The following is a 53987-nucleotide window of genomic DNA, read 5'->3' as shown; positions in this document are numbered from 1 at the left end:
GGCGAGCCTCGCCGCCTCGCAGGCCGCCTCGTCGGCATGGCGGTCGACATGGACCGCCTCGCCGACCACGATCGCGCCACGGCCGAAGGGCAGGCCGATCGAAGCCCGGTCCCAGCTGTTGAAATCGATCCGCCGGCTCGTCACCACGGCGATCGGATGGATCGGCCGGCCCGATGCCCGCGCGAGCTGGATGATCCCGGGCCCGACCACCCGGGCGCGCTTGGGGATGTCGGCGGTCAGCACCATCGTATCCCCGGCCGCCAGCCGCCGCACCATGGCGAGGAAAGCGCTGGCGCCGCCTTTTTCCCTGATCTTCTTGCCCAGCGCGCCCGAGCCGCGGATCGCGCCGATGCCCATCTGGCGCAGGGCGACGGCGTTGAAGCCGCCATCGCCATGGCGCGACACGAGCGAGCAGGCCGGCATCCAGTCGGGCCTCGCGAAGGGGATCATGATGTGCTGGCCATGCCACATCGCGATGATCAGCGGCAGCTCCGGCCTGACCCGCTCATAGATGTCCGCCGGCTCGACGACGAGCCGGTTGGTCCGGCGCACGAGCTTGAGATAGCCCGCCAGCAGCCGGCCCAGCGTCTCTTGCGCGATGCGCGTCTTGAGGAGGGAGAAACCCATGATCCCTGACGAAGCCGATCTGTTGTCTGCCGCGGCGCCTTCGCTGCCGGCCGCCGCCCTGCCGGATCAGGCCTTGGCGGGTTCCGGATCGAGCAGGCGATGCAGATGGACGATGAAATAGCGCGTCTGCGCCTGGTCCACGGTCGCCTGGGCCTTCGCCTTCCAGGCCGCATGGGCCGCGGCGTAATTCGGGAAGACGCCGACCAGATCGACCTTGTCGAGATCCTTGAAGGTGACGCCGTCGAGGGAGCTCAGCTCGCCGCCGATGACCAGGTGAAGAAGCTGTTTCTGATCCGATTCCATATGATGCTACCCTAAAGCCCGACAGCGTGAGCCGCTTTGCAGTGCGGCATCAGATAAGCCATCCGTGTCGCGGGTGCGAGTGCAGAACGGGCCGCCGGCCAGGTTTTCTGGAGCCCTTTTTCCGTCGGGCGCCGCCGATCGGCTCAGGCGCGCTGCGGCTGCGCCTCCCGGACGCGCTGCATCGCCCGCAGCAGCGGCTCGCTCAGCGCGCCCGCGCTGGCGACCAGCATGCCGTGGACGGGCTGCTTGCGGTTGTAGACCGCCGGGGCGCCGTCGCCGGCGGTCAAAAGCCCGCCGGCCTCGCTCAGGATCAGATCGGCCGCCGCGATGTCCCAGTCCCGCGCATCGGGGGAGACGAGCCCCGCATCGATGGTGCGGTCGGCGACGCGGGCCAGCCGCAGCGCCAGCGAGGGGATCTTGTCGGCGGCGGTGAAGGCCTCGAGCCTGGCCAGCGCATCGAGCATCGGCTTCGGCCCGGAGATCCGCGCCTCCTGCAGGCTCGCGACCTCCGAGGCCAGGATCCGGTCGGCATTGCGGAAGGCGCCCGCGCCGAGCGTGGCCGTATAGGTCGCCAGGCTGGCCGGCGCATGCACGATCCCCAGCACCGGGCGGCCGGCATCGAGCAGCGCCACGCAGACCGCCCAATCCGGCGAGCCCGACATATAGGCCCGCGTCCCGTCGATCGGATCGACCACCCAGACGAAGCGCCGCGACAGGCGCAACTCGTCATCCGCCGTCTCCTCCGACAGCCAGGCCGCGTCCGGCAGCAGCGCGGAGAGCCTGATGCGCAGGAAGGTGTCGACGCCGATATCGGCTTCGGTGACCGGTGAGCCGCCGCTCTTCGACCAGGTCCGGGCGGCGGTCTGGGCGCCGGGGCGGAACAGATCGAGCGCGATCGCCCCCGCCTCGATGCAGGTCTCGCGGATCGCGGGCATCAGATCGGGCCCGATGGCCAGGGGTCGCGCTGTCATGATGGCTCCGTATCGGCCGGGGAGGCCGCGCATTCAAGGGCAAATGCGCCCACGTCTCGAAAGATTCCGTCAAGCATCAAGCAGGAAACAGGCCATCCGAAGGCTGAAGCGGGCGCAATCAGAGACCTTTAACCCAACCCCTTAAGCGCTCGGACACGGCTGGCACGCAGTCTCACCTGGCAAGCACGAGAGCCCCGGACTTCACAGAGGGCTCCGATGCGGCAGGGACAAGAGAGGCGTTATTACCGATGGCCAGCGTCACGCCGGCTGCCGGAGAGATCGGCCGCAGGGTCGATCTCTCCGGTTGCCCGACACACACCGACCTTCCTCTCACCGCCCCGCGACAGGGCGCTGCCGAGCGACCCCGCGTCGAGCGCATCGGCTCCGTCCGCATCCTGCGCCCCGGCGCCGGCTGGCGCGGCGTCGCGCTGCGCCTCGCCACCGATGCGGGCGCCGAGGGGCCGGACCGGTTCGAACTCACCCTGAACGAGGGCGATGGGCGTTCGGTCACCATCGCCTGTGTCGAGCCCGAGGACGCCGTGGCGCTCTGGCGCGATTGCGGCCGGGCGACGGGGCTGCCGCTGCTGCTGGAAACCGCCGAGGGCGTGGTCTGCGAACCCTTCCCGCAGATCGGCCGGCTCGCTCTCGGGCCGATCCGGATCCGCCGCCGCCATGCGGTGCTGAACGGACGCCGCCCGCGATTCCTGATGCGCCGCAAGACCGGGCGGCTGGCCGAACGGCCGGTCTATGTCCAGGGCGAGCGGCTGACGGATTAGATCCCGAAGCGCAGCAGCGCATCCAGCGCCAGGCCGGTCGCGAGCAGCAGCCCGGCCGGCCAGTTCGCGCGGAACAGCCGCAAGGCCAGCACCGGCGTGACCTGCGCCAGCCGCGAGACCTGCCAGCCGAGATGGCCGGCGAAGGCGGCCAGGCCGAGCCAGGCGACGACACCGCCATCCGCCAGCCAGACCGCGCCGCCGATCAGCAGCACGCAAAGCAGGAAACAGCCGCCGATCGCCGCCTGGGCGTGGCGGCCGAAATAGCGCGCGCTCGATTTGATGCCGACGAGGACGTCGTCCTCGATATCCTGCAGCGCGTAGATCGTGTCGTAGCCGATCGTCCAGAGCACGGCGGCGGCGTAGAGCAGATAGGCCGGCGGATCGAGGCGGCCGAACACCGCGCTCCAGCCGACGAGCGCGCCCCAGGAGAAGGCGAGGCCGAGCACGAATTGCGGCATCTGGGTGATGCGCTTCATGAAAGGGTAGATCGCCACGATCGCCAGCGAGCCGATGCCGAGCCAGATGGTGAAGCGGTTGAACTGCAGCAGCACGAGCAGCCCGACCAGCGACAGCCCGACCATGAAGATCGCCGCCGCCCGCGCCGAGACCTGGCCCGAGGGCAGGGGCCGCCCCCGGGTCCGCGCCACCTGCGCATCGAGCTTGCGGTCGACGATGTCGTTGAAGGTCGAGCCAGCGGCGCGCATCACCACGGCGCCGATCAGGAAGAGCAGGCAATGCCGGAGATCGGGGAAAGCCTGCCGGCCGGCGATCGCGGCCAGCGCCGCCGCCCACCAGCAGGGCAGCAGCAGCAATTGCCAGCCGACCGGCCGCTCGATCCGCGCGAGCTTGAGATAGGGCCGCAGCCGCCGCGGCGCGCGCGTATCGACCCAATGGCCCGTCAGGGCGTCGGGTAACGGGGCATCCGGAATGGGGGCGCCCGGTGCGGGCATGGTCGCCGGCCCGCGGTCAGAGAGCGCCCTGCGGAATCCTGATGCCGCCGCCGGTGATCGCGTCGCCGCCGCCGAAGGGGTTGGCGCCCTGCGCCTGCTGCTGGGCCCGCTTCTGCATCGCGGCCTGCTGCTTCACGGCGTTGCAGGCCTGGTTGCGCACGCCGGCCGCCTTCTCGTTGTCGGCCTTCAGCCCGTCGACGAAGCTCTGCGGGATCTGGCACCAATCCATATTGGCATTGGCGAATTTCACGGCGGCATTGCCGTTGCTGACCAGAGTGCCGAGCGTGCTGCAGGCCTCCTGCGGTGTCAGCTTGCGCTTCGACTTCTGCGAGGCGTTGAGCTTGGCGACGATCGACTGGCGCTGGGTGAGCAGCTTCTGGATCTCCTCGCAGCCCGAGGCCTGGGCGAAGGCCGTCTCGGAGCCGACAGTGAAGCCCATGGCGAGGCCCAGCATCGCGAACGCCTTCACGGCCGCCTTGCGCTGCAACGTCATCCTGGCTCCCATGGGTCCTGCTCCGGCTGTTCTGGTTCGGGGCGCTTGCCGATTGGCGGTACTCTTAGCCGCCCGTCCGTGATAGCGCCACATCGATATCCGCGTCCATGGGCGGTTAGCTGCGGAATGTGGCGGTTTTTGCGTTGCGCAGGCGTCTGTCCGCCGGCATCGCGGCAAGAGGGAGAGCGCCGAGATGTCGAGCCCCGATGGCAGCAGGCCGGATTTCGCCCGGTACCGCCTGTTCCTGCTCCATGATCTGGCGGCGGATAAGCCGCTGCCGCTCGAACGCGAGCAGGCGAACTACCTCCTCAACGTGCTGCGGCTGAAGAGCGGGGACACGATCCTCGTCTTCAACGGCCGCGATGGGGAGTGGCTCGCGGCGATCACGGCGGAGGGGCGCAAACAGGCCAGCCTGACGCCGCTGCGCCAGCTAAAGCCGCAGCCGCCGCCGCCCGATCTGGTCTATCTCTTCGCCCCGCTGAAACACGCCCGGCTCGATTATCTCGCCCAGAAGGCCGTCGAGATGGGGGCCGGCGTGCTGCAGCCGGTTTTGACGCGGCGGACCCAGGTTTCGCGCCTCAATCGCGAGCGGCTGCGCGCCAACGCCATCGAGGCGGCCGAGCAATGCGGCATCCTGGCGCTGCCAGAGATCCGGGAGGAGGTGCCGCTGGCGGCGGCCCTCGCGGCGCTGGAGCCGGAGCGGCTGCTCATCTTCTGCGACGAGGATGCGCCTGAGCGGGCGCCGCTCGCGGCGCTGGCGGAGGCCGCGCCCGGGCCGCTCGCCGTCCTCATCGGCCCCGAGGGCGGCTTCGATGCGGCGGAGCGGCAGGCGATCCTGGCGCGCCCGCGCACATTGCGGATCTCGCTGGGGCCGCGCATCCTGCGGGCCGACACCGCGGCTGTGGCGGCGCTGGCGCTGGTGCAGGCCATTCTCGGCGACTGGCCGCGCTGACGGGGGAGGCGGCGGCGCGCGCGGCCCGGAATCGGCTGCGAGGCTTGCATCCACGCCAACAGGGCCCTTGCATCAACGCGGGGGCGGGATCGTTGTCGAACTCCGAAGCCTCGCCTATGTCTGGCGCTCCTGCCCCGCCTTCGCCGTGCGATCCTGCCCGGCGGGGGTCGAGCCGTCCCAATTGCTGCCGGAGCGCCTATGGCTCGCGACGTGTCCGATTCGACTCCGGTCGGTTCCAAGGCCGAACTCATCAGCTGGATCGCCGCCGGCGAGAAACCCGCCTCCGCCTTCCGGCTTGGCACCGAGCACGAGAAATTCCCGTTCTATCGGAGCGACCTCTCGCCGGTCCCCTATGAGGGCAAGGACGGCAAGGGCGGCATCAGGCATCTGCTCGAAGGCATGCGGCAGCGGCTCGGCTGGGAGCCGATCACCGATGCCGGCCATATCATCGGCCTCGCTGGCCCCGAGGGTGGCGGCGCGATCTCGCTCGAACCCGGCGGGCAGTTCGAGTTGTCGGGCGCGCCGGTGGAGACGCTGCACGAGACGGCGGCCGAACTCGACGGCCATCTCGCCGACGCCAAGGCCGTCGCCGCCGCTCACGACATCGGCTTCCTGGCGCTCGGCCATTCCCCGCTCTGGACGCGGGAGCAGACGCCGGTCATGCCCAAGGGCCGCTACAAGATCATGGCCAACTACATGCCCAAGGTCGGGTCGCGCGGGATCGACATGATGTTCCGCACCTGCACCGTGCAGGTGAACCTCGATTTCGCCACCGAGGCCGATATGGTGCGCAAGCTGCGGGTCTCGCTGGCGCTCCAGCCGCTGGCGACCGCGCTGTTCGCGACCTCGCCCTTCACCGAAGGCCGGCTCAACGGCTTCCAGTCGATGCGCTCGGAAATCTGGCGCGATACCGACAATGCCCGCGCCGGCATGCTGGCCTTCGCCTTCGACGCGGGCATGTCCTACGAGGCCTATGTCGATTGGGCGCTCGACGTGCCGCTGTATTTCGTAAAGCGCGGCGATACCTATCACGACGTCGCCGGCGGCTCCTTCCGCGATCTCCTGGCCGGCAAGCTGCCGCAGCTCCCCGGCGAGCGCGCCACCATGTCGGATTGGGCGAATCACCTGTCGACCCTGTTCCCGGAGGTGCGTCTCAAGCGCTTCCTCGAAATGCGCGGCGCCGATGCCGGCCCGCCCGACATGCTCAACGCGCTGCCGGCCTTCTGGACGGGCCTGTTCTACGATCAGGCGGCGCTGGACGGGGCCTGGGAGCTGGTCAAGGGCTGGAGCGATGCGCAGCGGCAGGCGCTGCGCGACGCCGTTCCGGCGCAGGGGCTCGAGGCCAGCATCGACGGCCGCAAGCTCGGCGATCTCGGGCGCGACGTGCTGGCCCTGTCCCGCTCCGGGCTGAAGAACCGGGCCCGGCTCAACCAGCATGGCGAGGATGAATCGGTGTTCCTGGCGCCGCTGGAGACGATCCTCGACCGCAACCGCACGGTGGCCCAGGATTTGGCGGCGCGGTTCCAGGGACCTTGGAACTCCCGGGTGCAGCCGGTCTTCGAGGATTTCGCGATCTGAAGAATGCGATGCATCGCCAAAAGGAATCGCTCGCCCTGATCCGCTCCTTGCGCGGCATCGGCCCCCGAACCACGCAATTCATCGGTTCCATTAACGATTTGGCGCGATTCGGCGATATAGCCTCCTGGCCATGCAGCCGCTTCGCACCCAGTTGAAGAGCTTTGCCGCCGATCAGGGCGGCGCGACGATGATCGAGTATGGCTTGATCGCCAGCCTCGTCTCGATCGGCATCATCGCCACCGTCTCCGTCATCGGCGCGCAGGTGACCGCCTTCTTCCAGAACGTCGCCAGCGGCTTCAAGAGCTGACGCTGCGCGCTATTCCGCCGCGGTCTTGAAGCTCGCGAGATTGTCGAGGCTCTGGATGATGTGCTCGGCGAGCGCATTGGACAGGAGCGACGGGTCGAAACGCGTCCGCAGCAGCCCGATCTTGCAGGAGGGCAGCGTCGCGAACCCATCCGCCGGTCCCAGGATCCGCATGCCGGGCCTGACCGCGCTTTCCGGCAGGACGGAGACCGCCAGCCCCGCCACCACCGCCGCCCCGACCGCGGTCGAGTTCCAGCTGGCATAGAGCACGCGGAAGCGCCGGCCCTTGTGCTCCAGCGCCTCCACCGCCGCCTGCCGCCAATTGCAGGTCGGGCGGCCCAGCGCCAGCGGCAGCGGATCCTCCTCATGGACGGAGTGGCGCGCGGAGCTGACCCAGAGCAGCGGCTCTATGCGGATGATCTCGCCCTGTCCGCGACTCTCGACATGGGTGATGATCGCGAGGTCGATGTCGCCGGTGGCGATACGCTCCGCCAGCATCGGGGTCGGCTCGCAGACGACCGTCACCTCCGCCCGCGGATTGGACCGCGCGAAGCGCGCCAGGATCTCGGGCAGATAGCGGTCGGCATAATCATCCGGCACGCCGAGCCGGATGCGGCCCTTGAGATCGGCATCGGCGAAGCTCGCGACGCATTCCAGGTTCAGCCGCACGATCCGGCGGGCATAGTCCAGCAGCCGCTCGCCATCCTCGGTCAGCTTGGCATGGCGCCCGTCGCGGCCGAAGAGCGGGCGCCCGACCCGTTCCTCCAACCGCTTCATCTGCATCGACACCGCCGACTGCGTCTTGAACACGATCTCCGCCGCGCGGGTGAAGGAACCGGTATCGGCGATCGCGACGAAGGTCTTGAGCTGGTCGGCGTCGAGCACATGCGCCATGGCGGGCACTCCAAACGGTTCATCAATATCCGTGTTGTCAAGCATCATAAGCATTCGTTTGGCTGATGGCCAGCCAAAAGCTAGTCTTTCTCCAATGTCACGAGCTGTCCCGCCGATCTGCGAGGAAACGGCATTCGAAGCACTGGAGCTCTCGCGGTCGCCGCTCAGGCTGCCGCAAGGTCACCGGCTCGCGAATGCGGATTCCGCGCCGGCGGACTCATGCCCGCGACGTCACGACTGAATGAAGGAGGCCGTCATGTTCTCCATGACCTTTGCTGCAAGGCTGCTCTTGTCCCTGGCGACCGGGCTGACGCGGATCGCCGCGTCCGGCGTGGCCGGCGTGACGCATCTGGTCAAAGCCGTGGCGCACCGACGCGAGATGCACCTGCTCTCCGATATGGACGAGCGTGCGCTGAAGGATATCGGCCTGGTGCGCTCCGATGTGGCGGGCGCGCTGGCGACGTCCTGGCTGCGCGACCCCACCGCCATCCTCGCCGCGCGCGCCTGCGAACGCTCCAGCGTCGCGGCCGAGCGACGCGACCGGGCGGACCCTCGACACGCCCCGGCGCGCCAGCCGGCCGCCGAGCCCGCTCTGACGGAGCGGGCCGCCGCCGGCGCGGCAACAGTCGCGCTGCTGGGTTCGGGCCCGTCTGAAGCCGAGATTGCGTGCTGCGCCTGACCCCTTGGGGCAGCACGTCCTCAGGGCGGGAGCTTCGGCTTCCGCCCTTTTTTATGGGGCGGCCGCCGGCCGGCCCGCCCGTCAGCGCCGCTGACCGCCCAGCATCGAGTCGAAGATCTCCTTCAGCGCGTTCTGGTGCTGGTCCTGCACCTTGCGGCCATGCTCGAACATCTGGTTGAGCGCATCGAGCCCGATCGCCCCCGGTCCCGCGGCCGCATCCGCCTGCCTCTGCTTCGGCTCCTCCGGCTTCGCTTCCGGTTCCGGCGGCGCCGGGTTGGCGGCCGAGGCGCCGGGCTGCGCCCCGCCCATCATCCCGGAGAGGATCTGCCCGAACATGCCGCCGAAGGCTTCCGGCCCCATCGCCCCGCCGGTCTGCTCGGGCTGAGCCTGCGTCGGCTGCCGCGGCGGCTGGCCGGCATTGCCGAACAGGCCGCCGAGCATCGCGTCGAAAGGGTTGACCGGGTTCGGCTGCTGCTGCGGCTGCGCCGGCGGCCTGCCGCTCATCATCTCGGCGAATTGCCCGAAGAACCCGTCGAGACCGCGATTCGAGGCGGATTTGGACAGGCCTCCCATCACCATCGCAGCGATCACCGGCAGCATCTGCTTGAGGATCGCCTGGCCGAGCCCGGTGGTGGCCGCGGCCTGCGTGGCGACGGCGTTGCTGACCTCCTTGGAGCCGAACAGCTGGCCGAGAACCGTATTGCCCATCGCGCGCGCATGGTCCGGGATGCCGTCGCCATTGGCATCGAACATCTTGGCGTAGGGGTTGGCCGCCATCATCTGCGCGAAATTGCCGAAAGCGTAGGGATCCTGCGTCTGCCGTTGCAGCCCCATCGAGAAAGCGGGCAGCAGCGCCTCGATGGCCGCCTGCGTCTGCTGCTGGCTCAGCCCGTATTGCCGCGCGAGGTTCTGCATGGCCTGGCCGTTCTGCGCCTGCTGCATGATGTCGAAGAGGGTCATCATGGCGTTCCTCCGGCTGTCATCGCGGTCTGCTGCCGCTGGTGCGGGGACGATAGAGCATGATGCCGAAAAGTGGGAACCGGTTTTCGGGCGACATCATGTGCCCTCGGCGGCGCCCGGCCCGGGCCCGCGCTCCGCTCAGCGTGGCGCGCCGGCCCGGCGCTCCAGCCGCGCGATCCCGCGATAGGCGTAGATCAGCGCCACCACCCCGAAGATCACCGCCCCCGCCGCGGAGCCCAGCAGCGCGCCCTTCGGTCCGCCATAATGCGCGCCGAGGAAGCCGAGCGGCATCGTGCCCAGCGTCGCCCGGCCCCAGCTGAACAGGGTCGAGAGGATCGGCATGCCGAGATTGTTGAAGGCGGCGTTGGCGACGAAGAGCAGCCCGACGAAGACCCACATCGGCCCGGCCAGCAGGCAGAAGAAGCGCACGAGCTCCGCCGTCAGCCCCGTCGCGCCGAAGGCCAGCACGATCTGCTCGCGCAGCAGCACCAGAGCGAGCCAGGCCAGGAGCACGCAGGCGATGGCGCAGAGCGTGGAATCGGTCAGGCCCCGCCGCATGCGGTCATAGCGGCCGGCGCCCCAATTCTGCCCGAGGATCGGCCCGACCGCGCCCGACAGCGCGAACAGCACCCCGAAGGCGACCGGCACCAGCCGGTCCATGATCGCCATGGCCGCCATGGCCGCATCGCCGAAACGGGCCATGACGCTGGCGAAGACGGCGTTGGCCACCGGCGTCGACAGATTGGTGAGGATCGCCGGCCCGGCGATCGCCATCGCGCCCGGCAGATCGGCGACCAGCGCCGCCCAGCGCGGCCGGGCGACGATGCGATGCACGCGGACCGCCCCGTGGAAGCCGACGGCCGCGATGATAACGCGCGACACCACGATAGCCCAGGCGGCGCCGTCCGGCCCGAGCCCGAACCCGAAGATGAACAGCGGATCGAGCCCCGCCGTCGCCAGGCCGCCGCCCAAGGTCACGAACATCGCCCGGCGCGCATCGCCGACGGCCCGCAAGATCCCGGAATAGCCCATTCCCAGCGCCATCAGCACGTTGGAGGGCAGCACGATCGTCAGGAAGGACAGCGCCACCGCATAGGATTCGTCATGCGCGCCGAGCAGCCGCAGCAGCCAGGGCAGCAGAGGCAGGGCGATCACCGAGAGGGCGATGCCGGCCAGCGCCATCAGCGCCATGGTCGAGCCGGCGATGCGGCGCGCGCCTTCGCGATCGTCGCTGCCGAGCCGCCGCGCGGTCAGCGCCGTGGCCGCGATCATCAGACCGATATTGATGGAGATCATCAGGAACAGCACGATCGTCGCGAAGCCGACCCCGGCGGTCGTCCGAGCCAGGAGACGTAGAGCAGCGACAGCAGGTCGACGAGAAAGATCGCCATCAGGCCGATCGACCCGGTCGCCGTCATCACGGCGACATGGCGCATCGTCGATCCCGTGACGAAGACCGCCTGGGAGGAGCCCTCGGCCGGCTCGCTCACCGCTCCGGCTCGCCGACGCCGCCGACCGCGACCTCGGCGCCGCCCAGCACCGTCTCGGTCTCGGCGTTCAGCGCCTTCGGCTTGGCCTTCGGCTTGACCAGCGGCTCCGGCGTCACGCGCGGCACCTTGGTCAGCGCGGCGGTGATGCCCTCGGTGAACTGGATCTCCATGCGCTGCTGGTCGCGCTCGCGCACATGGTCGATGATCAGGCTGGCCTCGTCATAGGTCAGGCCGAGCCCCTCCAGCGTCACCCGGCCGAAGCCCAGCGCCGATTCGAAGGTCTCGCGCATCTGGTAGTCCACCTCCGCCTTCATCAGCTCGATCGCGTGGATGCGGTCATAAGCGCGGGCATGGATCCGGGCGGAGGGAAATTCCGATTTGGCGATTTCGGCGATGCGCAGCGCCGCGCTCCTGTCGTCGACGCAGATGCAGATGATGCGGGCCTTGCCGGCGCCGGAGGCCTTCAGCACGTCGAGCCGCGTGCCGTCGCCGTAATAGACCTTGAAGCCGAATTTGGCGGCGGAGCGGATGCGCTCGACGTCGGAATCGATGACGGTGACGTCGATATGCTGCAACAGCAGCGCCTGGGTGACGATCTGGCCGAAGCGGCCGAAGCCGATCACCACCACAGAGGCGGCGCCGGCCCCGTCGAAATCCTCCGCCATCGTCTCCGTCGTCGCGCGCGACAGCAAGAACCCGTCGATCAGCTTGGCGAGCACCGGGCCGAGCAGCATCGAGAGCGCCGCGAGCGCCGTGGCGATGGCGCCCTGCTGCTCGTCCATCAGCCCGAGCGCGACGCCGAGCGGCAGCAGCACGAAAGCGAATTCGCCGGCGGGGGAGAGCAGGGCGCCCGCCCGCACCGCTTCCGTCATCGAGGAGCAGGAGGCGCGCAGGATCGAGGCGGCGATCGCGATCTTCGCCAGGACGAGGAGCGGCGCGAGCAGGGCGAGGAGCAGCGCGTTCTGCAGCACCAGAGCGAGATCGAGCGACATCCCGACCGCCATGAAGAACAGCCCGAGCAGAACCCCGCGGAACGGCTCGATATCGGCCTCGAGCTCGTGCCGGAAATGCGAATCGGCCAGCAGCACCCCGGCCAGGAAGGCGCCCATCGCCATGGACAGCCCGACATGCTCCATCAGCAGCGCCGAGCCGAGCACGATCAGCAGCGCCGCCGCGGTCATCACCTCCTTGGCGCCGGTCTTGGCGAGAATGCGGAAGAACGGGTTCAGCGCATAGCGCCCGGCCAGCACGATCGCCGCGACCGCCGCCGCCGCCAGGGCCAGCGCCGCCACGGCCTTGCCGGCGCCGCCGCTCGCCGCGCCGGTCGTCGCCAGCAGCGGCAGCAGCGCGAGCGCGGGCGCGATCGACATGTCCTGGAACAGCAGGATCGAGAAGGTGCGCCGGCCATAGGCCTCGCTGCCGTCGCCACGCTCCTCCAGCAATTGCAGCGCGATCGAGGTCGCCGACAGGGCCAGAGCGAGGCCGATGGCGATGGCACCGCCGATGCTGAACCCGAACGCCCAGGCGGTCCCGCCGATCAGCCCTGCGCTCAGCGTCATCTGGGCGAGGCCGGCACCCAGAATGTCCTTGCGCATCGAATAGAGCCGCTCCGGCTGCAATTCGAGGCCGACGAGGAAGAGCAGCAGCACCACGCCGATCTCGGCCGTGCCGCGGATCGTGTCGGGATCCTTGATCACCTCGAGGACCGAGGGACCGATGACGATGCCGGCGGCGAGATAGCCGAGCACTGCGGATTGGCCGAGCCGGCGGAACAGGGGCACCGCCAGAACCGCGCCGGCGCAGAACGTCAGGATCGGCGGCAGAAAACTGGTGTGGGATGCATCGGCCATGGCTGCTCGAATCCGGGAGTGACAGGGATCGCGCGGCTGCCCGGGCCGGCGGAGAGTGCAATCTAGGATGTTGCAGCGCAATCTGCGAGGGCGCATCTGCAAGACTGCATCTGCAGATGCGAAGGCGGCATGCAGCGGGAGCGGGCGGCTTCCTTGACATCGCCGTGTTCACGCCGAAAGAAGGCGCATCAACCCGATGGATCCGTCCCCCGCGTGACCAAGCCGCCGCTCGATATCCTGCTCTGCACGCCGCGTGGTTTCTGCGCCGGTGTGGTGCGCGCCATCGACGCCGTCGAGAAGGCGCTGAGCCTGCATGGCGCGCCGGTCTATGTCCGCCACGAGATCGTCCACAACAAATACGTGGTCGAATCGCTGAAGCGGAAGGGCGCGGTCTTCGTCGCCGAGCTGTCGCAGGTGCCGGACGCGACTCGGCCGGTGATCTTCTCGGCGCATGGCGTGCCGAAATCGGTCCCGGCCGAGGCGCAGCAGCGCCATCTCTTCGCCATCGACGCCACCTGCCCGCTGGTCACCAAGGTGCATCGCGAGGCGGAGGTGCATCACAAGCGCGGCCGCCACATCCTGCTCGTCGGCCATGCCGGCCATCCCGAGGTGATCGGCACCATGGGGCAGCTGCCGGAGGGCGCGATCACGCTGATCGAAACACTTTCCGACGTCGCCGCTCTGGCCCCGCCGCCAGACCGGCCGCTCGCCTTCGTGACGCAGACGACCCTCTCCGTCGACGACACCAGGGAGATCGTCGAGGCGCTTCAGGCGCGTTTTCCCGGGCTGATCGGCCCGCATCGCGAGGATATCTGCTACGCCACCACCAACCGCCAGGAGGCGGTCAAGCATGTCGCGCCCAAGGTCGACGCGATGATCGTCGTCGGCTCGCCGAATTCCTCGAACTCGCAGCGCCTGCGCGAAGTGGCCGAGCGCGCCGGCTGCCCGGCGGCGCGGCTGGTGCTGCGCACCGACGAGATCGACTGGTCGGTCTTCGGCGGCATCCGCCGGCTCGGCCTCACCGCCGGAGCGAGCGCGCCGGAGGTGCTGGTCGAGGAGATCATCGACGCCTTCGCCGCACGCTACGAGGTGCGGGTGGAGACGGTGACCACGGCCGATGAGAGCGTGTTCTTTCCGCTGCCGCGCGAGCTGCGCGGCGAGCCGCAGCCGGCACCGGCCGAATAGGCCCGCGGGAAGGCACGATCTTGGCCGTCTACACCGAAGTTCCCGACGACGAGCTGGCCGCCTTCGTGGCGCGCTACGACATTGGCGAGCTGCTGGCGGTGAAGGGCATCGCCGAGGGCGTCTCGAACTCGAACTTCCTGCTGCATACCACCACCGCCTTCTACATCCTGACGCTCTACGAGGAGCGCACGGAAGAGCAGGACCTGCCCTTCTTCATCGCCCTGATGGAGCATCTGGCGACGCGGGGGCTGACCTGCCCGCAGCCGGTGCGGATGCGCGACGGCGTCACCGTCAGCCGGCTCGCCGGGCGCCCCGCGGCGATCGTGACCTTTCTCGACGGGCTGTCGATCCGCCGCCCCGGCGCCGTCCATTGCGGCGAGGTGGGCCGCGGCCTCGCTTTGCTGCACCAGGCCGGGGCTGATTTCCCGATGCAGCGCGCCAACAACCTCTCGGTCGCGGATTGGCGCCCGCTGGCCGAGCAGGCGAGGGGGCGGGCGGATACGATCTCGCCCGGGCTGACGGCGCGGGTGATGGCCGAGATCGCGGAGCATGAGCGGGCCTGGCCGCAGGATCTGCCGCGCGGCATCATCCATGCGGATCTGTTCCCGAACAACGTCTTCTTCATCAAGGATCGGCTGTCCGGCCTGATCGACTTCTATTTCGCCTGCACCGACGCCTTCGCCTATGATCTCGCGATCTGCCTGAACTCCTGGTGCTTCGAGGCCGATTCCTCGTTTAACCTGACCAAGGGCCAGGCCCTGCTCGCCGGCTATGAGAGCGTGCGCCCGCTGGAGCCGGCGGAGGTCGCGGCGCTGCCGGCGCTCTGCCGCGGTTCGGCCCTGCGCTTCCTGCTGACGCGCATGGTCGACCTGCTCGACGTGCCGGAAGGCGCGCTGGTCAAGCCGCTCGACCCGCTGGAATACGACCGCAAGCTCGTCTTCCACCAGCGCGTGGCGGATGCCCGCGATTACGGGCTGAAGCGGTGAGCGAGGCCCTCCGCCAGCGGGGATCCGCGCGATGAGCGACGCCGTCGAGGTCTGGACGGACGGCGCCTGCTCCGGCAATCCCGGTCCCGGCGGCTGGGGCGCGATCCTGTCCTATAAGGGCAAGGAGCGGGAATTATCGGGCGGCGAGGCCAACACCACCAATAATCGCATGGAGCTGATGGCCGCCATCTCCGCGCTGGAAACCCTGACCCGGCCCTGCACCGTCGCGCTGCACACCGACAGCCAATATCTGCGCCAGGGCATCACCGCCTGGATCCATGGCTGGAAGCGCAATGGCTGGCGCACCGCCGACAAGAAGCCGGTGAAGAACGAGGAGCTGTGGAAACGGCTCGATGCCGCGCTCGGCCGCCATAAGATCGAGTGGAAATGGGTCAAGGGCCATGCCGGCGACACGATGAACGAGCGCGCCGACGCTCTCGCCCGGGCCGGGATGGCGCCGTTCAAGCCAGGCCGCTGAACCGCTCGCCAGCGCGCTGCGGGATCAGGGCGGGCTGTGGCGAAACCTGCTCGGGCGAAAGTCTAATTCGACAACGTTATCAATGGTGGTGATGGCAGGACAGTCCTCATCTCCAAAATCTATCGTATTTATAAAGAATTTGCGTGAACTTTGTCGGGATGGTGCCGTTGGTCCATCTCAACGAAAGTTCTGGTCATGCCAAAAATCATCGTGCTGATCGTGGATGACGAGCCCCTCATCCGGATGGATCTGGCCGAAACCGCCGCCGAAGCCGGCTTCGTCGCGCTCGAAGCCGCCAATGCCGATGAGGCCATTCTGTTGCTCGAGGCGCAGGACGATATCCGGATCCTGGTGACCGACATCGACATGCCGGGCTCGATGGACGGGCTCAAGCTCGCGGCGGCCGTGCGCCGGCGCTGGCCGCCGGTGGTCATCATCGTGACCTCGGGCCGGGTCCTGCCCGCCACGTCCGATCTGCCTGCGGCGACGACCTTCCTGGGCAAGCCCTACTCGACGCGCAGCATGTCGGCCGCGCTGCGTCAGGCCGCCTCCGAGATCCTCCCGGAGCCCGGTAAGGCCTGAGCGGCCGCGCCCCCGTCAATCCAGCGCCTGCCGGTAGACGATGAAGCCGCTGCGCTCCGCCAGCGTGTCGTACAGCGCCTGCGCCCTGGTATTGCTCTGATGGGTCTGCCAATAGACCCGCAGGCAGCCGAGTTCCGCCGCCTTCCGCTTCACGGCGCCGATGAGCTTGCGCCCGGCGCCGCTGCCGCGCGCCGTCTCGGCCGTGAACAGGTCCTGCAGATAGCACATGTCCTTCTCGCTCCAGAAGGTGCGGTGCAGCACCCAATGCACGATGCCGATCGCCTGCCCGTCCCGTTCCGCGATGAAGCCGCCCATGGAGGGGTCGCTGCCGGTCAGCCGCGCGAAGCTATGGTCGTAGATCGCATCCGGCAGCGTCGTCTTGTAGAAGGCGAGATAATCGCGCCAGAGCGGCGTCCAGGCGGCGCGATCGGCGGAGACGAGCGGGCGGATCGTGATGTCGGACATGGCGGGGCTCCCGGGAACGCGACGAATCTAGTCCCGCCCGCACCGGCTTGTCTCATGACAATGCGATATCGGTTCGATAACAGCCGCTTTCACGCCCTCCGCCACCCCGCAGCGGTCGCGTTGCCGGTGCCGGCCGGGGATGCTACCCGGCCGCATGGAGCACCGCGTCAGAACCCTCGATCTAAGCGACGCCGAGGCCGTCGCGACGCTGCACAGGGCGAGCTATGACGCGGCCCTGCCATGGCTCGCCGGGCGTTATACGCCTGAGCAGGACCGGTTCTTCTTCGAGACCCTCGTGTTCGCGCAATGCCGGGTCTGGGGCGTCCTCGACGCCGGGTCGCTGCAGGGGTTCATCGCCTGCCGCGACGGCTGGATCGACCAGCTCTACGTGCGGCCCGGCGCGCAGGGCCGCGGCATCGGCAGTGCCCTGATCGCCCAGGCGAAAGCCGTCTATCCCGCCTTGCAGCTCTGGACTTTCCAGCGCAATGCCGGAGCGCAGCGCTTCTATGAGCGACACGGCTTCGTCGCGGTGGAATCGAGCGACGGCTCGCGCAATGAGGAGCGCGAGCCGGATAGGCGATATTGTTGGCGGTCGGTCTGATCGCCACGGGGGCAAGACCGCCACGCGGGCAGGATGGCCGCGGCCATCAGCCAGGGGGGAGCGACCGCCGCTCCGGCGTCAGAGCTGGGCGAGCAGCGCCTCGGCGCCGGAGACATCGGCCTTGCCGGGCGCGTCCTCGACATTGAGCGCGCTGACGACGCCGTCATTGACGATCATCGAATAGCGCTGCGAGCGGGTGCCCAGACCGAAGCCCGACCCATCGAGCGAGAGGCCGATCTCCTTGGCGAAATCGGCATTGCCGTCCGAGAGGAACTCGATCGCGCCGGCGGCGCCCGTCGACTTGGCCCAGGCATCCATCACGAAGACGTCGTTGGTGCTGGTGACCATGATCGCGTCGACGCCCTTGCCCTTGATCTCGGCGGCCTTGGCCAGGAAGCCGGGCAGGTGGTTCTTGTGGCAGGTCGGGGTGAAGGCGCCGGGAACGGCGAAAAGCACCACTTTCTTGCCCTTGAAGAGGTCGTCCGTCGTCTTCGCGGCGGGACCGTCGGCGGTCATCACCCGGAACGTCGCCTGCGGAAGCTTGTCACCCACCTTGATGGTCATCGCACCTGTCTCCGTGAAATCTGCGGCGATCGCCGTAGCACGGGATTAGGGCTTGCCGGCCGGGATGTCGAGTTCCAGCCGCGCCTCCACCGGCTGCGGCGCCCCGCTCAGCGTGACGACGAAAGGCAGCGGGCCGGCCGCGCCCTTGGGCCGCTCCTTGATCCGCAGCTGCGCCAGCACCGTCCCGTCCGGCTGCGGGGTCAGCACCGGCTTGGCGAAGGACCATTGTCCCGGCCCCTCGACGAAGATGTCGTCGATCCTTCCGTTCGGCGGCGCATGCAACGAGAAGCGCAGGCCCGGCTCGGGGGCGGCCATGTCGATCCTGGCGTCGTTGACGCCGAGCCCGTCGCGCTGCGCGCCCGGCTTCACCGGAACCGGCACCCTGGCCTCGAACATTTCCAGCCGTGGCGAGGTCACCGCCGTGACGCCCGGCTCCAGCCAGAGCCGCGCCTCGCCCTTCACCGGGATGCAGATCTTGTCGCAGATGGCGTAGTCGAGCGCGAGCACCACCAGCACCGGCTTGGTCGGATCGGCCGGCTGCACCGAGACCGGGATCACCACCTCGCCGACATAGCCGATCGAATGGCCGAAGCCGTCGGCGAAGCGCTCGGGCGCCGGCCAGCGCACGTCGAGCCCGCCGACATTGACCGAGCCGCTCCAGTCGAAGCGCGGGGGCGCGCCGTAATCGCCGGCGCTGCGCCAATAGGTCTTGTAGCCCTGCGCCATCACGATCTCGACGCCGATGCGCTGCTTTCCCGATGGCGAGGTCGCCCCGGCGATCAGCCGCAGCGAGGCGTGGTCGCTCTTCGACCATGGCGACACGGCCGCCTGCTGCGCCCGCACGGGGGCGCTCGCCAGGACCAGAAGGGTCGCCAACAGGGCCAGGGTCTTGCTCACATTGATCATTTAAGCCTCGTCGCGGCCAATTGCGACCTGAGCATGGAGGAGAGCGTCAACGATTGCGTGAGCCGCGCCCGGAACGCCTGTCGCCGAAGCCGCCGGCTTCGAATTCTTGCGCGGGCCCAGTTCACAGCCCGGGGGAAAGTGAATTACCATGGCTGCATGAAGATCGGCGCATCCCCTCGCATCAGCGGCCGCAGCTATCTCGACGGGCAGTGCCTGATCGCGATGCCGAACATGAGTGACAGCCGCTTCAGCCGCAGCGTGATCTATGTCTGCGCCCATTCCGAGGATGGTGCCATGGGCATCATCGTCAACAAGCCCGCGGCCGATACACGCTTCCCCGATCTGCTGGTTCAGCTCGACGTGATCCCCTCCGACGAGCTGATCCGGCTGCCGAGCCAGGCCGAGCGCATGCAGGTGCTGCGCGGTGGCCCGGTCGAGACCAAGCGCGGCTTCGTGCTGCATTCCTCGGATTTCTTCCTGGAATCGGCGACGCTGCCGATCGACGACGGCATCTGCCTGACCGCGACGCTCGACATCCTGCGGGCCATCGCCATCGGCAGCGGCCCCGAAAACGCGATCCTGGCGCTGGGCTATGCCGGCTGGGCCGCCGGCCAGCTCGAATCCGAGATCCAGGCCAATGGCTGGCTGCATTGCGCCGCCGATTCCGAATTGCTGTTCGACGATGGTGTCGACACCAAATATCAGCGGGCGCTCGGCAAGATCGGCATCGACCAGGCCTATCTCTCCCGCGAGGCCGGCCACGCCTGAGCCGGAGATCGCGGCTCCCGCGCCCGCTGTTCCCGAACTAGGCCGCTTCGCTCGAGGCCGCTGCCGCGCCGACCAGCCGCCGCGCTTCCGCCGCCGTCATCGGCTGGCCGAAGACATAGCCCTGCGCATATTGGCAGCCGAGCTGGTAGAGCTCGATGGCGTCCGACTCGCTTTCCGCCCCCTCGGCCACGACATCCATGCGCAGATCCGCGGCGAGCTGGACGATCGAGCGCAGGATCACCGGCGGCTTGCCATTGCCCATCTGCCTGACGAAGCTCTGGTCGACCTTGATCGTGTCGAAGGGGAAGCGCTGCAGATAGGACAGCGAGGAATAGCCGGTGCCGAAATCGTCGAGCGACAGCCCGGCGCCGAGATCGCGGATGCGGTGCAGCATCTGCGCGGCATATTCCGGGTTCTCCATCACCAGGCTCTCGGTGATCTCGAGCTTCAGCGTGCCGGGCAGGACCCTGCGCCGGCCGAGCACGGTCTTCACATCGTGCAGCAAATCATGCCGCAGCAATTGCCGGCTGGAGACGTTGACGCTGGCGAAGATCGGCGGGTCGACCTCCAGCGCCGCCTGCCAGGCTTCGAGTTCGCGGGCCGTGCGGTCCATGACATAGACGCCGAGATCGACGATCAGCCCGGTCTCCTCGGCGATGGCCAGGAAATCCTGGGGCATCAGCCGGCCCTCGCGCGGGTGGTCCCAGCGTACCAGCGCCTCGAAGCCGGCGATGGTGCGGTCGCCCAGCCGGACGATGGGCTGGTAGACCACCTGGATCTCGCCGCGCTCGATCGCCCGGCGCAGATCGCTCTCCAGAGCCAGCCTGTCGTTGCGGTCGGTGCGCATGGCCGCCACGAACACCTCGATCTTGTTGCCGCCCTGGCGCTTGGCATGCGCCATGGCGAGCTCGGCATTCTTCAGCGCATCGTCCTGGCGGGCCGCCGGCGCCGGGTCGAACAGAGCGAGCCCGATCGAGGGGGTCAGGAAGATCTCGCGCTCGGCCAGCGTCACCGGGGTCGAGACCGCCCGGCGGACGAGCTCGGCCAGCGCCAGGATCCGCTCCGGGTCGCGCTCCGAGACCAGGATCATGGCGAAGGTGTCGCCGCCGATGCGGGCCAGCGTGTCCTGCGCCCGCAGCAGCCGGCCGAGCCGGCGCGCCAGCGTCAGCAAAATCGAGTCGCCGGCGGAGAAACCGACGGATTCATTGACCTGCTTGAAGCGGTCGATGTCGATGACGATCACCGTCGGGCGCATCGAATCATCGGCACGGCAGAAGCCGAACACCGCCGCCAGCCGGTCCTGGAACAGCTTGCGGTTGGGCAGCCCGGTCAGATTGTCGTGGACCGCATCGTGCAGCATGCGCTCCTGCGCCGTGCGCTGCTCGGTGACGTCGGACAAGGTGCCGATGACGCGGATGACTTCCCCGTCCGAGCCGATCACCGGCCGCGCCTTGATGTTGAACCAGTGATAGGCGCCGCTTGAGGCGCGCAGCCGGAAATCGAGGTTGAGCTTGCCGCGGCGCTGTTCGAGCACAGCGTCCAGCGTCACGCGATAGCGGTCGCGATCGCCGACATGCATGAACTCGAGCCAGCGCGCCGCCGAACCTTCGAGCGCGCCGCGCGGCAGGCCGAGCAGCAGCTCGACCTGAGGCGAGACGAAGATCTTGTCGGCGGCGACGTCCCAGTCGAACACCAGATCGCCCGAGCCCGACAGCGCCAGCGCCCGCCGCTCGGTTTCCGAGACCAGCCCCTGCGACAGCGCCCCGCCGGCGAAAGCATGCTGGATCACCGTGAAGCCGATGAGCAGCACGATCAGCACCAGCCCGCCGAGCAGCGCCGGAGCGACCAGGTCGCGCTGGAACTGGCCGGTGACGGTGAAGCCCGCGGCCGTGACCCAGACCGCGAGCAGGAACCAGGTCGGGATCAGCATCACCGCCCGCTCATAGCCATGCGTGGCGAGGTGCAGGATCAGCACGAAGCCGATCGCCGCCACCGCCGCGATCGAGATCCGCGCGATGCCCGAAGCCATCGGCGCGTCGAACACCGCGAGCGCCACCAGCCCGGCCAGGCCCAGCATCCAGATCGCGGTGACATGGCTGTAGCGCACATGCCAGCGCGAGAGGTTGAGATAGGCGAAGAGGAAGACGAGCAGCGTCGCCGCCAGCACGACCTCGGCACCGGCGCGATAGATGCGCTCGATCGACGGGGTCAGCGGAAAGATGCGCTGGAAGAAGCCGAAATCGAGCCCGGCATAGGCGAGCACGGCCCAGGCCAGCGCCGCCGCGGCGGGGAAGATCACCGCGCCCTTGACCACGAAGATGATCGTCAGGAACAGCGCCAGAAGCCCGGCGATGCCGATGATGATGCCCTTGTACAGCGTCAGCCCGTTGGTCTTCTGGCGATACGCCTCCTGCTCGTAGAGATAGAGCTGCGGCAGATTCGGCGATTTCAGCTCGGCGACGAAGGTGACGGTGGTGCCGGGGTCGAGCGTGATCAGGAAGACGTCGGCATCCGGGCTCGGCTCCCGGTCGGGGCTCAGCCCCTGGCTCGCGGTCACCGCCTCGATGCGGGTATCGCCGAGATCGGGCCAGATCACCCCGGAGCCGATCAGCCTGTGAAAGGGCGCGACCAGCAGCCGGTCGATCTGCTCGTCGGAATCATTGGTCAGCGCGAAGACGATCCAGTCCGGCCGGGCGCCGGATTCCCGCGCCCGCACCGCGATGCGCCGCACGATCCCGTCCGGCCCCGGGGCGGTGGAGATCTGGATGACGTCGCCATCCGAGCGGTTCCGCTCCACGACATTGGTGAGATCGAGCACCGGCGCATCGACCGGCACGCGCACCGCCTCGACCGCGCCGGCCGATCCCGCCAGGGCGAGCCACAGGGCCAGCCCGAGCAGCGCGAGGCCAAGCCGGAAAAGGCGGTCGGTGAGAGACAAACGCGACTCGGGGCTGGGAAGGAAGACGGTCATCAACGGTGGCGTCAGTCGTATCGGCGGCTCATGGCGAGGGCAAGGCGGTGAGGCAAGACAGCTGCGGACAGCGTCGCCCCGGCTCAGCCGGCGCCGGGCAGCCTGTCGCTCGCCAGGGCGGCGAAGAGGAGATGGTCCTCCCAGGCACCGTTGATGCGCAGATAGGCCCGCGCCAGCCCCTCCTGGCGGAAGCCGACCCGCTCCAGCAGGCGGCGGGAAGGCAGGTTGTTGGGCAGGCAGGCGGCCTCCACCCGGTGCAGCGCCAGATCCGCGAAGGCGAATTGCAGCGCGCCGCGCACCGCCTCCGTCATATGGCCCTTGCCCGCATGGCGCTGCCCCATCCAGTAGCCGAGCGTGCAGGCCTGCGCCACGCCGCGCCGCACCAGCCCGAGCGTCAGCCCGCCGAGCAGCTGGCCGGTCGCGGTCTCGGTGACGAACAGCGAATAGGCCTCGTCGGCGGCCATTTCCCGCGCCGCCCGCTTCACCCGCAGCCGGAAACTGTTCCGCGTCAGGTCGTCCTCGTGCCAGACCGGCTCCCAGGGGGTGAGGAAGGCGCGGCTCTCGATCCGCAGCAGCGACCAGGCTGCGTAATCCTCGGCCACGGGCGGGCGCAGAGAGAGGTTCTGCGTCTGCACCAAAGGGCGCTTGGGCGGGTCGCTGGCGAAGCGGAACAGGGCCATCCGGCTCAGGCTCCGGCCCTGGCGCCGTGCCGCAGGGCCGTGGCCGGCGGCAGCCCGTGCAGCGGCCCCACCGCCGCGATCGTCGGCTGGTGGCCGAGCAGCGAGCGCCCGGCGTCGCGCACCGCCTCCAGCGTCACCGCATCGAGCCGCGCCGCCAGCTCCTCGCGCGGGATCGCCCGGCCGAAGATCAGCACCTGCCGCGCCATCTGCTCGAGCTTGCCGCCCGGGCTTTCGAGCGAGGCGAGCAGCCCGACCTTCATCTGCGCCCTTGCGCGCGCGACCTCGGCCTCCGTCACCGTCTCGGCCGCATCGCGCAGGCAGCCGAGGGCGACCTCGACCAGCTCGGCGACATCGTCCGGCGCGGTGCCGGCGCTGATGCCGAACACGCCGCAATCCGAGAACGGCCAATGGAAGGCATCGACCGCATAGGCCAGCCCGCGCTTCTCGCGCACTTCCTGGAACAGCCGCGAGGACAGCCCGCCGCCGAGCACGGAGGCGAAAATCTGCAGCGGGTAATGCGCGCCGGAGCTGAACGGCTTGCCGGGGAAGCCGAGCACGAGATGCACCTGCTCCTCGTCGCTCTTGATGCGCGCCTCGCCGCCGCGATAGGCGCCGCCCTGCCGCTCATGCGCCACGGCCGGGCTGGCCGGCAGCGCCGAAAGATGCGTCTGCGCCAGCGCCACCAGCTCGGCATGGTCGACCGCGCCGGAGGCGGCCAGGACCATGTTGCCGGCGTGATAATTGCGGGCGAGATAGGCCCGGACCGCCTCCGGCGTGAAGCTCTGCACCGTCTTGGCCGTGCCGAGGATCGGGCGGCCGAGCGGCTGCTCCGGAAAGGCCGCTTCCAGGAAACGGTCATAGACGAGATCGTCCGGCGTATCCTGGACAGCGCTGATCTCCTGCAGGATCACGCCCTTCTCGCGCTTCAGCTCCTCCGGCGTCAGCGCCGGCGCGGTCAGGATGTCGGAGAGGATGTCGACCGCCAGCGGCAGGTCCGAACCGAGGACCCGCGCGGTGTAGCAGGTGTATTCGACGCTGGTCGCGGCGTTGAGATCGCCGCCGACGCTCTCGATCTCCTCGGCGATGTCCAGCGCATTGCGCCGGGCGGTCCCCTTGAAGGCCATGTGCTCGAGCAGATGGGCGAGGCCGTGCTCATGGGGCAGCTCGTCGCGCGCCCCGGCGCCGATCCAGATGCCGAGCGAGACGGTGGCCGCATGCGGCATGCGCTGCGACACCACCCGCAGCCCGGAGGGCAGGGTCGTCAGATCGACCTCGGGGTCGTGCCGGCCGCCGGCGCCGGCGGGCGCGGCGATTTCGGCCGTCTCATGCGGGCCGGTAGCGGTCATCCCGGTGCTCATGCGGCGGCGCCTCTCACGGCGCGGGCGTTGCGGCGGATGAAATCCTCGATCCGGCCCTGATCATTGGCCAGCAGGGTGAAATGCTCCGGCCGCTCCATCAGATCGGCGAGATGCGGGGGCAGGGCCGGCTCGACCCCGCTCGCCGCCTTCACCGCCGCCGGGAATTTGGCGGGATGGGCGGTGCCGAGCACGATCATCGGCGTCGCTCTGTCCCGCTGCAGCCCCTGCCGCGCCGCGGCGACACCGATCGCGGTATGCGGATCGAGCAGATAGCCGGCTTCGCGCCAGCTCCGCCCGATCTCGGCGGCCACCGCCGCCTCGTCGATGGCGGCGGCATCGAACTCGCTGCGGATGCGCGCCAGCGGCGCTTCGGCGATCTCGAACCGGCCGGACTGACTGAGCGACTGCATCAGCCGGCGCACGGCGGCACCGTCGCGATCATGCACCTCGAACAGCAGGCGCTCGAAATTCGAGGAGATCTGGATGTCCATCGAGGGCGAGCTGGTGGCGCTGACGCCCTGCATCTCATAGGCGCCGCTCTGCAAGGTGCGCACCAGAATGTCGTTGCTGTTGGTGCCGATCATCAGCCGCTCGATCGGCAGGCCCATCCGCTTGGCGACATGGCCGGCCAGGACATCGCCGAAATTACCCGTCGGCACGGCGAAGGAGACCTTGCGGCCGGGCGCGCCGAGCGAGACCGCCGAGCTGAAATAATACACCACCTGCGCCGCGATCCGGGCCCAGTTGATCGAGTTCACCCCGGACAGGCCGAGTTCGTCGCGGAAGGCAAGATGATTGAACATCGCCTTCACCAGATTCTGGCAATCGTCGAAAGTGCCTTCCACCGCGATCGGGTGGACATTGTCGGCGCCGACCGTGGTCATCTGCCGACGCTGCACGTCCGAGACCCGGCCCTGCGGGTAGAGGATGAACATGTCGACGCGGTCGAGCCCCTTGAAGGCGTCGATGGCCGCCCCGCCCGTATCGCCCGAGGTGGCGCCGACGATCGTCGCCCGCTCGCCGCGCAGGCGCAGCACATGGTTCATCAGCCGCCCGAGCAGCTGCATCGCCACATCCTTGAAGGCGAGCGTCGGCCCGTGGAACAGCTCCAGCACGAAGAGATTGTCGCCGAGCTGCGTCAGCGGGCACACGGCCGGATGGCGGAATGTGGCATAGGCCTGGTCGATCATCTCGGCCAGCGCCTCGGGCGCGACGTCGCCATCGGCCAGCGGTCCGATGACGCGCCGCGCGACCTCCGCATAGGGCAGGCCGGCCAGCGCCGCGATCTCGGCCGTCGGCAGCCGCGGCAGGGTTTGCGGCACGTAGAGCCCACCGTCGCGGGCGAGCCCGGCGAGCAGCGCATCGGAAAAGGAAAGCGCGGGCGCTTCCCCGCGGGTGGAGACATGCAGCACGGGTCTTGATCTCGTGTGGTGAGCGCGGTGTGGTCCGGGCTGAAGCTATAGGCCGCCGGGGCGCGCAGGGCAAAGGGCGCTTTCGCGGGGCACCGCGCCGCCTCGTGCCGTCCCGACCCGCGCGATCCGAGACCCTTTGGCAGCCTGCCGCGGAAAGCCCCGCGTCAGCCGGCGGCGCGGCGGCGCCCCTGCCAGGCGAAAGCGGCGAAGACGCCGAGCAGCGTCAGCGCCAGACCGTACCAGGTCAGCGCATATTGCAGGTGGTTGTCGGGGATGCGCGCGATCAGCTCTTTGGCATCGACGCCTGCCGGCGGCGTCAGCCCGTCGCCCTGGCGCTCGGCCTCGAGATAGAAGGGCGCGGGCGGCAGGTTCAGCGCGGCGGCGATCGCGGCGGGGTCGCGCGTGTAGAATTCCCGCTGGGCCGGCAGATCGTCCGGCGTGAAGGAGCCGCGGGTTTCCGGCGCGCGGAGATAGCCGATGATCGTCGCCGGGCCGCTGGCGGGGGTGATCTGCGCGAGCCGGCCTTCCGGCACGAAGCCGCGATTGACCAGGATGACCGCGCCGTCCTGCAGGCGGAAGCCCTGGAAGATCCAGCGCCCGAAGCCGGAGAGCTGCCGTGTGCCGGGCCCGCCCGAGGCGATGGTGGTGCGCACGCTGGCGAAGGGGCCCTCGACGAAGCTGCCGCTGGCGGTCACCCTCGTCAGATCGAGCCGCGCCGGATCCAGCCCCGCCCAGCCGGCGCTCGCCGGCATCGCGGCCGGCGGGCCCGACGCCTGGGCCGCCAGACGGTCGATGAAGGCGCGTTTCTCGCTCATCCGCATCAACTGCCATGTGCCGAGCATCACCAGCACGATCGTGCCGGCGATCGTCAGCAGCGTCGGCCACAGCAATGTCCGGCGCCGCTCACCGGTCTCGACCGCGCTCATGGCCGGCTCCGGCCCTCTCCGGCCTTGTTGGCGAATTGCAAGGCCACGGCGAGCCCCTTCATCGGCCTGAGCAGCCCGACGCAGACGATCACCGCCAGCGGCAGCCACATCACCAGGTGCAGCCAGATCGGCGGCTCATAGGTGATCTCGACGAAGAGCGCCGCGCCGAGCACGGCGAAGCCGGCGATCAGCATGATGAAGACCGCCGGCCCGTCGGCCGAATCGGCGAAGCCGTACTCGAGCCCGCACACCTCACACTGTGGGCGCAGGGCCAGGAAACCGTGGAATAATCGCCCTTCGCCGCAGCGCGGGCAGCGGCCGGTCAGGCCGGTCTGGTAGGGTGAGGGCAGAGTGGGGTCGGGCGCGGCCAAGGCGGCCTCCTCAAATGCGAAAGGCGGCCGAGGCCGCCTTTCAGGACGATGCGAGCCGGCCCGGTCAGTGGGCCGCAGGCGCTCCGGCGCCCCAGACATAGATCGCCGCGAACAGGAACAGCCACACCACGTCGACGAAGTGCCAGTACCAGGCCGCGAATTCGAAGCCGAGATGCTGGTTCGGCTTGAAATGGCCGAGATAGGCCCGGTACAGGCAGATCGCCAGGAAGATCGTGCCGATCACCACATGGAAGCCGTGGAACCCGGTCGCCATGTAGAAGGTCGAGCCGTAGATGTGCCCGCTGAAGGCGAAGCTGGCATGCGAATATTCATAGGCCTGGCAGGCCGTGAACAGGATGCCGAGGATCACGGTCAGCCACAGGCCCTGCTTCAGCCCGTTGCGGTCGCCATGGATCAGCGCGTGATGGGCCCAGGTTACGGTCGTGCCCGAGGTCAGCAGGATCAGCGTGTTGAGCAGCGGCAGATGCCAGGGGTCGAAGGTCTGGATGCCCTTGGGCGGCCAGACGCCGCCGGTGAACTCCTGGCGGGTGAAGTTGATCGCCTCGTTGGCATAGAGGCTGGCGTCGAAATAGGCCCAGAACCAGGCGACGAAGAACATCACCTCGGAGGCGATGAACATGATCATGCCGTAGCGGTGATGGATCTGCACCACGCGGGTATGGTGCCCCTCCTTCTCCGCCTCGCGGATGACGTCCATCCACCAGGCCAGCATGGTGTAGAGCACGCCGAGCAGGCCGATCCCGAAGACGAGGGGGCCGACCTTCATGCCGCCCAGCGGCATCGCCTTCATCCACATCACCGCGCCGATCGCCATGATCGTCGCGCTGATCGCGCCGACGAGCGGCCAGGGGCTCGGGTCGACGAGATGGTAGTCGTGGTTCTTGGTATGGGCCCCGGCCATCGTGACAGTCTCCGCGTCGATTTGTGCGCCGTGATGATGCGCGCGTGTTTACAGCTTCGTCTTGGCCGAGTCACCCGGCGAAACGGCGGCCTGGTCGGGCACTGCCGCCGCGCCGGCCCCCGGCTTGGTCGGAAAATAGGTGTAGGAGAGGGTGATCGCCTTGATGCCGTTCATCTCGCGGTTCTGGGCGATCTCGGGATCGATATAGAACACGACCGGCGCCTCCAGCGTCTCGCCCGGCTGGAGCGTATGCTCGGTGAAGCAGAAGCACTGGATCTTGACGAAGAACGCCGCGCTCTTCTCGGGCGTCACGTTGAAGCTGGCGATGCCGGTGGTCGGTTTGTCCGAGCGGTTGGTGATCTTGTAGAACACCGTCCTGGTCTCGCCGACGCGCAGGCTGACCTCCGGCGTCTCGGGCTCGAAGCGCCAGCCGAGCTTGGGCGAGACATTGGCGTCGAAGCGCACCGACATCGTCCGGTCGAGGATGACGCTGGCGCCGGCGGTGCCCACCATCGGCGTGCCGCCGAAGCCGGTCACGCGGCAGAACAGGTCATAGAGCGGCACCGCGGCGAAGGAGAGCCCGACCATGCCCAATGCGACGCCCGAGCAGATCAGCGCCGTGCGGCGGGTCGCGGTCTTGCGGCTGTCGGGCATCGCTGCTGTCATTACAGGGGCCTGTTCAGGATGGCTGGCCCCGTCTTCACGAGCGTGACCAGGAAGAAGAACACCACGAGCCCGCCGAGCACCAGGGCCAGCGCGATGTTGCGGCGCCGGCGCCTCGCCATGTCCTCGGGCGAGAAGGCGGCCGGAGGCAGAGCGGGCTTGCCATCCTCGCTCATCATCCCAGCACCTTCGGCAGGGCCCACATCAGCCCCAGGCTGTTCTCGGCCAGCAGCACGGCGAAGAGCAGGAACAGATAGAGGATCGAGAAGCCGAACAGCGCATAGGCGGCCTTGTAGGCGGCGTCGCCCTCGGTGGTGCGCAGCACCCTGACCGCGAGCCCGATCATCGCCAGCCCCGTCACCACGGAGACCACGAGATAGGCGAGGCCGCCGAAGCCCATCAGCGCCGGCAGCACCGCGACGGGCGCCATCACCAGCGAATAGGCCAGGATCTGGCGGCGCGTCGCCGCCGGGCCGGCGACATTGGGCAGCATCGGAATGCCGGCGCGGGCGTAATCCCCGGCCTTCACCAGAGCCAGCGCCCAGAAATGCGGCGGCGTCCACAGGAAGATGATGGCGAAGAGGACGAGCGAGCGGATGCCGAAATCCCCCGTCACCACCGCCTCGCCGATCATCGGCGGGAAGGCGCCGGCGGCACCGCCGATCACGATGTTCTGCGGCGTCCAGCGCTTCAGCCACATCGAGTAGACGACGGCGTAGAAGAAGATGGTGAAGGCCAGCATCGCCGCCGCGAGCAGGTTGGCGACGAGGCCGAGCACGATCACCGAGCCGATCGACAGGGTCAGCCCGAAGGCGAGCGCCTCGGAGGGCTGGATCCGGCCGGAGGGAATCGGGCGCTTGGCGGTGCGCGCCATCAGCGCGTCGATATCCGCGTCGTACCACATGTTGAGGCAGCCCGAGGCGCCGGCCCCGACGGCGATCGCGATCAGCGCGGCGAGCCCGATCACCGGATGCACCGCGCCCGGCGCCGTCGCCATGCCGCCCAGCGCCGTCACCACGACGAGGAACATGACGCGCGGCTTCAGCAGCGCGAAGAAATCGCGCGCCTCGCCCATGGAGGTCAGCGGCAGGGTCTCGGATCGGGTCTCGAACGCAGCGGACATCGGGTTACGTGGTCTCTTCGCTCTGGACGCTGTCGCAGCGCCGCGGCTGAAAGGAAGCGGCCTTGCCGCCCATCGCCGGAACGCCGCATCCGGCGCTCGGGGGAGGGGCGGCGGCGGGCCCGGCCGGGCCCGCCGCCTCGAAGTCTCAGTGATCCGAGCCGGTGATCCGCGGCAGGGTCTCGAACTGGTGGAAGGGCGGGGGCGACGGCAGGGTCCATTCCAGCGTCGTCGCGCCTTCGCCCCACGGATTGTCGCCGGCCAGTTCCTTCCGCGCGAAGGCCGTCCAGACGCCGTAGAAGAAGATCAGCAGGCCGGCCGCGAAGATGTAGGAGCCGATCGAGGACCAGAAATGCCAGCCCGCGAAGGCGTCGGGATAGTCGACATAATGGCGGGGCATGCCGGCCAGCCCGAGGAAGTGCTGCGGGAAGAACAGCAGGTTGGCGCCGAAGAAGGCCACCCAGAAATGCAGCCGGCCGATCCAGTCCGGGATCACATAGCCGCTCATCTTCGGGAACCAGTAGTAGAAGCCCGCGAAGATGCCGAACACGGCGCCGAGCGACAGCACATAGTGGAAATGCGCCACCACGTAATAGGTCGCGTGCAGCGAGCGGTCGACGCCGGCATTGGCCAGCACCACGCCGGTGACGCCGCCGACGGTGAACAGGAAGATGAAGCCGATCGCCCAGACCATCGGCGCGGTGAAGCGCAGCGAGCCGCCCCACATCGTCGCGATCCAGGAGAAGATCTTGATGCCGGTCGGCACCGCGATGACCATCGTCGCGAACACGAAATAGCGCTGGGTGTTGAGCGACAGCCCGGCGGTGTACATGTGGTGGGCCCAGACGATGAAGCCGACGACGCCGATCGCGACCATGGCATAGGCCATGCCGAGATAGCCGAAGATCGGCTTCTTCGAGAAGGTCGAGATGATGTGGCTGATCATGCCGAAGGCCGGCAGGATCATGATGTACACCTCGGGATGCCCGAAGAACCAGAACAGGTGCTGGTAAAGGATCGGGTCGCCGCCACCCGCCGGGTCATAGAAGGTCGTGCCGAAATTGCGGTCGGTCAGCAGCATGGTGATGGCGCCGGCCAGGACGGGCAGGGCGAGCAGCAGCAGGAAGGCGGTGACCAGCACGGACCAGGCGAAGAGCGGCATCTTGTGCAGCGTCATGCCCGGCGCGCGCATGTTCAGAATGGTGGTGATGAAGTTGATCGCGCCCAGGATCGAGGCGGCCCCCGCCAGATGGAGCGAGAGGATGCCGAAATCGACCGCCGGTCCGGGATGCCCGGTTGAGGAGAACGGCGGATATACCGTCCAGCCCGTGCCGACGCCCTTGGTGCCGGGCGCGCCCTCGACGAAGAGCGAGATGATCAGCAGCACGAAGCCGGCGACCGTCAGCCAGAACGAGATGTTGTTCATGCGCGGGAAGGCCATGTCCGGCGCGCCGATCATCAGCGGCACGAACCAGTTGCCGAAGCCGCCGATCACCGCCGGCATCACCATGAAGAAGATCATGATCAGCCCGTGGCCGGTGACGAAGACGTTGTAGGTCTGGCCATTGGCGAAGATCTGCAGGCCGGGCTGCTGCAGCTCGATGCGCATCATGATCGAGAGGAAGCCGCCGACCAGCCCCGCCATGATCGCGAAGATCAGGTAGAGCGTGCCGATATCCTTGTGGTTGGTCGACATCAGCCAGCGGCGCAACCCGGTCGGGTTGGCGTGCTCGGCCTCATGTCCGTGCCCGTGAGCGTGCGGAGCCGCTGTTGCCATGGCCTTGGTCTCCTTGTGCGAAGTCACTTCGCGTCAGTCATCGTTCAGGTCTTGCACCGTCGATATGGGACGGCGGAGCGGTTTGCGAAGAAGGTCACTCGGACGCAGTCGCGACCTTGCTGCCGGCATCGGAAGCGTTGGCGAACTTCTTCTTGGATTCCTCGAGCCAGGCGGCGTAGCGCTCGGCGCTGACCACGCGGAAGGCGATCGGCATGAAGGCGTGGTTCTGGCCGCAGATGAACGAGCACTGGCCGTAATAGATGCCTTCGCGGTCGGCGCGGAACCAGGTCTCGTTCAGGCGGCCGGGAATGGCGTCGATCTTGATGCCGAAGGACGGCACCGTGAATTTGTGGATCACGTCGGCGCCGGTGACCTGCACGCGGATGACCTTGCCGACCGGCACGACCGCCTCGTTGTCCACGGCCAGCAGGCGGGGCGCTTCCGCGGCGGTGATCTTGTTGCTGCTGATCGCCTCGGCGCGCTGCGCCTCGTCGAGCATCAGCGAATCGAAGCCGAAGGCGCCGGCGGCCTGCGGGTACTCATAGGACCAGTACCATTGCTTGCCGGTCACCTTCACGGTGATGTCGGCCTGCGGGATCTCGAGCTGCAGCTTCAGCAGACGGAAGGAGGGGATGGCGATGACGACGAGGATCAGGACCGGGATCACCGTCCACGCCACCTCGAGCAGGGCGTTGTGGGTGGTGCGGGAGGGGGTCGGGTTGCGCTTCTCGTTGAAGCGGAAGGCGACATAGACCAGCAGCGCGAGGACGAAGATCGAGATCGCGAAGATGATGACGTTCAGCCAGTCGTGGAACCAGTTGATATAGGCCGCCACCTCGGTGACCGGACCCTGCAGGTTCAGCTGCCACGGCGTGGGCTGCCCGGTGCCGGCCGAAGCGATCTCAGGGGCGAGCGTCGCGGCGCCGGCGACGATCGCGCTGGCGGCAACTGTTGCAAGGGTCCTGCTCAGAAATCGCATCGGTCCGACTTAGCTCCTCATCAAGCCCGCCACGGGGCCCTGCTCGGAACCTGCCCCATGCGCGGCGGGGCGAGGCCGCTGGGCCCGCCCGCTCTTCGGCATTGCGATAAATCAAAGATCACGCTTGCGCCAGTGGGGCAATGCGAGCGTTTCACGCAGCCCATGCGGCATAATCGCGCGAGTTGACTCGCCCGTCGCGGCCCGCCGGCGGGCTCTCGCCTTGACAGGACAGGGCCTGCATGGTCCCAACGCACTCATGGTGCGGCGGCGCCGGGCGATGCGGGCGAGGCGGCGCGGCTGCCGGCCCGATCGCACCGATCCGGCAATGATCGCTTCCCTTCGGGGAGGGCGACGAGGAGGTTTGGCAGGGATGGGACATTTCATCCGACCCGTCTGGTTCATCGGGCTCGTTCTGGCGGCCGGCATCGCGAGCCTCGGCTCGGCCTCGCCGGCGTGGGCGCAGGGCGCGGTGAAGGCGACGCATGGCGACTGGCAGATGCGCTGCGAAGTGCCGCCGGGGGCCAAGGCCGAGCAATGCGCGCTGGTCCAGAACGTCGCGGCCGAGGACCGGCCGAATCTGACGCTGCTCGTCATCGTGCTGAAGACGGCCGATCAGAAGAGCCGGCTGTTGCGCGTCGTCGCGCCGCTCGGCGTGCTTTTGCCCTCCGGCCTCGGCCTGAAGATCGACGACAAGGATATCGGCCGCGCCGGCTTCGTGCGCTGCCTGACCACGGGCTGCGTCGCCGAGGTGGTGATGGACGACACCCTGCTCGGCCAGCTCAAGGGCGGCAAGAACGCCACCTTCATCGTATTCCAGACACCGGAGGAGGGCGTCGGCATCCCCGTCTCCCTCAACGGATTCGGCCCTGGCGTGGAGACCCTGCCGTGATTGACGCGACTTCGCCCCGTTTGCGGGTCCTGGCCCTGCCGCTCCTCTGCCTCGGGCTCGCCGGCTGCGGCTCCTCGGGATCCTCCTCCCAGCCGGGCACCTTCGAGACCATCGGCAACATCGTGATGTTCCAGTCGACCCGGCCCCCGGTCGCGCCGCAGCGGACGCAGGGCGAGGTCGCGGCGCAGCGCGAGGAGGATAACCGCTTCTCCTGCCCCGAGGTGATCATCACCGATGGCGGTGCGGCGCTGCGCGCCCAGTCGGGCCCCGACAGCAGCAGCCTGCGCCATCAGATCTCGATCCTGAACGTCGCGCGCGAATGCACGGCGCAGGGCCAGTCCGGCGCCTTCAGCCTCAAGGTCGGGGTCGAGGGGCGCGTGCTGCTCGGGCCGGCCGGCTCTCCCGGCGCCTATTACGCCACCATGATCACCGAGGTGAAGCGCGGCACCACGACGGTGGCGCGCCGTGCCTCGCGCGTCGGCGGCTCCGTCGGCTCCGGCCAGGGCGGGGCGAGCTTCGCCCATGTCGAGGAGGGGATCATGGTCCCCGCCGGCCGCGGCGATGTCGAGATCTTCGTCGATCTCAAGCCCGGTGGCGCCGCCCCGGGCCGCAGCCGCCGGCGCTGAGCCGGCGCCATAAGCTGCGGATTGGGGTCGCTCGCGGATTGACTTGAGCGAGCCCTCCAGTATCAGTGGCGGCAGCCGCAACATCCCCGCGGGAGAGACCGGGACCGGATTCGTCCGGAGCCCGGCGCCGAAGGCGCAACCGCCCCGGAAACGCTCAGGCAAACGGACCGCGTGGGAACTGGCGCTCTGGAAAGTGGCGGAAGCGATTCCGCCCACCGACGGGTGTAACCTGTCCGGCCTGTCGGTCGGCACGGGGAAATCTCTCAGGTTCCAAGACAGAGGGGGCGCGCTCCGGGCACATCCGTCCGGGGCTTGCGCTCGATTCTGGAAGGGGCCGACCATGGCTGCCGATGTTGACGTTGCCGCTGCCGCACAGGCCGAGGCCGCTGCCCCGCTCAAGACGCCGCTCCATGCCCGCCATGTCGCGCTCGGCGCCCGCATGGTGCCCTTCGCCGGCTATGACATGCCGGTGCAATACCCCACCGGGATTCTGACCGAGCATAATTGGACGCGCGAGAAGGCCGGCCTCTTCGACGTCTCGCATATGGGGCAGGCCTTCCTCATCGGCCCCGACCATGAGACCACGGCCCGCGCGCTGGAAGCGCTGATCCCCGCCGACATCCTCAACCTCGCTCCCGGCAAGCAGCGCTACTCCCAGCTGCTGAACGAGGAGGGTGGCATCCTCGACGATCTGATGGTCTCGCGGTCGCTCGACGAGGACGAGGACGGCGCGCTCTATCTCGTCGTCAACGCGGCCTGCAAGACCCAGGATTACGCGCATATCGAGGCGCGCCTCCCGGCCAATGTGAAGCTGGTCAGGGCCGAGCACCGCGGATTGATCGCGCTGCAGGGCCCGGCCGCGGAGCAGGCGCTCGCTGCGATCGCGCCGGAGGCGGCGGCGATGGGCTTCATGTCCCAGCGCACCATCCGGGTCGCCGGCATCAAGGCCAATGTCAGTCGGTCGGGCTATACCGGCGAGGATGGCTACGAGATTTCCGCCGCCGCCAGCCGGATCGGCGAGATCTGGGACACGCTGCTGCTCGATGAATCGGTCAAGCCGATCGGCCTCGGCGCGCGCGACTCGCTGCGGCTGGAAGCGGGGCTGTGCCTCTACGGCCATGACATCGACACCACGACGTCTCCCGTCGAGGCCGGGCTGACCTGGTCGATCCAGAAGCGTCGCCGCGAGGAGGGCGGCTTCCCCGGCGCCGCCCGCATCCAGCGCGAGCTGGCGGAAGGCCCGGCCCGGATCCGCGTCGGCCTGCTGCCGGAAGGCCGTGCCCCGGCCCGCGAAGGCGCGGAGATCGCCACGCCGGAGGGCGAGACCGTCGGAACCGTCACCTCCGGCGGCTTCGGCCCCACGCTGAACGCGCCCTGCGCCATGGGCTATGTCGCCAGGGCGCATGCCGCGCCGGGCACGAGGCTCGACCTGATCGTCCGCGGCCGGAACCTGCCGGCGACCGTGGCTCCGATGCCCTTCGTCCCCAACCGCTACAAGCGCTGACCCCGATCTCGCCTTCGCCCGATTTATCGCCGAACCTTCCCTATCCCCAGCATCGCTGCCGCCAGGAGCCCGTCATGGCCGAGACCCGCTACACCAAGGATCACGAATATATCCGCATCGAAGGCGATACCGGCATCGTCGGCATCACCGACTACGCGCAGGGCCAGCTCGGGGACGTCGTCTTCGTCGAGCTGCCGAGCATCGGCAAGAGCGTGACCAAGGGTGGCGAGGCCGCCGTGGTCGAGAGCGTCAAGGCGGCGTCCGAGGTCTATGCACCGGTCTCGGGCGAGGTGGTCGAGGTCAACAGCGAGCTCGAAGGCGCGCCCGGCACGGTCAACGAGGATCCGGCCGGCAAGGGCTGGTTCGTCAAGCTCAAGCTCAAGGACCCGGCCGAGCTGGAAGGGCTGATGAGCGAAGGCGAGTACCAGAACTACGTCAAGACGCTCTGAGCCGCACGGCCCGCGCCGCCCTCCCGCGGGGGCGGCTTCATCGAACCCTGAGCTCATGGGCTCCCGGCGCCTGTCCGCGCCAGAGCCCGCCATGACCGAGGATGATCATGCGCTATCTCCCGCTGACCGACACCGACCGCGAGGACATGCTCGCCCGCATCGGCGTCGCCGATATCGACGCGCTGTTCAGCGACGTGCCCGCCGACAAGCTGCTGAAGACGCCGGTCGATCTGCCGCGCGGGCGCGGCGAGGCGGAGGTCGAGCGCATCCTGGCGAAGATGGCGGGGCGCAATCGCTCCGCCTCCTCGATGCCCTTCTTCGTCGGCGCCGGCGCCTATAAGCACCATGTCCCGGCGACCGTCGACCATCTGATCCAGCGCTCGGAATTTTTGACCAGCTATACGCCCTACCAGCCCGAGATCGCGCAGGGCACGCTGCAATATCTCTTCGAGTTCCAGACGCAGGTCGCGGCCCTGACCGGCATGGAGGTGGCCAACGCCTCGATGTATGACGGCTCGACCGGGACCGGCGAGGCGGTGCTGATGGCGCATCGCGTCACCAGGCGGCGCAAGGCCGTGCTCTCGGGCGGGCTGCATCCCCATTACGCCGCGGTGGTGCAGACCCTGTCGGAGATGGCGAGCGACGAGGTGGTGACGCTGCCGGCCGATATCCGCGCCAGCGAGGATATCCTGGCCGCGATCGACGACGAGACCTCCTGCGTCGTGGTGCAGTCGCCCGACGTGTTCGGCAATCTCCGCGATCTCCGCCCGATCGCCGAGAAGGCTCACGCCCATGGCGCGCTGCTGATCGCGGTGTTCACCGAGGTCATGTCGCTCGGCGCCGTGACCTCGCCCGGCGAAATGGGCGCCGACATCGTGGTGGGCGAGGGCCAGTCCATCGGCAACGCCCTGAATTTCGGCGGGCCCTATGTCGGTCTCTTCGCCGCCAAGGCCAAATATGTCCGCCAGATGCCGGGTCGGCTCTGCGGCGAGACGGTCGATGCCGATGGCCGCCGCGGCTTCGTGCTGACGTTGTCGACCCGCGAGCAGCATATCCGCCGCGACAAGGCGACCTCCAACATCTGCACCAATTCCGGCCTGTGCTGCCTGGCCTTCACCATCCACATGACCCTTCTGGGCCAGGCCGGCCTGGCGCTGGTGGCGGAAACCAACCACGCCAATGCCGTCAAGCTGGCCGAGGGGCTGGCGGGCGTGAAGGGCGTCGAGCTGCTCAACGAGACCTTCTTCAACGAGTTCACGCTGAAGCTGAGCCGGCCGGCCGCCGCCGTGGTGGAAGCCATGGCGGAAAAGGGCGTGCTCGCCGGCGTGCCGGTCTCGCGCCTGCTGCCGGGCCAGGGCCTCGACGATCTGCTGATCGTCGCCAATACCGAAGTCAATACGGATGAGGATCGGGCGGCCTTCGTGGCGGCGCTCGCGGAGGTGCTGTGATGCTGAACCGTCAGGGACGTCCCACCCAGGCCGGCGAGGGAGCGCAGGAGGCGCACGCCACCTTCACCGGCAACAGGGCGCTGCAGCAGATCGAGCCGCTGATCTTCGAGATCGGCCGCTACGAGACCACCGGCGTCGACATCGACAAGCCGGGCCCGTTCAAGAGCCGGCTCGGTAAGCTGGCGCGCAAGGACGGCATCGGCCTGCCCGGCCTCTCCGAACCGGAGGCGATGCGCCATTACGTCCGCCTCAGCCAGAAGAATTACGGCATCGATACCGGGCTCTTCCCGCTCGGCTCCTGCACGATGAAGCATAATGCCCGGCTCAACGAGAAGATGGCGCGGCTGCCGGGCTTCTCCGACGTCCATCCGCTGCAGCCGGTTTCGACCGTGCCGGGCGCGCTCGAGCTGATGCAGGAGCTCGCCCGCTATCTGATGGTGCTGACCGGCATGCCCGCCGTCTCGCTCTCGCCCAAGGCGGGAGCCCATGGCGAGCTCTGCGGCATGATGGCGATCAAGGCCGCGATCGCGGCCAAGGGCGAAGGCGAGACCCGCCGCACCGTGCTGGTGCCGGAATCCGCCCATGGCACCAACCCCGCCACGGCGGCGCTGATCGGCTTCGTGGTGAAGCCCGTTCCCGCCCGCGAGGACGGCACGGTGGCGGTCGAGGATGTGAAGGCGCTGCTCGGCCCCGACGTCGCGGCGATCATGCTGACCAACCCCAATACCTGTGGCATCTTCGAGCCGCAGATCGTCGAGATCGCCGCCGCGATGCATGAGGCGGGCGCCTATTTCTACTGCGACGGCGCCAATTACAACGCGATCGTCGGCAAGGCGAAGCCGGGCGATCTCGGCGTCGACGCGATGCACATCAACCTGCACAAGACCTTCTCCACGCCCCATGGCGGCGGCGGGCCGGGTTCCGGCCCGGTCGTGCTGTCGGAGCGTCTGGCGCCCTTCGCGCCGGTTCCCTTCATCCATCTCGAGGATGGCGCGCCGCGCCTCGTCGAGAATGTCGCTGATGCTCCGGAGGGCAACGCCCCCTTCGGCCGCATCACCGCCTTCCACGGCCAGATGGGCATGTATGTCCGCGCCCTGACCTATATGCTCAGCCATGGCGCCGACGGCATGAAGCAGGCCTCCGAAGATGCCGTGCTGAACGCCAACTACATCCGCGCCGGCCTGCAGGACCTGATGTCGCTGCCCTTCCCGGACCATCCCTCGATGCATGAGGCGCTGTTCGACGACGAGTGGCTGAAGGGCACCGGCGTCACTACGCTCGATTTCGCCAAGGCGATGATCGACGAGGGCTATCACCCGATGACCGTGTATTTCCCGCTCGTCGTGCATGGCGCCATGCTGGTCGAGCCGACGGAGTCGGAATCGAAGGCTTCGCTCGACCTCTTCATCGCCACCCTGCGCGACCTCGCCATGGCGACGAAGGGCAATGACAAGAGCCGCTTCACCGGTGCCCCGCATCACGCCCCGCTGCGCCGCCTCGACGAGACCCGGGCCGCCCGCCAGCCCGTGCTGAAATGGGTGAAGCCGGAGCCGATCGCCGAAGCCGCGGAATAGGCGCGGACCAAGCCACGGGCCTCGCTCCTCCGCTCCGGGCGCAAGCGAGGCCCGGGCGGTCGATCGCGGCCGCGTGGATGCTCCGTTTCGCTGCTGACATGGGCTGTCGCAGATTGCGCCGCCTCTTAAGCCTTCCTTGACCATGTCGGGCGGATGCTGGGGATATGCGCCATTCGCATCCCCTGGAAGTCGTCATGTCCGTCCACCGAGCCCGCGCATCCGCCATCGCCACCGTCGCGGGCGCAGCTTTGTTCGCTTTGGCGCTGGGAGCCTCCGCGGCGCGGGCCAATGAGCCGAGCTACGGGCCCAACACCTATGACCGGACCCTGGACGCGCTGATCGCCCATGAGGACATCGCCAGCCGCGGCGGCTGGCCGCGTGTCCCCGCCAGCGTCACCGCCCTGAAGCCCGATGCGCAGGGGCCGGATGTCGTGCTGCTGAAGCAGCGCCTGCTCGCCAGCGGCGACCTGCCGCCCGAGGCCATGCCGGGCGATGTCTACGACGCCGCCGTCATCGCCGCCGTCAAGCGCTTCCAGCTCCGGCACGGGCTTTCCGATCTCGGCACGGTCGGGCGGCTGACGCTGAAGGCGCTGAACGTCCCGGTCGAGATCCGGCTCAACCAGCTGACCGCGACCTTGGAGAGGCTGAAGAGCAACGGCTTCACCTTCACCGGGCGCTATGTCGTCGTCAACATCCCCGGCGCCAGCGTCGAGGCGGTCGAGAACGGCATCGTCCAGCGTCGCCACCTCGCAGTGGTCGGCCGGCCCGACCGTCCGTCCCCCGTGCTGCAGGCCAGCATCACCTCGGTCAATCTCAACCCCTATTGGACGGTGCCGACCTCGATCGTGAAGGCCGACATCATCCCGAAAATGCGCAAGGAGCCGGATTTCGTCGCCAAGTCGAACATGAAGTTGCTCGGCGCCGAGAACAAGGAGATCGATCCGGCCACGGTGAACTGGACTTCGCTGAACGCGCCTTACTTCACCGTGCGGCAGGATCCCGGCCCGCTCAACGCGCTCGGCCAGCTCAAGATCGACATGCCGAATTCCGAGGCCGTCTATCTGCACGACACGCCGAAGAAGAACCTGTTCCGCAACGATGTCCGCTTCAACTCCTCGGGTTGTGCCCGGGTCGAGGGTGTGCGGGACCTCGCGGCCTGGCTGCTCGAAGGCACCGAATGGACCGTGCCGGCGATCGAGGCGGAGATCGCCAAGGGCGAGCGCAAGAACATCGCGCTGAAGAAGGCCGTGCCCGTCGCCTGGGTCTATCTCACCGGCTGGCAGGGCGCCGACGGGCTGGCACAGTTCCGCGACGACATCTACGAGCTCGACACCCCCCAGGGCATCGTCACATCCACCATCGTCGCCCGCAAGCCGAAGGCACGCGCCGCGATCACGCAGCCGCCGGCTCGGCCGCTATCGATCCCGGTCGCGCCCGGCACCGCTGCGCCGGCGGCGCCGCTCCCCGCCAAGACCGCGAGCAACTGATCCGGTCACGGCCGGCTTAGGATCGCCAGCGTCTCTTCCATCGCCTGCTGGCGCGCGCCCGCATCGGTGCCGATCGTCACCAGCCCGTCCGGCCGCTGCGAATAGGCCGCCTTGCGCTCGCGCAGCGGCAGGTTCGGATGGTCGAAATTGTGGAAGGCGCCGGGATAGCCGATGAAGCGCGCGCCGCCGGCGGCTGCGAGCTCGGCGCAGGGCGCCGCCGGGGTCCAGTCATCGGCGAGGCCGTGCAGGATCGTGGTCGGCACCTGCGCCCGCCAGCCCGCCTTCAGGATCACACGGCAGCCGGGATAGAAGGCGATGATCCGGCGGAAGGCGGGCGCCGCCGCCGAGCCGGCGACATGCAGCACCGTCGAGCCGCCATTCGACCAGCCGAGCAGGCTCGTCCTGCCCCTGGCGCCGAAGGGCTGGGCGGCCAGGAAATCCGCCGCCCCCAGCGCATCCTGCGCCCGCATGCGCGGTGTCAGGCTGCGCTCCCGGTCGTTGCAGAGCGCGGTCAGCCCGCGCGGCCGGAAGCTGTCCGGCAGCAGCACGGCATAGCCCGCCGCGACCAGCCGCTGCGTCCAGTCGGCCTCCCGCGGATTCAGCCGGCCGGACCCGGTCCACAGCCCGGAGCAGCCATGCATCGCCACCACGGCCGGGAAGGGCCCCGGACCGTCGGGCTTCGCCAGCAGCCCGCTGAGCATGGTGCCGTCGCGCGAGGCGAAGCCGACCCTGTCCATCGCCTGCGACGGCGCGGTGGCGATGATGGCCAGGCCCAGCCCGGCCATGGCGAAACGCAGCAACCCCATCGATCGCGCCTCCTCGGGTCCCCGAAACGGAAAACGCCGCGATCCCGGGGGATCGCGGCGTAAATGGTCGAGACGAACGCCAAGGCTCAGTTGAGCTTGGCCTTGACCTCCTGCAGCCCCGTGGCGAAGGCCGCGTCGCCGGCCTGTCCGGCCATCTGCGTCCGCAGGATCGTCTCCGCCGCGCGGGTGGCGGCCTCGGCCGCCGCGGCGCGGACATCGGCCGCGGCCTGCATCTCGGCCTGGGCGATCTTGTCCTCGGCCGATTTGGTGCGGCGCGCGACGAAATCATTGAGCTTGGTCTCGGCCTCGGCGGCGAGGCGCTTGGCCTCCTCATTGGCGTTGGCGACGATCTCGGCGGCCTCGGCCTCGGCGGCCTTGCGCTTGGACTCGTACTCGGCCAGCAGCCGCTCCGCATCCTGGCGGAGGCGGCGGGCCTCGGCCAGCTCCTGCGCCACGAGCTCGCCGCGGGCGTCCAGCGCGCCGAGGATCTTCCTGTGCACGCCGAATTTGACGAGGATTCCGATGAAGATGAAGAAGGCGACGCCGACCCAGAAAGTATCCATCTGATCTCTCCTCAGCCGCGCGCCAGCGCCTGGTCGACCGCGGCATTGGCCTCGGTCGCGCTCGGCGCCTGCCCGGTCAGTTTGGTGACGATCGCGATGGCGACATCGCTGCCGAGATCGCGGACATTGGTCATGGCAGCCGTCCTCGTGGCTGCGATCTGCGCTTCCGCCTGTTCGAGCCGGGCGGAAAGATCCGCTTCGACGACGCGGCGGCGCTCGTCGGAGGCCTTGGCGCCGGCATCGCGGGCGGCCTGGGCGATCGACTGGGCGTTCTTGCGGGCTTCGGTCAAGGCCGTCTCATAGGCCTGCGCCGTCTCCTCGGCCTTGGCCTGCATGGCGGCGGCGTTGTCGAGGTCACGGGCGATGGTGCTGGCGCGATCGGCCAGGATGGCGCCGACGCGCGGCAGCGCGATGGTCGACATCAGCCAGTAGAGCAGGCCGAAGGTCAGCGCCAGCCAGAACAGCTGGCCCGCGAACGTGCTGGCATCGAAGGGCGGAAACGCCGCCTTCGCGCCCGGCTGGGGAGCAGCCTGAGCAGCACCGGCCACGAACAGAGCGGCCGTCACGGCCAATCCGCGTCCGAAGACAGTTGCAGAACGAAGCGGCATGGAGCTGCCTTTCAGCGGGGTTGTCGAAGGAAAATCAGGCTCCCGGCGCGAGCCGCGCCGGGAGCGAGCCGTCAAGGTCGCGAGATCCGTGCCTCAGAGCACGAACATCAGGACGAGCGCGACGACGAAGCAGAAAATGCCCAGACCTTCGGCGAGCGCGGCGCCGATGAAGGCGCGGCCGAACTGGCCGTCAGCCGCGGAAGGGTTGCGCAGCGCGCCCGAGAGGAAGTTGCCGAAAATGCTGCCGACGCCGATGGCGGCGAGGCCCATTCCGAGACAGGCGAGGCCAGCGCCGAGATACTTGGCTGCAACGGGATCCATGGTCTTTCTCCGGTGTGAAAAGCGTGTGGGGTGGGTTGAACTCTCGCGATCTCGGCTTTGGCCTCAATGGCCGGGGTGCAGAGCATCGTTGAGATAGACGCAGGTCAGGATCGCGAAGACATAGGCCTGCAGGAAGGCGACGAGGAATTCGAGCGCCGTCAGCGCGATGGCGAGCAGCAGCGGCAGCGGCGCGATCACCATGCCGAAGACCGAGCCCCCGGCAAGCAGGGCGACGACGAAGCCGCCGAACACCTTCAGCGCGATGTGGCCGGCCAGCATGTTGCCGAACAGGCGCAGCGAGAGCGAGATCGGGCGCGAGACGAAGGAGACCGCCTCGATCAGCACCATGAAGGGCAAGAGCCAGCCGGGAACGCCGGACGGCACGAACAGGCCGAAGAAATGGCTGCCATGCTTGACGATGCCGTAGACCAGCACGACGCCGATCACCAGGAAGGCGAAGGCCGCGGTGACGACGATATGGCTGGTGACGGTGAAGGAGCCCGGGATCATCCCCAGCATGTTCGCCATCAGCACGAACATGAACAGCGAGAACACGAAGGGGAAGAAGCGCATGCCGTCCTTGCCCATCACGCCGGTGACGGTGGAGGCGACGAATTCATAGATCATCTCGGCGAGCGATTGCAGCCGGCCGGGGACCGTGGCGCGCTGGCTCGAGCCATAGACCATGATCGCCGTGATCGCGGCGACGGTCAGGACCATGAACAGCGACGCATTGGTGAAGGACAGGTCGAGGCCGAACGGACGCAGGCCGATGAGTGGCTTGATCTCGAATTGGTGGATCGGATCGATTCCGCCGCCGGCCGCCATGTCAAAGTCCCTTTCGTGCAGCCTGGAGGCTGCCTGGATCGGTCATGTCTTGGTCGTGTCGCGACCGGTCCCGGAGGTCGGGCGCGAACCGAGCTTATAGACGGAGCGAAAACCGGCGATGGTCCCGATCACCAGGAAGGTGATCAGCAGGAACGGGGATGTTCCCAGCCACCGGTCTCCCAGGTACCCGATCAGGGCGCCCGCGATGATGCCGCCTGCCAGATCCGTCGCCGCGCGAAACCCGGAGGACATCGCGCCAGCCAGCGCCTTGTCTCTTCCGCCCGGACCTGCGCCCGGCTTGTCGCCCGCCTCAGCCCGTCCGAGCGACGTCTTCAGCGAGTCCAGTCTTGCGCGCAACTCCGTATCAGAAGCGTTTTTGTCCGGATCCGACATGGTTCGAGGCCTCCTTCTTCGTGGATCGCCCACGATCGAGCAAAAAGCCGTCCCACCACACCGGGCCCGCGCATCGAGCCGTCGTCAGCAGGGCCTCCTTTATTGCCCGGCCTGCGCCCTGTCAAGGTAGGTAGAAGCAAGATAACTATTTGAAATTATTGCAAATTCAGGCGAGATGCGACATTCTTGCCGCATTGCAGCGCCGATTGTGGCCGATTTTCAACGTGCCGGCCCGTCCGCCGCCCGCCGGACCGGGGCTCAACCGGCCTCCCGGATGCGCTCCGCCGTCGACAGATCGACCGAAACCATCTGGCTCACCCCGCGCTCCGCCATCGTCACGCCGAACAGCCGGTCCATCCGCGCCATGGTGATCGGGTTGTGAGTGATGAGGATGAAACGTGTCGCGGTGGTGCGCGCCATCTCGTCGAGCAGGTCGCAATAGCGTTCGACATTGGCGTCGTCGAGCGGCGCGTCGACCTCGTCGAGCACGCAGATCGGCGAGGGATTGGTCAGGAACACCGCGAAGATCAGCGCCGTCGCGGTCAGCGCCTGCTCGCCGCCCGAGAGCAGGGTCATCACCTGCGGCTTCTTCCCCGGGGGGCGGGCGAAGATCTCGAGCCCCGCCTCCAGCGGATCCTCGGAATCGACCAGCTTCAGCTCCGCCGTGCCGCCGCCGAACAGCACGGCGAAGAGGCGCTGGAACTGCGCGTTGACGATCTCGAACGCCGCCAGCAGCCGCTCCCGCCCCTCGCGGTTCAAGGCGCCGATCGCCTGCCTCAGGCGCCGGATCGCCTCCGTCAGATCATCGCGCTCGCCGGTCAGCCCCTCGCGCCGCGCCTTCACCTCGGCGAGCTCGTCATCGGCGCGCAGATTGACGGCGCCGAGCCGCTCGCGCTCGGCCCGCAGGCCCTGGAGCCGGCGCTCGACGCCCGCCGGCTCGGGCAGATCCTGGCCCGGCTTCAGCTCCGCCAGCCCCTGCAGCCCGGCGAGCCCGGCATCGAAGGCCTCGCTAATCTGGCGGCCCACATCGGCGCTCTTCTGCCGGGCCGCATCGAGCCTCGCCTGGGCCGAGGCCCGCTGCTCGCGCGCGAGCCCGAGCGCCTCCAGCGCGGAGCGCGCCGCGCGGTCGGCCTCGGCCTGTGCCGTCTCGCCGGCGGCGAGCGCGTCGCCAGCCTCCCGGCGGAGCGCCTCGGCCCTCTCGATCTCGGCGACGAGCCGGTGCCGCTCCACCAGAAAATCGTCCGGTGCCGCCTGCAGGGTCGTGAGCTCCTCGCTCACCGCCGCGATGCGGCGCCGCGTCTCCTCGGCGGCCTGGCTTCCCGTGGCGGCCCGCGCCGTCCAGGCCGCGACGTCCTCGCGGATCGCCGCCCGGCGCCGCGCGCGCAGATCGCCTTCCCGCGCGAGGGTCTGCACCGCCGCCCTGGCATCGGCGGCGGCGGCGCGGCGCTCGCCGAGCGCGGCCCGCGCCTCGAGCAGCGCGGTTTCGAGCGAAGCGGCCGGCGGACAGGCGGCGAGAGCCTCCTCCTGCGCCTGCCATTCGGCCCTGGCTTCGGCGACGATGCGGCGGCTGCGCGCCAGCCCATCCTCCAGCGCGGCCTGGCGCGCGGCGCGCTCCGCCTCGCGCCGTTCCGCCGCCACCATCTGGTCGCGGGCCTGGTCGAGCTGCCGCCTCGCCTGGCGGGCGGATTCGATCGCCGCGGCTTCCGCCTGAGCGGCCGTCCGGACCGCCCCGCTCGCGGCGTCGAGCCCGGATCTGGCCGCGGCCACCGCCGCGCTCGCCGCCTGCGCGGCGGCGGTGAGCTCGCCGAGCCGGTTCTTCTCGGCGAGCCGGCGCGCGGCGGGGGAGGGCGCCTCCGCCGCGCCGGTGAAGCCGTCCCAGCGCCAGACGTCGCCCTGGCGCGAGACCAGGCGCTGGCCGGGCCGCAGCAAAGCGCGCAGGCGCGGCCCATCCTCGCGGGCGACGATGCCGATCTGCGCCAGGCGCCGCCTCAGCGCCGCCGGCCCGCTGATCTCGGCGGCCAGGGACGCCACGCCCTCAGGCAGCGTCGGGTCGTCGGCGCCCGTGCCGGTATCCTGCCAATGCGTCGGGGCGGCCGGATCGAGCGCGGCGTCGAGATCATCGCCCAGCGCCGCACCGAGCGCGACCTCATAGCCCTTGGCCACGATGATCGCCTCGATCACCGCCGGGAAGCGATCCCCCGCCGCCGGGGCCAAAAGCTTCCGCAAGGTGCGGATCTCCGTCTCCAGCCCCTGGGCCTTGCGCTCGGCCTCCGCCAGCGGGGCGCGCGCCTGGGTTTCGCCGTCGCGGGCCGCGGCGAGCCCCGAGCGCGCCTGCGCCGCGGCGGTATCGGCCGCGGCCATGGCAGCCGACGCCTCCGCCAGCGCCTGCCGCAGCGGCTCCAGCGGCACCGTCGCGGCGCTCGCCTCAAGCGCCGCCCTGTCGCGCTCCAGCCGCTCGCCCTCCGCCATGGCCCGGGCGAGACGGTCCTTCGCCTCCCGCGCGCTGCGCTCCAGCCCGGCCCGCCGCGCGCCGAGCTCGGCGAGCGCGGCCTGCGCGGCGGCATGCGCGGCTTCGGCGGCGGCGAGCGCGGCCTCCGCCCCGGCCTGCGCCGTCTTCGCCGCCTCCTGCACATGGCCGACGGCCGCGCCGTCCTGCGCCAGCGTCGCATCTTCCGCCGCGAGCCGGGCGAGGCTCGCCGCCGCATCCCCCGCCACGCTCTCCTGCCGCGCCAGATCGGCCTGCAGCTCGACGAGCCGGCGCCGCAGCTCCTCGGCCCGCAGCGTCGCCCGCCTGTTCTCCGCCTCGAGCTCGTCCAGCCCGCGCCGCAGCCGCACCAGCCCGGCCGCCGCGGCGGCCTCCGCCTCGCGCAGCGCGGGAAGCCGATGCGCCGCCACCGCCTGGTCCCGCGCGGAGGCCGCCTGCACGCCGGTCCGCTCGGCCACCAGCCTCGCCGCCGCCTCGAGCTCCTGCTCGGCCTGCGCCTCCTGCAGCCGCGCCTCGTGCCGCGCGATCAGCGCGAGCGTCGCCTCCGCCCGGCGGATATCGGCCGCCAGGCTGCGATAGCGCGCCGCCTGGCGCGCCTGCCGCTGCAGGGCCTCGAGCTGGGCGTCGATCGCGCCCAGCACATCCTCCAGCCGGGTCAAATTCTCTTCCGCGCCCCTGAGCCTGAGCTCGGCCTCGTGGCGGCGGCTGTGCAGCCCGGCGATCCCCGCGGCATCCTCCAGGATGCGCCTTCGCGATTGCGGCCGCGCCGAGATGATCTCGCTGATCTGCCCCTGACGGACCAGCGCCGGCGAGCGGGCGCCGGTCGCGGCATCGGCGAAGAGCAGCTGCACGTCGCGGGCGCGCACCTCCTTGCCGTTGACGCGATAGGTCGACCCCTCCTCGCGCTCGATCCGGCGGGTCACCTCCAGCACATCGGCCTCGTTGAAGGCGGCCGGTGCCTTGCGGTCGCTATTGTCGAGCGTCAGCGCCACCTCGGCCATATTGCGGCCCGGCCGGTCGTTGGAGCCGGCGAAAATCACATCCTCCATGCCGGAGCCGCGCATGTTCTTGAACGAGCTTTCGCCCATTACCCAGCGCAGGGCCTCGACAAGGTTGGATTTGCCGCAGCCATTGGGGCCGACGATGCCGGTCAGCCCCGGCTCGATCAGGAATTCGGTCGGCTCGACGAAGGTCTTGAAGCCGGCGAGTTTCAGCCGCGTCAGCTGCATGACGGCCGCCCCCCGAGACCAGGACGGCCGCCTGCGCGGCGCATGACACGGCGCGCGCTCGTGCCAGGGCGCCGCGCGGCGGCGTCCGGCAGGAGGGCTGCGGCCCGGGAACAAGCCGGATCAGGTTCCGGGGCGGCCCTGACGGGCGCTATCGGAATACGGGCGGCGACCGGCCGGCCGCGCGGCGTCTCAGCCCGCCAGGAGCGGCTCCAGGATCTTGTCGAACTCCGCGATGCTGAGGGCACCTGTGCGCTTCTGTCCGTTGATGAAGAAGGTCGGAGTCGAGTCGACTCCGAGCTTGGCTCCACGATCCTTCACCTGCGTGACGGCATCGTAGATATCCTGCCTTTTCAAACAGGATTCAAACGATTCCTGCGTGTAGCCGGCCTGTTTCACCATGGTCGACAGCGCGTCGACGGGCTTTTCCGTAAAGGCCCAGCCGCGCTGCTGCGCGAACAGCATGTCGGTCATCGGGTAGAATTTGTCGTTGCCGTTGCAGCGGGCCAGCATGAATCCCGCCGTCGCCAGCGGATCGAGCGGGAATTCGCGCAAGGTGAAGCGGACCTTGCCGCTGTCGATGTATTTCGCCTTCAGCGCCGGCCAGGTGTCCTTGTGGAAGGTGGCGCAATGGCCGCAGGTCAGCGAAGCGTATTCGATGATCGTGACCTTGGCGTCGTCCTTGCCGAGCCAGACATCGCCGAGCGGGCCGGCAGTCGCCAATTCGCCCGACTGGGCGCTGGCGCCCCGGATGCCCGATGCCGTCGCCGCCGTGAAGCCGGCCACGAGGGTCAGAAGCTCTCGCCTGGAAGTGGTCATCATCTGTCCTTGAACTGCTTTGGTCTGCGCCGGACCATAGTGGCCATGACGAATGTGGCAAGATCGGTTCGCTCCGGGCCGGGCCCGCTCACGAAGCCGTGTCGGCGGTCCCGCTCCGGCGCAGGGCGATGGAGTGGCCGAGCCGCTCGAAGGCCGCCCGCAGCCCGGGATCCGCGATGATCTCGACCTGTTTCGCCACTTCGGCGACGAGGGCGGCATCGGGCTGCGGCGGCGCCGGCTTCGCGGCCGGTGCCTCGACAGGGCCCTGCTTGAGCACGATCTTGCCGACGGCGCGCCAGCCGAGATGGGCGTTGACCCGCTCCATCACCAGCGGCGCCAGCTGCTGCATGTCGAGCGCGAAGGCGCCCTCGACCCGCACCACCAGGGTCGCGGGGTCGGACGCCTCGCCGGGGGCGGGGCGCCGCCGCGGCCAGTCGATCTTGAGCGGCCGCGTCCGGGCCGCCAGACGCTCTCCGACGATCTCCGGCCAGAGCGAGATGATGGCGCGTCCGGCGAAACCCTGCGCAGCGAGCGCGGGCGCGAGACAATCATCGATCAGGTCGGCGAGCGGTTTGGCGGGCATGACGCCACTCTGGGCTCGCGGGGGCCGCGACGCAAGGCAGCCGGCCCGCCGATGCCGCGAGGCTCCAGGCCGCCAGCGTCAGACCTCGCGATTATGCTCGAAGCGTTCCGCCACGGGGAAAGGCGGCAGCCAGGCCTCGCGCCGGCTCGTCCAGCCCTCATAGCTCGGCACCAGCTGGTCCGGCGCGTCGAGCGTGCCGAGATGCACCTCCACCTCGTCGCCGCTGCGCGCGAAGACGGAGGAGCCGCAGCGCGGGCAGAAATTCCGGCCCTCATAATCCCGCGTCTCGCCGGTGACCTCCACGGCCTCCTTCGGGAAGATCGCGCCGGCATAGAACAGCGCGCCATGATGCTTGCGGCAATCCATGCAATGGCACAGCCCGACGCGGTTGGGCCGGCCGGAGGCCACGATGCGAACGGCGCCGCATTGGCAGCCGCCGGAGAACTGGTCCATGCGAACGCTCCCGATCGAGATGCCGGCCAGCCTAGGTCGTGGCGAGCGGGGCGTCGACCCCCACGCCGGCCAGAGGAGCCGGCCGCAGGAGCCGCGCGGGCGGCCCCGGCCTTGCCGCGTCCGGCGTTGCCGCTACATAGCGCTGATGCCTCCAGCCGCCGCCGACCTCCTCGCCTGGTATGACCGCCATCGCCGGGTCCTGCCCTGGCGGGCCCTGCCGGGCGAGAAAGCCGATCCCTATCGGGTCTGGGCCTCGGAAATCATGCTGCAGCAGACCACGATCGCCGCGGTCAAACCCTATTTCGAGCGCTTCATGGCGCGATTCCCGACCGTCGAGGCGCTGGCGGCCGCGCCCTCCGAGGCGGTGATGACCGCCTGGGCCGGGCTCGGCTACTACTCGCGCGCCCGCAACCTGCATGCCTGCGCGCAGGCCGTGGTGGCCGAGCATGGCGGCCGCTTCCCCGAGACGGAGGAGGGGCTGCGGCGCCTGCCGGGGATCGGCGCCTATACCGCGGGCGCCGTCGCCGCCATCGCCTTCGACCGGCCGGCGGCGGCGGTCGACGGCAATGTCGAGCGCGTGATGACGCGGCTTTTCGCGATCGAGGCGCTGATGCCCGCCGCCAAGTCGCTGGTCCGGGAGCGGGTGCTTTCGCTGCTGCCGCCGGAGCGGCCGGGCGACTTCGCCCAGGCCCTGATGGACCTCGGCGCCACGATCTGCACGCCGCGAAACCCCGCCTGTGGCCTGTGCCCCTGGCGCGGACCCTGTCTCGCGCGGGCGGAGGGTACGCAGGAGAGCTTTCCGCGCAAGGCGGCGAAGAAGACCGGGACTACCCGCCATGGCGGGGCCTTCGTGCTGCTGCGCGCGGATGGAGCCGTGCTGCTGCGCACCCGTCCCGGCAAGGGGCTTCTCGGTGGCATGGCCGAGGTGCCGACCAGCGAGTGGCGCGCCGGCTACGACCCGGATCCTGCGTCGGGCGATGCGCCTGTGACCGCTCCGTGGCGCCGGCTGCCGGTGCCGGTGCGCCATGTCTTCACGCATTTCCCGCTGGAGCTGACGATCTTCGTCGCCCGAGCGCCGGCGAGCGTTCTGCCGCCGGACGGCATGCGCTTCACTCCCGTAAGGCGGCTGCGCGAGGAGCCGCTGCCGAGCCTGATGCTGAAAGTGCTGGAGGCAGGGCTGGAGGCCCTGACGCCCGAGCCGCGAGGCTGAAGAAGCGATAGCCTCAGGCGGCCGCCAGCTCGGCCCTGATCCGACCGCGCAGCGCGTCGAGCAGCAGCAGCCCGCCCTCGCGCTCGACATGCCAGAAGGTCCAGCCATTGCAGGCCGGCAGGCCCTGGGCCAGCGCCCCGATCTTGTGGATGGAGCCGACGGCTGGCCCCAGCACCAGCGTGCCGTCGGCGCGGATGATCGCGCTGTGCCGGCGCTTCTCGTCGGTCACCGTCTCGCCAGCCTTGACCAGCCCCGCCTCGACCAGGCTGAGGAAGGGCACGCGCGGCTCGCTGCGCTTGGAAGGGGCGATCGCGAAGGCCTCGGGCGGCAGCGGCTCGATCGCCGCGATCCGCTTGCGCGCGGCCTCCGCATAGACCGTCTCGCGCTCCACGCCGATGAAGCGCCGGCCCAGCGCCTTGGCGACGGCGCCCGTCGTGCCCGTGCCGAAGAACGGGTCGAGGATGACGTCTCCGGGATTGCTGGCGGAGAGCATCACCCGCGCCAGCAGCGCTTCCGGCTTCTGCGTCGGGTGGATCTTCGCGCCCTTGCCGTCCTTCAGCCGCTCCTCGCCGGTGCAGAGCGGCAGATACCAGTCCGAGCGCATCTGCAGATCGTCATTGCCGCCCTTCAGCGCCTCGTAATGGAAGGTGTATTTCGAGCTCTCGCCGCGCGCCGCCCAGATCAGCGTCTCATGCGCGTTGGTGAAGCGCCGGCCGCGGAAATTCGGCATCGGATTGGCCTTGCGCCAAACGATGTCGTTCAGCATCCAGAAGCCGAGATCCTGCAGGATCGAGCCGACGCGGAAGATGTTGTGGTAGCTGCCGATCACCCAGAGCGCGCCATCGGGCTTCAGGACGCGCCGGCAGGCGCTGAGCCAATCGCGGGTGAACGCGTCGTAATCGGCGAAGGACGAGAATTTGTCCCAATCATCGTCGACCGCGTCGACGAGGCTGTCATCGGGCCGGCGCAGATCGCCGCCGAGCTGCAGATTATAGGGGGGGTCGGCGAAGACCAGGTCGACGCTGGCCGCCGGCAGCCGGTTGATCGCATCGACGCAATCGCCGACCAACACCTGATCGAGCGGTAGTTCCGGAGGGAGGCTGTGAGCCTTCATCCGGGAACCCAGCGCAGGCCGTCCGGTACGCGAGACCTGAATCCGGACGGCGGCGCTGGTGGCCCCGGTACGCAAAATACCCATGACGCCCCAAGACCGTTACGCAACTTGAACAGTCGCGATATTGACCAGTCAGGGTAAAAGCCCGGTTTCCTCAGTTGAAAAAATGCGTGTCGTTTTGGGGCTGCAGTTTTTGCCTAGGGGGGAAGGGGCGAGTGGCGAATGGGGAGGGCGAGTGGCGAGTGGTGAATGGCGAATGGCGAATGGGCAGGGGGGTGGCGAGTGGCGAATGGGGAGTGGCGCCCCAATTCGCCAGCCCCTCTCGCTACTCGCCACTCGCTATTCGCCATTCGCCTTAAATCGCCTAACCCTCTCCCCCACTCCGCAGCCAAAGCCCCTTGACCGGCGCGAAGGAGTAGCGGTGCTCGGGGCAGGGGCCATGGGCTTGCAACGCGGCGCGATGCTGCGGCGTGGCGTAGCCGACATGGGCGGCGAAGCCGTAATGCGGGAAGCGATCGCCGAGCCTGGCCATCATCCGGTCCCGCACCACCTTGGCGACGATCGAGGCGGCGGCGATCGAGGCGACGGTGGCGTCCCCCTTGATGATGGTCTCGGCCGTGCAGGGCAGGGCCGGCGGGTCATTGCCGTCGACCAGCACCAGCACCGGCCGCAGCGCCAACCCGGCGATGGCGCGCCGCATCGCCAGCAGCGTCGCCTGGCGGATATTGATCCGGTCGATCTCGGCGGCGGTGGCGCTGGCCACCGACACGGCCAGCGCCTGGGCGCAGATCACATCATGCAGCTCTTCGCGCGCCTGCGCCTCAACGGCCTTGGAATCCGCCAGCCCCTTGGGGATCCGCTTCGGATCGAGAATCACGGCGGCCGCCACCACCGGCCCGGCGAGCGGCCCGCGGCCGACCTCGTCGATCCCGGCCAGCGGCCAGAGCCCGGATTTGATGGCGCGTCGCTCGCGGCTGAAACTGGCGGACATGAGGCGGCTTATGCCGTGGGTGAGGCGTGACGCTCAAGTCCTAAAGCCGGCATGCCGGGCCGCGCCCTGCCGCCCTCGGCCTGCGGGGCGGGGATCGGCGGCACTTTCGTATACGAGCGCCTGCGGGTCAGAACAGGCTGAGCTGCGCCTTTTCCTTCTCCGGCTTGACGAACAGATCGTTGCGCAGGCGCAGCCGCGTGCCGTTGAAGCCCAGCCGCTCCGCCGCCATCTCGAAGCGCCGGCCGATCATCCAGGCATAGGGGCCGGAGCCGACCTGCCTCTGGCCCCAGGCGGCGTCGTAATCCTTGCCGCCCCGCGTCGAGCGGATCAGCGAGACGACATGGCGCAGCTTGTCGGGGTGGTGGGTCAGGAGCCAGTCCTGCACCAGATCCTTCACCTCCAGCGGCAGGCGCAGCAGCACATAGCCCGCTTCGCGCGCCCCGGCGGCCTTGGCGGCGTCAAGGATGCGCTCGATCTCGTGCTCGTTGATCGCCGGGATGATCGGCGCCACCAGCACCGTCACCGGGATGCCGGCATCCGACAGGCGCTTCACCGTCTCCAGCCGCTTGGCGGGCGAGGCGGCGCGCGGCTCCATGGTGCGGGCGATCTTCGGGTCGAGCGTCGTGATCGAGACCGCCACCTTGGCGAGCCCCTTCGCCGCCATCGGCGCCAGAATGTCGATGTCGCGCTGGACCAGCGCCGATTTCGTGACGATGCCGACCGGGTGGTTGAAGCGCGACAGCACCTCGAGCAGCGAGCGCATGATCCTCAGCTTCTTCTCGATCGGCTGGTAGGCGTCGGTGTTGGTGCCGATCGCGATGGTCCGCGGCTGGTAGGAGGCGGCCGAGAGCTCCTTTTCGAGAAGCAGCGCGGCATCGGGCTTGGCGGTCAGCTTGGTCTCGAAATCGAGGCCCGGCGATAGGCCGAGATAGGCGTGGCTCGGCCTGGCAAAACAATAGACGCAGCCATGCTCGCAGCCGCGATAGGGGTTGATCGACCGGTCGAAGGAGATGTCGGGCGAATCGTTGCGGGTGATGATGGTGCGCGGCTTCTCGACCGCGACCTCCGT

Annotated in this window: 57 protein-coding genes and 1 riboswitch (2 of these 58 cut by a window edge); of the genes, 19 read left to right on the top strand and 38 right to left on the bottom strand. The window is 69.1% G+C overall.

Annotated features, from left to right (window positions below):
• The 3 genes from ASG72_RS00945 to ASG72_RS00935 all read right to left on the bottom strand — a co-directional run.
• Window positions 1–627, bottom strand: partial view of a lysophospholipid acyltransferase family protein gene (locus ASG72_RS00945; protein WP_056707685.1) — the 5' portion only. Its footprint begins 117 nt before the window's first position; 627 of the gene's 744 nt are visible here — the first part of the coding sequence; it begins with the start codon at window positions 625–627; its stop codon lies beyond the left edge, outside the window.
• A gap of 66 nt (window positions 628–693) precedes the next feature.
• Entirely contained in the window at window positions 694–930 is a 237-nt protein-coding gene (locus tag ASG72_RS00940) for a DUF4170 domain-containing protein (RefSeq protein ID WP_056707683.1), read from the bottom strand.
• A 143-nt stretch (window positions 931–1073) separates the two neighbouring features.
• Window positions 1074–1865: a 3'(2'),5'-bisphosphate nucleotidase CysQ gene (locus ASG72_RS00935; RefSeq protein ID WP_156395805.1), complete on the bottom strand. Its 792-nt coding sequence runs from the start codon at window positions 1863–1865 to the stop codon at window positions 1074–1076.
• Window positions 1866–2149: 284 nt separating this feature from the next.
• Between ASG72_RS00935 and ASG72_RS00930 the strand changes: the two genes are divergently transcribed.
• Window positions 2150–2677 (top strand): DUF6101 family protein, encoded by a 528-nt coding sequence (locus ASG72_RS00930; protein WP_056707678.1) that lies wholly within the window; start codon window positions 2150–2152, stop codon window positions 2675–2677.
• Here the strand turns inward: ASG72_RS00930 and ubiA are convergent.
• Together ubiA and ASG72_RS00920 are read right to left on the bottom strand one after the other, a co-directional pair.
• Complete coding sequence (gene ubiA / locus ASG72_RS00925; RefSeq protein WP_056707674.1) at window positions 2674–3627, bottom strand: 4-hydroxybenzoate octaprenyltransferase; 954 nt, start codon at window positions 3625–3627, stop codon at window positions 2674–2676. The genes ASG72_RS00930 and ubiA overlap by 4 nt on opposite strands.
• Window positions 3628–3643: 16 nt before the next feature.
• A complete protein-coding gene (locus ASG72_RS00920) occupies window positions 3644–4132 on the bottom strand; it encodes a hypothetical protein (RefSeq protein WP_244488652.1) in 489 nt (162 codons plus the stop codon).
• Window positions 4133–4313: 181 nt separating this feature from the next.
• On the opposite strand from ASG72_RS00920, the gene ASG72_RS00915 reads away from it, so the two are divergent.
• From ASG72_RS00915 to ASG72_RS20135, 3 genes are all read left to right on the top strand, one after another.
• Window positions 4314–5072 carry a 16S rRNA (uracil(1498)-N(3))-methyltransferase gene (locus ASG72_RS00915; RefSeq protein WP_056707667.1) on the top strand — a complete coding sequence of 253 codons (759 nt, stop codon included), beginning with the start codon at window positions 4314–4316 and terminating at the stop codon, window positions 5070–5072.
• Window positions 5073–5270: 198 nt separating this feature from the next.
• Window positions 5271–6650: a glutamate--cysteine ligase gene (locus ASG72_RS00910; RefSeq protein WP_056707664.1), complete on the top strand. Its 1380-nt coding sequence runs from the start codon at window positions 5271–5273 to the stop codon at window positions 6648–6650.
• A 130-nt stretch (window positions 6651–6780) separates the two neighbouring features.
• The gene (locus ASG72_RS20135; RefSeq protein WP_082539983.1) at window positions 6781–6957 is read left to right on the top strand and encodes a Flp family type IVb pilin; all 177 of its coding nucleotides are present in this window, start codon (window positions 6781–6783) and stop codon (window positions 6955–6957) included.
• A gap of 9 nt (window positions 6958–6966) precedes the next feature.
• Here the strand turns inward: ASG72_RS20135 and ASG72_RS00905 are convergent, their stop codons facing one another.
• The gene (locus ASG72_RS00905) at window positions 6967–7848 is read right to left on the bottom strand and encodes a LysR substrate-binding domain-containing protein (RefSeq protein WP_056707659.1); all 882 of its coding nucleotides are present in this window, start codon (window positions 7846–7848) and stop codon (window positions 6967–6969) included.
• Between the two features lie 256 nt (window positions 7849–8104).
• Between ASG72_RS00905 and ASG72_RS00900 the strand changes: the two genes are divergently transcribed.
• On the top strand, window positions 8105–8527 hold the full coding sequence (locus ASG72_RS00900) for a DUF1127 domain-containing protein (protein WP_162246174.1): 423 nt from the start codon (window positions 8105–8107) through the stop codon (window positions 8525–8527).
• Between the two features lie 81 nt (window positions 8528–8608).
• On the opposite strand, the gene ASG72_RS00895 is transcribed toward ASG72_RS00900, so the two are convergent.
• The 4 genes from ASG72_RS00895 to ASG72_RS00885 all read right to left on the bottom strand — a co-directional run bounded on the left by ASG72_RS00895 (window position 8609) and on the right by ASG72_RS00885 (window position 12827).
• Window positions 8609–9490 (bottom strand): DUF937 domain-containing protein, encoded by an 882-nt coding sequence (locus ASG72_RS00895; protein WP_056707652.1) that lies wholly within the window; start codon window positions 9488–9490, stop codon window positions 8609–8611.
• Between the two features lie 135 nt (window positions 9491–9625).
• Complete coding sequence (locus tag ASG72_RS00890; protein WP_244488651.1) at window positions 9626–10783, bottom strand: MATE family efflux transporter; 1158 nt, start codon at window positions 10781–10783, stop codon at window positions 9626–9628.
• Window positions 10783–10977, bottom strand: a complete 195-nt coding sequence (locus ASG72_RS21200) for a hypothetical protein (RefSeq protein WP_244488650.1) — start codon at window positions 10975–10977, stop codon at window positions 10783–10785. The genes ASG72_RS00890 and ASG72_RS21200 overlap by 1 nt, the downstream gene beginning before the upstream one ends.
• Window positions 10974–12827, bottom strand: coding sequence for a monovalent cation:proton antiporter-2 (CPA2) family protein (locus ASG72_RS00885; RefSeq protein ID WP_056707650.1), 1854 nt, complete (start codon window positions 12825–12827; stop codon window positions 10974–10976). Before ASG72_RS00885 ends, ASG72_RS21200 begins: the two co-directional genes overlap by 4 nt.
• Window positions 12828–13040: 213 nt before the next feature.
• Here ASG72_RS00885 and ispH point away from each other — a divergent pair, with 213 nt between their 5' ends.
• From ispH to ASG72_RS00865, 4 genes are all read left to right on the top strand, one after another.
• Window positions 13041–14012 carry a 4-hydroxy-3-methylbut-2-enyl diphosphate reductase gene (gene ispH / locus ASG72_RS00880; RefSeq protein WP_244488649.1) on the top strand — a complete coding sequence of 324 codons (972 nt, stop codon included), beginning with the start codon at window positions 13041–13043 and terminating at the stop codon, window positions 14010–14012.
• A 20-nt stretch (window positions 14013–14032) separates the two neighbouring features.
• Window positions 14033–14998 (top strand): homoserine kinase, encoded by a 966-nt coding sequence (locus ASG72_RS00875; RefSeq protein ID WP_056707647.1) that lies wholly within the window; start codon window positions 14033–14035, stop codon window positions 14996–14998.
• A 31-nt stretch (window positions 14999–15029) separates the two neighbouring features.
• The gene (gene rnhA, locus ASG72_RS00870; protein ID WP_082539981.1) at window positions 15030–15476 is read left to right on the top strand and encodes a ribonuclease HI; all 447 of its coding nucleotides are present in this window, start codon (window positions 15030–15032) and stop codon (window positions 15474–15476) included.
• Between the two features lie 195 nt (window positions 15477–15671).
• Complete coding sequence (locus ASG72_RS00865) at window positions 15672–16058, top strand: response regulator (RefSeq protein WP_056707643.1); 387 nt, start codon at window positions 15672–15674, stop codon at window positions 16056–16058.
• 15 nt (window positions 16059–16073) lie between these two features.
• On the opposite strand, the gene ASG72_RS00860 is transcribed toward ASG72_RS00865, so the two are convergent.
• Window positions 16074–16523: a GNAT family N-acetyltransferase gene (locus tag ASG72_RS00860; RefSeq protein ID WP_056707640.1), complete on the bottom strand. Its 450-nt coding sequence runs from the start codon at window positions 16521–16523 to the stop codon at window positions 16074–16076.
• A gap of 154 nt (window positions 16524–16677) precedes the next feature.
• Between ASG72_RS00860 and ASG72_RS00855 the strand changes: the two genes are divergently transcribed.
• Window positions 16678–17124 (top strand): GNAT family N-acetyltransferase, encoded by a 447-nt coding sequence (locus ASG72_RS00855; protein ID WP_056707638.1) that lies wholly within the window; start codon window positions 16678–16680, stop codon window positions 17122–17124.
• A 78-nt stretch (window positions 17125–17202) separates the two neighbouring features.
• Here the strand turns inward: ASG72_RS00855 and ASG72_RS00850 are convergent, their stop codons facing one another.
• Both ASG72_RS00850 and ASG72_RS00845 read right to left on the bottom strand, forming a co-directional pair.
• Entirely contained in the window at window positions 17203–17688 is a 486-nt protein-coding gene (locus ASG72_RS00850) for a peroxiredoxin (RefSeq protein ID WP_056707635.1), read from the bottom strand.
• Window positions 17689–17733: 45 nt separating this feature from the next.
• Complete coding sequence (locus tag ASG72_RS00845; RefSeq protein ID WP_056707632.1) at window positions 17734–18594, bottom strand: protein-disulfide reductase DsbD domain-containing protein; 861 nt, start codon at window positions 18592–18594, stop codon at window positions 17734–17736.
• A gap of 156 nt (window positions 18595–18750) precedes the next feature.
• Between ASG72_RS00845 and ASG72_RS00840 the strand changes: the two genes are divergently transcribed.
• Window positions 18751–19362, top strand: a complete 612-nt coding sequence (locus ASG72_RS00840; RefSeq protein WP_056707630.1) for a YqgE/AlgH family protein — start codon at window positions 18751–18753, stop codon at window positions 19360–19362.
• Window positions 19363–19399: 37 nt separating this feature from the next.
• On the opposite strand, the gene ASG72_RS00835 is transcribed toward ASG72_RS00840, so the two are convergent.
• The 12 genes from ASG72_RS00835 to coxB all read right to left on the bottom strand — a co-directional run bounded on the left by ASG72_RS00835 (window position 19400) and on the right by coxB (window position 32541).
• Window positions 19400–22333, bottom strand: a complete 2934-nt coding sequence (locus tag ASG72_RS00835) for an EAL domain-containing protein (RefSeq protein WP_082539980.1) — start codon at window positions 22331–22333, stop codon at window positions 19400–19402.
• Window positions 22334–22416: 83 nt separating this feature from the next.
• Window positions 22417–23013 (bottom strand): GNAT family protein, encoded by a 597-nt coding sequence (locus ASG72_RS00830; RefSeq protein WP_056707627.1) that lies wholly within the window; start codon window positions 23011–23013, stop codon window positions 22417–22419.
• Window positions 23014–23018: 5 nt separating this feature from the next.
• Window positions 23019–24359 (bottom strand): pitrilysin family protein, encoded by a 1341-nt coding sequence (locus ASG72_RS00825; protein ID WP_156395740.1) that lies wholly within the window; start codon window positions 24357–24359, stop codon window positions 23019–23021.
• An 8-nt stretch (window positions 24360–24367) separates the two neighbouring features.
• On the bottom strand, window positions 24368–25783 hold the full coding sequence (gene thrC / locus ASG72_RS00820) for a threonine synthase (protein WP_056707623.1): 1416 nt from the start codon (window positions 25781–25783) through the stop codon (window positions 24368–24370).
• Window positions 25784–25947: 164 nt separating this feature from the next.
• Window positions 25948–26709 carry an SURF1 family cytochrome oxidase biogenesis protein gene (locus ASG72_RS00815; RefSeq protein WP_056707620.1) on the bottom strand — a complete coding sequence of 254 codons (762 nt, stop codon included), beginning with the start codon at window positions 26707–26709 and terminating at the stop codon, window positions 25948–25950.
• A complete protein-coding gene (locus ASG72_RS00810) occupies window positions 26706–27080 on the bottom strand; it encodes a DUF983 domain-containing protein (RefSeq protein ID WP_056707617.1) in 375 nt (124 codons plus the stop codon). The genes ASG72_RS00815 and ASG72_RS00810 overlap by 4 nt, the downstream gene beginning before the upstream one ends.
• Window positions 27081–27144: 64 nt before the next feature.
• Entirely contained in the window at window positions 27145–28002 is an 858-nt protein-coding gene (locus tag ASG72_RS00805; protein ID WP_056707613.1) for a cytochrome c oxidase subunit 3, read from the bottom strand.
• A 48-nt stretch (window positions 28003–28050) separates the two neighbouring features.
• The gene (locus ASG72_RS00800; protein ID WP_056707611.1) at window positions 28051–28668 is read right to left on the bottom strand and encodes a cytochrome c oxidase assembly protein; all 618 of its coding nucleotides are present in this window, start codon (window positions 28666–28668) and stop codon (window positions 28051–28053) included.
• Window positions 28668–28844 (bottom strand): hypothetical protein, encoded by a 177-nt coding sequence (locus ASG72_RS20505; RefSeq protein WP_156395739.1) that lies wholly within the window; start codon window positions 28842–28844, stop codon window positions 28668–28670. The genes ASG72_RS00800 and ASG72_RS20505 overlap by 1 nt, the downstream gene beginning before the upstream one ends.
• A complete protein-coding gene (locus ASG72_RS00795; RefSeq protein ID WP_056707609.1) occupies window positions 28841–29788 on the bottom strand; it encodes a heme o synthase in 948 nt (315 codons plus the stop codon). The genes ASG72_RS20505 and ASG72_RS00795 overlap by 4 nt, the downstream gene beginning before the upstream one ends.
• Window positions 29789–29933: 145 nt before the next feature.
• Window positions 29934–31562, bottom strand: coding sequence for a cytochrome c oxidase subunit I (gene ctaD / locus ASG72_RS00790; protein ID WP_056709833.1), 1629 nt, complete (start codon window positions 31560–31562; stop codon window positions 29934–29936).
• Between the two features lie 94 nt (window positions 31563–31656).
• Window positions 31657–32541: a cytochrome c oxidase subunit II gene (gene coxB / locus ASG72_RS00785; RefSeq protein ID WP_056707606.1), complete on the bottom strand. Its 885-nt coding sequence runs from the start codon at window positions 32539–32541 to the stop codon at window positions 31657–31659.
• 370 nt (window positions 32542–32911) lie between these two features.
• On the opposite strand from coxB, the gene ASG72_RS00780 reads away from it, so the two are divergent.
• The 7 genes from ASG72_RS00780 (at window position 32912) to ASG72_RS00750 (ending at window position 40518) form a co-directional block, all read left to right on the top strand.
• Window positions 32912–33430: an invasion associated locus B family protein gene (locus ASG72_RS00780; protein ID WP_056707603.1), complete on the top strand. Its 519-nt coding sequence runs from the start codon at window positions 32912–32914 to the stop codon at window positions 33428–33430.
• Complete coding sequence (locus ASG72_RS00775) at window positions 33427–34056, top strand: hypothetical protein (RefSeq protein ID WP_156395738.1); 630 nt, start codon at window positions 33427–33429, stop codon at window positions 34054–34056. The genes ASG72_RS00780 and ASG72_RS00775 overlap by 4 nt, the downstream gene beginning before the upstream one ends.
• Before the next feature lie 79 nt (window positions 34057–34135).
• Window positions 34136–34236: riboswitch (glycine riboswitch) on the top strand.
• A 160-nt stretch (window positions 34237–34396) separates the two neighbouring features.
• Entirely contained in the window at window positions 34397–35560 is a 1164-nt protein-coding gene (gene gcvT / locus ASG72_RS00770; RefSeq protein ID WP_056707598.1) for a glycine cleavage system aminomethyltransferase GcvT, read from the top strand.
• Window positions 35561–35634: 74 nt separating this feature from the next.
• Window positions 35635–36009, top strand: coding sequence for a glycine cleavage system protein GcvH (gene gcvH, locus ASG72_RS00765; protein ID WP_056707595.1), 375 nt, complete (start codon window positions 35635–35637; stop codon window positions 36007–36009).
• Between the two features lie 107 nt (window positions 36010–36116).
• Entirely contained in the window at window positions 36117–37457 is a 1341-nt protein-coding gene (gene gcvPA / locus ASG72_RS00760; RefSeq protein WP_056709831.1) for an aminomethyl-transferring glycine dehydrogenase subunit GcvPA, read from the top strand.
• Window positions 37457–39031 (top strand): aminomethyl-transferring glycine dehydrogenase subunit GcvPB, encoded by a 1575-nt coding sequence (gene gcvPB / locus ASG72_RS00755; RefSeq protein WP_056709830.1) that lies wholly within the window; start codon window positions 37457–37459, stop codon window positions 39029–39031. The genes gcvPA and gcvPB overlap by 1 nt, the downstream gene beginning before the upstream one ends.
• A gap of 194 nt (window positions 39032–39225) precedes the next feature.
• Window positions 39226–40518 carry a L,D-transpeptidase family protein gene (locus ASG72_RS00750; RefSeq protein WP_162246173.1) on the top strand — a complete coding sequence of 431 codons (1293 nt, stop codon included), beginning with the start codon at window positions 39226–39228 and terminating at the stop codon, window positions 40516–40518.
• Between the two features lie 5 nt (window positions 40519–40523).
• On the opposite strand, the gene ASG72_RS00745 is transcribed toward ASG72_RS00750, so the two are convergent.
• From ASG72_RS00745 to ASG72_RS00700, 10 genes are all read right to left on the bottom strand, one after another.
• Window positions 40524–41324 (bottom strand): dienelactone hydrolase family protein, encoded by an 801-nt coding sequence (locus ASG72_RS00745; RefSeq protein ID WP_082539976.1) that lies wholly within the window; start codon window positions 41322–41324, stop codon window positions 40524–40526.
• A gap of 86 nt (window positions 41325–41410) precedes the next feature.
• Window positions 41411–41887 (bottom strand): ATP F0F1 synthase subunit B, encoded by a 477-nt coding sequence (locus ASG72_RS00740; protein ID WP_056707586.1) that lies wholly within the window; start codon window positions 41885–41887, stop codon window positions 41411–41413.
• An 11-nt stretch (window positions 41888–41898) separates the two neighbouring features.
• Window positions 41899–42453, bottom strand: a complete 555-nt coding sequence (locus ASG72_RS00735) for a F0F1 ATP synthase subunit B' (protein WP_244488647.1) — start codon at window positions 42451–42453, stop codon at window positions 41899–41901.
• 135 nt (window positions 42454–42588) lie between these two features.
• The gene (locus ASG72_RS00730; protein ID WP_056707584.1) at window positions 42589–42816 is read right to left on the bottom strand and encodes a F0F1 ATP synthase subunit C; all 228 of its coding nucleotides are present in this window, start codon (window positions 42814–42816) and stop codon (window positions 42589–42591) included.
• Window positions 42817–42879: 63 nt separating this feature from the next.
• Window positions 42880–43644, bottom strand: coding sequence for a F0F1 ATP synthase subunit A (locus ASG72_RS00725; protein WP_056707581.1), 765 nt, complete (start codon window positions 43642–43644; stop codon window positions 42880–42882).
• 42 nt (window positions 43645–43686) lie between these two features.
• Window positions 43687–44037, bottom strand: a complete 351-nt coding sequence (locus ASG72_RS00720) for an AtpZ/AtpI family protein (protein ID WP_056707577.1) — start codon at window positions 44035–44037, stop codon at window positions 43687–43689.
• 258 nt (window positions 44038–44295) lie between these two features.
• Window positions 44296–47751: a chromosome segregation protein SMC gene (gene smc / locus ASG72_RS00715; RefSeq protein WP_056707573.1), complete on the bottom strand. Its 3456-nt coding sequence runs from the start codon at window positions 47749–47751 to the stop codon at window positions 44296–44298.
• Between the two features lie 189 nt (window positions 47752–47940).
• Window positions 47941–48567: a DsbA family protein gene (locus ASG72_RS00710; protein ID WP_056709826.1), complete on the bottom strand. Its 627-nt coding sequence runs from the start codon at window positions 48565–48567 to the stop codon at window positions 47941–47943.
• Between the two features lie 88 nt (window positions 48568–48655).
• Window positions 48656–49150 carry a DciA family protein gene (locus ASG72_RS00705; protein WP_056707570.1) on the bottom strand — a complete coding sequence of 165 codons (495 nt, stop codon included), beginning with the start codon at window positions 49148–49150 and terminating at the stop codon, window positions 48656–48658.
• Between the two features lie 78 nt (window positions 49151–49228).
• Window positions 49229–49603 carry a GFA family protein gene (locus ASG72_RS00700; protein ID WP_056707567.1) on the bottom strand — a complete coding sequence of 125 codons (375 nt, stop codon included), beginning with the start codon at window positions 49601–49603 and terminating at the stop codon, window positions 49229–49231.
• A 145-nt stretch (window positions 49604–49748) separates the two neighbouring features.
• Between ASG72_RS00700 and mutY the strand changes: the two genes are divergently transcribed.
• The gene (gene mutY / locus ASG72_RS00695; protein ID WP_056707564.1) at window positions 49749–50813 is read left to right on the top strand and encodes an A/G-specific adenine glycosylase; all 1065 of its coding nucleotides are present in this window, start codon (window positions 49749–49751) and stop codon (window positions 50811–50813) included.
• A gap of 13 nt (window positions 50814–50826) precedes the next feature.
• On the opposite strand, the gene ASG72_RS00690 is transcribed toward mutY, so the two are convergent.
• The 3 genes from ASG72_RS00690 to ASG72_RS00680 form a co-directional block, all read right to left on the bottom strand.
• Window positions 50827–51927: a site-specific DNA-methyltransferase gene (locus ASG72_RS00690; protein WP_056707563.1), complete on the bottom strand. Its 1101-nt coding sequence runs from the start codon at window positions 51925–51927 to the stop codon at window positions 50827–50829.
• 364 nt (window positions 51928–52291) lie between these two features.
• Window positions 52292–52918 (bottom strand): ribonuclease HII, encoded by a 627-nt coding sequence (locus ASG72_RS00685; protein WP_056707560.1) that lies wholly within the window; start codon window positions 52916–52918, stop codon window positions 52292–52294.
• A gap of 127 nt (window positions 52919–53045) precedes the next feature.
• Window positions 53046–53987: the 3' portion of a PA0069 family radical SAM protein gene (locus ASG72_RS00680; protein WP_082539973.1), read on the bottom strand. 249 nt of this gene lie beyond the right edge of the window; the window shows 942 of its 1191 coding nt (coding positions 250–1191); its start codon lies off the right edge, out of view; the stop codon is at window positions 53046–53048.

Origin of the sequence: Allobosea sp. Leaf344 (genome assembly GCF_001426225.1) — a bacterium.
Lineage (GTDB): Bacteria > Pseudomonadota > Alphaproteobacteria > Rhizobiales > Beijerinckiaceae > Allobosea.
This window is presented reverse-complemented; position numbering and strand designations above follow the sequence as displayed.

Excerpts from the sequence above, each read along its gene's own strand:
- ASG72_RS00940 (WP_056707683.1), bottom strand. The coding sequence starts at position 930 with ATGGAATCGGATCAGAAACAGCTTCTTCACCTGGTCATCGGCGGCGAG.
- ASG72_RS00935 (WP_156395805.1), bottom strand. The coding sequence starts at position 1,865 with ATGCCCGCGATCCGCGAGACCTGCATCGAGGCGGGGGCGATCGCGCTC.
- ASG72_RS00930 (WP_056707678.1), top strand. The coding sequence starts at position 2,150 with ATGGCCAGCGTCACGCCGGCTGCCGGAGAGATCGGCCGCAGGGTCGAT.
- ubiA (WP_056707674.1), bottom strand. The coding sequence starts at position 3,627 with ATGCCCGCACCGGGCGCCCCCATTCCGGATGCCCCGTTACCCGACGCC.
- ASG72_RS00920 (WP_244488652.1), bottom strand. The coding sequence starts at position 4,132 with ATGGGAGCCAGGATGACGTTGCAGCGCAAGGCGGCCGTGAAGGCGTTC.
- ASG72_RS00915 (WP_056707667.1), top strand. The coding sequence starts at position 4,314 with ATGTCGAGCCCCGATGGCAGCAGGCCGGATTTCGCCCGGTACCGCCTG.
- ASG72_RS00910 (WP_056707664.1), top strand. The coding sequence starts at position 5,271 with ATGGCTCGCGACGTGTCCGATTCGACTCCGGTCGGTTCCAAGGCCGAA.
- ASG72_RS20135 (WP_082539983.1), top strand. The coding sequence starts at position 6,781 with ATGCAGCCGCTTCGCACCCAGTTGAAGAGCTTTGCCGCCGATCAGGGC.
- ASG72_RS00905 (WP_056707659.1), bottom strand. The coding sequence starts at position 7,848 with ATGGCGCATGTGCTCGACGCCGACCAGCTCAAGACCTTCGTCGCGATC.
- ASG72_RS00900 (WP_162246174.1), top strand. The coding sequence starts at position 8,105 with ATGTTCTCCATGACCTTTGCTGCAAGGCTGCTCTTGTCCCTGGCGACC.
- ASG72_RS00895 (WP_056707652.1), bottom strand. The coding sequence starts at position 9,490 with ATGATGACCCTCTTCGACATCATGCAGCAGGCGCAGAACGGCCAGGCC.
- ASG72_RS00890 (WP_244488651.1), bottom strand. The coding sequence starts at position 10,783 with ATGATCTCCATCAATATCGGTCTGATGATCGCGGCCACGGCGCTGACC.
- ASG72_RS00885 (WP_056707650.1), bottom strand. The coding sequence starts at position 12,827 with ATGGCCGATGCATCCCACACCAGTTTTCTGCCGCCGATCCTGACGTTC.
- rnhA (WP_082539981.1), top strand. The coding sequence starts at position 15,030 with ATGAGCGACGCCGTCGAGGTCTGGACGGACGGCGCCTGCTCCGGCAAT.
- ASG72_RS00865 (WP_056707643.1), top strand. The coding sequence starts at position 15,672 with ATGCCAAAAATCATCGTGCTGATCGTGGATGACGAGCCCCTCATCCGG.
- ASG72_RS00860 (WP_056707640.1), bottom strand. The coding sequence starts at position 16,523 with ATGTCCGACATCACGATCCGCCCGCTCGTCTCCGCCGATCGCGCCGCC.
- ASG72_RS00855 (WP_056707638.1), top strand. The coding sequence starts at position 16,678 with ATGGAGCACCGCGTCAGAACCCTCGATCTAAGCGACGCCGAGGCCGTC.
- ASG72_RS00850 (WP_056707635.1), bottom strand. The coding sequence starts at position 17,688 with ATGACCATCAAGGTGGGTGACAAGCTTCCGCAGGCGACGTTCCGGGTG.
- ASG72_RS00845 (WP_056707632.1), bottom strand. The coding sequence starts at position 18,594 with ATGATCAATGTGAGCAAGACCCTGGCCCTGTTGGCGACCCTTCTGGTC.
- ASG72_RS00840 (WP_056707630.1), top strand. The coding sequence starts at position 18,751 with ATGAAGATCGGCGCATCCCCTCGCATCAGCGGCCGCAGCTATCTCGAC.
- ASG72_RS00835 (WP_082539980.1), bottom strand. The coding sequence starts at position 22,333 with ATGACCGTCTTCCTTCCCAGCCCCGAGTCGCGTTTGTCTCTCACCGAC.
- ASG72_RS00830 (WP_056707627.1), bottom strand. The coding sequence starts at position 23,013 with ATGGCCCTGTTCCGCTTCGCCAGCGACCCGCCCAAGCGCCCTTTGGTG.
- ASG72_RS00825 (WP_156395740.1), bottom strand. The coding sequence starts at position 24,359 with ATGACCGCTACCGGCCCGCATGAGACGGCCGAAATCGCCGCGCCCGCC.
- ASG72_RS00815 (WP_056707620.1), bottom strand. The coding sequence starts at position 26,709 with ATGAGCGCGGTCGAGACCGGTGAGCGGCGCCGGACATTGCTGTGGCCG.
- ASG72_RS00805 (WP_056707613.1), bottom strand. The coding sequence starts at position 28,002 with ATGGCCGGGGCCCATACCAAGAACCACGACTACCATCTCGTCGACCCG.
- ASG72_RS00800 (WP_056707611.1), bottom strand. The coding sequence starts at position 28,668 with ATGACAGCAGCGATGCCCGACAGCCGCAAGACCGCGACCCGCCGCACG.
- ASG72_RS20505 (WP_156395739.1), bottom strand. The coding sequence starts at position 28,844 with ATGATGAGCGAGGATGGCAAGCCCGCTCTGCCTCCGGCCGCCTTCTCG.
- ASG72_RS00795 (WP_056707609.1), bottom strand. The coding sequence starts at position 29,788 with ATGTCCGCTGCGTTCGAGACCCGATCCGAGACCCTGCCGCTGACCTCC.
- ctaD (WP_056709833.1), bottom strand. The coding sequence starts at position 31,562 with ATGGCAACAGCGGCTCCGCACGCTCACGGGCACGGACATGAGGCCGAG.
- coxB (WP_056707606.1), bottom strand. The coding sequence starts at position 32,541 with ATGCGATTTCTGAGCAGGACCCTTGCAACAGTTGCCGCCAGCGCGATC.
- ASG72_RS00780 (WP_056707603.1), top strand. The coding sequence starts at position 32,912 with ATGGGACATTTCATCCGACCCGTCTGGTTCATCGGGCTCGTTCTGGCG.
- gcvT (WP_056707598.1), top strand. The coding sequence starts at position 34,397 with ATGGCTGCCGATGTTGACGTTGCCGCTGCCGCACAGGCCGAGGCCGCT.
- gcvH (WP_056707595.1), top strand. The coding sequence starts at position 35,635 with ATGGCCGAGACCCGCTACACCAAGGATCACGAATATATCCGCATCGAA.
- gcvPA (WP_056709831.1), top strand. The coding sequence starts at position 36,117 with ATGCGCTATCTCCCGCTGACCGACACCGACCGCGAGGACATGCTCGCC.
- gcvPB (WP_056709830.1), top strand. The coding sequence starts at position 37,457 with ATGCTGAACCGTCAGGGACGTCCCACCCAGGCCGGCGAGGGAGCGCAG.
- ASG72_RS00750 (WP_162246173.1), top strand. The coding sequence starts at position 39,226 with ATGTCCGTCCACCGAGCCCGCGCATCCGCCATCGCCACCGTCGCGGGC.
- ASG72_RS00745 (WP_082539976.1), bottom strand. The coding sequence starts at position 41,324 with ATGGGGTTGCTGCGTTTCGCCATGGCCGGGCTGGGCCTGGCCATCATC.
- ASG72_RS00740 (WP_056707586.1), bottom strand. The coding sequence starts at position 41,887 with ATGGATACTTTCTGGGTCGGCGTCGCCTTCTTCATCTTCATCGGAATC.
- ASG72_RS00730 (WP_056707584.1), bottom strand. The coding sequence starts at position 42,816 with ATGGATCCCGTTGCAGCCAAGTATCTCGGCGCTGGCCTCGCCTGTCTC.
- ASG72_RS00725 (WP_056707581.1), bottom strand. The coding sequence starts at position 43,644 with ATGGCGGCCGGCGGCGGAATCGATCCGATCCACCAATTCGAGATCAAG.
- ASG72_RS00720 (WP_056707577.1), bottom strand. The coding sequence starts at position 44,037 with ATGTCGGATCCGGACAAAAACGCTTCTGATACGGAGTTGCGCGCAAGA.
- smc (WP_056707573.1), bottom strand. The coding sequence starts at position 47,751 with ATGCAGCTGACGCGGCTGAAACTCGCCGGCTTCAAGACCTTCGTCGAG.
- ASG72_RS00710 (WP_056709826.1), bottom strand. The coding sequence starts at position 48,567 with ATGACCACTTCCAGGCGAGAGCTTCTGACCCTCGTGGCCGGCTTCACG.
- ASG72_RS00705 (WP_056707570.1), bottom strand. The coding sequence starts at position 49,150 with ATGCCCGCCAAACCGCTCGCCGACCTGATCGATGATTGTCTCGCGCCC.
- ASG72_RS00700 (WP_056707567.1), bottom strand. The coding sequence starts at position 49,603 with ATGGACCAGTTCTCCGGCGGCTGCCAATGCGGCGCCGTTCGCATCGTG.
- mutY (WP_056707564.1), top strand. The coding sequence starts at position 49,749 with ATGCCTCCAGCCGCCGCCGACCTCCTCGCCTGGTATGACCGCCATCGC.
- ASG72_RS00690 (WP_056707563.1), bottom strand. The coding sequence starts at position 51,927 with ATGAAGGCTCACAGCCTCCCTCCGGAACTACCGCTCGATCAGGTGTTG.
- ASG72_RS00685 (WP_056707560.1), bottom strand. The coding sequence starts at position 52,918 with ATGTCCGCCAGTTTCAGCCGCGAGCGACGCGCCATCAAATCCGGGCTC.